General features: G+C 74.1%; 48 protein-coding genes. 29 read left to right on the top strand and 19 right to left on the bottom strand.

The window, feature by feature from the left end:
• Positions 1 to 47 precede the first annotated feature (47 nt).
• Positions 48 to 1,607, top strand: a complete 1,560-nt coding sequence (locus tag AC02VZ_RS18835) for a hypothetical protein (protein WP_432054476.1) — start codon at positions 48 to 50, stop codon at positions 1,605 to 1,607.
• A 350-nt stretch (positions 1,608 to 1,957) separates the two neighbouring features.
• Here AC02VZ_RS18835 and AC02VZ_RS18830 read toward each other — a convergent pair whose 3' ends face one another.
• Both AC02VZ_RS18830 and AC02VZ_RS18825 read right to left on the bottom strand, forming a co-directional pair.
• Entirely contained in the window at positions 1,958 to 3,310 is a 1,353-nt protein-coding gene (locus AC02VZ_RS18830; RefSeq protein ID WP_432054475.1) for a PH domain-containing protein, read from the bottom strand.
• Positions 3,307 to 3,843 (bottom strand): PH domain-containing protein, encoded by a 537-nt coding sequence (locus AC02VZ_RS18825; RefSeq protein ID WP_432054600.1) that lies wholly within the window; start codon positions 3,841 to 3,843, stop codon positions 3,307 to 3,309. Before AC02VZ_RS18825 ends, AC02VZ_RS18830 begins: the two co-directional genes overlap by 4 nt.
• Before the next feature lie 283 nt (positions 3,844 to 4,126).
• On the opposite strand from AC02VZ_RS18825, the gene AC02VZ_RS18820 reads away from it, so the two are divergent.
• Positions 4,127 to 5,278, top strand: a complete 1,152-nt coding sequence (locus tag AC02VZ_RS18820) for an NADH-quinone oxidoreductase subunit D (protein WP_432054474.1) — start codon at positions 4,127 to 4,129, stop codon at positions 5,276 to 5,278.
• A gap of 64 nt (positions 5,279 to 5,342) precedes the next feature.
• Here AC02VZ_RS18820 and AC02VZ_RS18815 read toward each other — a convergent pair whose 3' ends face one another.
• Positions 5,343 to 6,536 carry an SAM-dependent methyltransferase gene (locus AC02VZ_RS18815; protein ID WP_432054473.1) on the bottom strand — a complete coding sequence of 398 codons (1,194 nt, stop codon included), beginning with the start codon at positions 6,534 to 6,536 and terminating at the stop codon, positions 5,343 to 5,345.
• Between the two features lie 151 nt (positions 6,537 to 6,687).
• Here AC02VZ_RS18815 and AC02VZ_RS18810 point away from each other — a divergent pair, with 151 nt between their 5' ends.
• The 3 genes from AC02VZ_RS18810 (at position 6,688) to AC02VZ_RS18800 (ending at position 9,581) form a co-directional block, all read left to right on the top strand.
• On the top strand, positions 6,688 to 7,887 hold the full coding sequence (locus tag AC02VZ_RS18810; RefSeq protein ID WP_432054472.1) for a sensor histidine kinase: 1,200 nt from the start codon (positions 6,688 to 6,690) through the stop codon (positions 7,885 to 7,887).
• Positions 7,888 to 8,128: 241 nt separating this feature from the next.
• The gene (locus AC02VZ_RS18805; RefSeq protein WP_476475917.1) at positions 8,129 to 8,800 is read left to right on the top strand and encodes a response regulator; all 672 of its coding nucleotides are present in this window, start codon (positions 8,129 to 8,131) and stop codon (positions 8,798 to 8,800) included.
• A 148-nt stretch (positions 8,801 to 8,948) separates the two neighbouring features.
• Positions 8,949 to 9,581: an AAA family ATPase gene (locus AC02VZ_RS18800; protein ID WP_476475916.1), complete on the top strand. Its 633-nt coding sequence runs from the start codon at positions 8,949 to 8,951 to the stop codon at positions 9,579 to 9,581.
• 176 nt (positions 9,582 to 9,757) lie between these two features.
• Here the strand turns inward: AC02VZ_RS18800 and AC02VZ_RS18795 are convergent, their stop codons facing one another.
• Complete coding sequence (locus tag AC02VZ_RS18795) at positions 9,758 to 10,864, bottom strand: DUF5937 family protein (protein ID WP_476475915.1); 1,107 nt, start codon at positions 10,862 to 10,864, stop codon at positions 9,758 to 9,760.
• Positions 10,865 to 11,171: 307 nt separating this feature from the next.
• Positions 11,172 to 12,455 carry a threonine aldolase family protein gene (locus AC02VZ_RS18790; RefSeq protein ID WP_476475981.1) on the bottom strand — a complete coding sequence of 428 codons (1,284 nt, stop codon included), beginning with the start codon at positions 12,453 to 12,455 and terminating at the stop codon, positions 11,172 to 11,174.
• A gap of 241 nt (positions 12,456 to 12,696) precedes the next feature.
• On the opposite strand from AC02VZ_RS18790, the gene AC02VZ_RS18785 reads away from it, so the two are divergent.
• The 10 genes from AC02VZ_RS18785 (at position 12,697) to AC02VZ_RS18740 (ending at position 22,181) form a co-directional block, all read left to right on the top strand.
• A complete protein-coding gene (locus AC02VZ_RS18785; RefSeq protein ID WP_476475914.1) occupies positions 12,697 to 13,800 on the top strand; it encodes a Rossmann-like and DUF2520 domain-containing protein in 1,104 nt (367 codons plus the stop codon).
• 121 nt (positions 13,801 to 13,921) lie between these two features.
• Positions 13,922 to 14,920: a pantoate--beta-alanine ligase gene (gene panC / locus AC02VZ_RS18780; protein WP_476475913.1), complete on the top strand. Its 999-nt coding sequence runs from the start codon at positions 13,922 to 13,924 to the stop codon at positions 14,918 to 14,920.
• Positions 14,921 to 15,063: 143 nt separating this feature from the next.
• Positions 15,064 to 16,776: an L-aspartate oxidase gene (locus tag AC02VZ_RS18775; protein WP_476475980.1), complete on the top strand. Its 1,713-nt coding sequence runs from the start codon at positions 15,064 to 15,066 to the stop codon at positions 16,774 to 16,776.
• A 5-nt stretch (positions 16,777 to 16,781) separates the two neighbouring features.
• On the top strand, positions 16,782 to 17,753 hold the full coding sequence (gene nadC, locus AC02VZ_RS18770) for a carboxylating nicotinate-nucleotide diphosphorylase (RefSeq protein ID WP_476475912.1): 972 nt from the start codon (positions 16,782 to 16,784) through the stop codon (positions 17,751 to 17,753).
• 5 nt (positions 17,754 to 17,758) lie between these two features.
• Complete coding sequence (locus tag AC02VZ_RS18765; RefSeq protein WP_362098627.1) at positions 17,759 to 18,556, top strand: type III pantothenate kinase; 798 nt, start codon at positions 17,759 to 17,761, stop codon at positions 18,554 to 18,556.
• 758 nt (positions 18,557 to 19,314) lie between these two features.
• Positions 19,315 to 19,959 carry a hypothetical protein gene (locus AC02VZ_RS18760; protein ID WP_476475979.1) on the top strand — a complete coding sequence of 215 codons (645 nt, stop codon included), beginning with the start codon at positions 19,315 to 19,317 and terminating at the stop codon, positions 19,957 to 19,959.
• Positions 19,960 to 20,022: 63 nt separating this feature from the next.
• Positions 20,023 to 20,202 (top strand): hypothetical protein, encoded by a 180-nt coding sequence (locus AC02VZ_RS18755; RefSeq protein ID WP_432054465.1) that lies wholly within the window; start codon positions 20,023 to 20,025, stop codon positions 20,200 to 20,202.
• Between the two features lie 315 nt (positions 20,203 to 20,517).
• Positions 20,518 to 21,006, top strand: coding sequence for a BlaI/MecI/CopY family transcriptional regulator (locus AC02VZ_RS18750; protein WP_476475978.1), 489 nt, complete (start codon positions 20,518 to 20,520; stop codon positions 21,004 to 21,006).
• Positions 21,007 to 21,015: 9 nt separating this feature from the next.
• Complete coding sequence (locus tag AC02VZ_RS18745) at positions 21,016 to 21,564, top strand: amino-acid N-acetyltransferase (protein WP_432054464.1); 549 nt, start codon at positions 21,016 to 21,018, stop codon at positions 21,562 to 21,564.
• A 281-nt stretch (positions 21,565 to 21,845) separates the two neighbouring features.
• Positions 21,846 to 22,181, top strand: a complete 336-nt coding sequence (locus AC02VZ_RS18740; RefSeq protein ID WP_362098639.1) for a histone-like nucleoid-structuring protein Lsr2 — start codon at positions 21,846 to 21,848, stop codon at positions 22,179 to 22,181.
• 70 nt (positions 22,182 to 22,251) lie between these two features.
• Here the strand turns inward: AC02VZ_RS18740 and AC02VZ_RS18735 are convergent, their stop codons facing one another.
• Positions 22,252 to 22,884: an SCO3374 family protein gene (locus AC02VZ_RS18735; RefSeq protein ID WP_432054596.1), complete on the bottom strand. Its 633-nt coding sequence runs from the start codon at positions 22,882 to 22,884 to the stop codon at positions 22,252 to 22,254.
• Between the two features lie 432 nt (positions 22,885 to 23,316).
• Here AC02VZ_RS18735 and AC02VZ_RS18730 point away from each other — a divergent pair, with 432 nt between their 5' ends.
• Entirely contained in the window at positions 23,317 to 25,842 is a 2,526-nt protein-coding gene (locus AC02VZ_RS18730; RefSeq protein WP_432054463.1) for an ATP-dependent Clp protease ATP-binding subunit, read from the top strand.
• A gap of 97 nt (positions 25,843 to 25,939) precedes the next feature.
• Here AC02VZ_RS18730 and AC02VZ_RS18725 read toward each other — a convergent pair whose 3' ends face one another.
• Entirely contained in the window at positions 25,940 to 26,596 is a 657-nt protein-coding gene (locus AC02VZ_RS18725; protein WP_476475911.1) for an HAD family acid phosphatase, read from the bottom strand.
• Positions 26,597 to 27,038: 442 nt separating this feature from the next.
• Between AC02VZ_RS18725 and AC02VZ_RS18720 the strand changes: the two genes are divergently transcribed.
• On the top strand, positions 27,039 to 27,641 hold the full coding sequence (locus tag AC02VZ_RS18720; RefSeq protein WP_476475910.1) for a M23 family metallopeptidase: 603 nt from the start codon (positions 27,039 to 27,041) through the stop codon (positions 27,639 to 27,641).
• A gap of 78 nt (positions 27,642 to 27,719) precedes the next feature.
• Here AC02VZ_RS18720 and cseC read toward each other — a convergent pair whose 3' ends face one another.
• The 5 genes from cseC to AC02VZ_RS18695 all read right to left on the bottom strand — a co-directional run bounded on the left by cseC (position 27,720) and on the right by AC02VZ_RS18695 (position 32,688).
• Positions 27,720 to 29,228, bottom strand: a complete 1,509-nt coding sequence (gene cseC, locus AC02VZ_RS18715; protein ID WP_432058620.1) for a two-component system sensor histidine kinase CseC — start codon at positions 29,226 to 29,228, stop codon at positions 27,720 to 27,722.
• Positions 29,117 to 29,809, bottom strand: a complete 693-nt coding sequence (gene cseB / locus AC02VZ_RS18710) for a two-component system response regulator CseB (RefSeq protein WP_432058600.1) — start codon at positions 29,807 to 29,809, stop codon at positions 29,117 to 29,119. Before cseB ends, cseC begins: the two co-directional genes overlap by 112 nt.
• A 136-nt stretch (positions 29,810 to 29,945) precedes the next feature.
• The gene (locus AC02VZ_RS18705) at positions 29,946 to 30,593 is read right to left on the bottom strand and encodes a hypothetical protein (protein ID WP_432058601.1); all 648 of its coding nucleotides are present in this window, start codon (positions 30,591 to 30,593) and stop codon (positions 29,946 to 29,948) included.
• Positions 30,581 to 31,120, bottom strand: coding sequence for a SigE family RNA polymerase sigma factor (locus AC02VZ_RS18700; RefSeq protein WP_432058602.1), 540 nt, complete (start codon positions 31,118 to 31,120; stop codon positions 30,581 to 30,583). The genes AC02VZ_RS18705 and AC02VZ_RS18700 overlap by 13 nt, the downstream gene beginning before the upstream one ends.
• Before the next feature lie 632 nt (positions 31,121 to 31,752).
• Complete coding sequence (locus AC02VZ_RS18695) at positions 31,753 to 32,688, bottom strand: HhH-GPD family protein (protein WP_432058603.1); 936 nt, start codon at positions 32,686 to 32,688, stop codon at positions 31,753 to 31,755.
• A gap of 244 nt (positions 32,689 to 32,932) precedes the next feature.
• On the opposite strand from AC02VZ_RS18695, the gene AC02VZ_RS18690 reads away from it, so the two are divergent.
• A complete protein-coding gene (locus tag AC02VZ_RS18690; protein ID WP_432058604.1) occupies positions 32,933 to 33,763 on the top strand; it encodes a hypothetical protein in 831 nt (276 codons plus the stop codon).
• Positions 33,764 to 34,169: 406 nt separating this feature from the next.
• Here the strand turns inward: AC02VZ_RS18690 and disA are convergent, their stop codons facing one another.
• Together disA and radA are read right to left on the bottom strand one after the other, a co-directional pair.
• Positions 34,170 to 35,294, bottom strand: coding sequence for a DNA integrity scanning diadenylate cyclase DisA (gene disA, locus AC02VZ_RS18685; RefSeq protein WP_362102332.1), 1,125 nt, complete (start codon positions 35,292 to 35,294; stop codon positions 34,170 to 34,172).
• A 70-nt stretch (positions 35,295 to 35,364) separates the two neighbouring features.
• On the bottom strand, positions 35,365 to 36,774 hold the full coding sequence (radA, locus tag AC02VZ_RS18680) for a DNA repair protein RadA (protein WP_362102329.1): 1,410 nt from the start codon (positions 36,772 to 36,774) through the stop codon (positions 35,365 to 35,367).
• Positions 36,775 to 37,290: 516 nt separating this feature from the next.
• Here radA and AC02VZ_RS18675 point away from each other — a divergent pair.
• Positions 37,291 to 39,051: a BACON domain-containing protein gene (locus AC02VZ_RS18675; RefSeq protein ID WP_432058605.1), complete on the top strand. Its 1,761-nt coding sequence runs from the start codon at positions 37,291 to 37,293 to the stop codon at positions 39,049 to 39,051.
• A 305-nt stretch (positions 39,052 to 39,356) separates the two neighbouring features.
• On the opposite strand, the gene AC02VZ_RS18670 is transcribed toward AC02VZ_RS18675, so the two are convergent.
• Positions 39,357 to 40,223, bottom strand: a complete 867-nt coding sequence (locus AC02VZ_RS18670; protein WP_432058606.1) for a DUF3109 family protein — start codon at positions 40,221 to 40,223, stop codon at positions 39,357 to 39,359.
• A 95-nt stretch (positions 40,224 to 40,318) separates the two neighbouring features.
• On the opposite strand from AC02VZ_RS18670, the gene AC02VZ_RS18665 reads away from it, so the two are divergent.
• The 4 genes from AC02VZ_RS18665 to ilvD all read left to right on the top strand — a co-directional run bounded on the left by AC02VZ_RS18665 (position 40,319) and on the right by ilvD (position 45,252).
• Complete coding sequence (locus AC02VZ_RS18665) at positions 40,319 to 41,263, top strand: Ppx/GppA family phosphatase (RefSeq protein WP_432058607.1); 945 nt, start codon at positions 40,319 to 40,321, stop codon at positions 41,261 to 41,263.
• A gap of 357 nt (positions 41,264 to 41,620) precedes the next feature.
• Positions 41,621 to 42,478, top strand: a complete 858-nt coding sequence (locus AC02VZ_RS18660; protein ID WP_432058608.1) for a sugar phosphate isomerase/epimerase family protein — start codon at positions 41,621 to 41,623, stop codon at positions 42,476 to 42,478.
• The gene (locus tag AC02VZ_RS18655; protein ID WP_432058609.1) at positions 42,475 to 43,122 is read left to right on the top strand and encodes a TetR/AcrR family transcriptional regulator; all 648 of its coding nucleotides are present in this window, start codon (positions 42,475 to 42,477) and stop codon (positions 43,120 to 43,122) included. The genes AC02VZ_RS18660 and AC02VZ_RS18655 overlap by 4 nt, the downstream gene beginning before the upstream one ends.
• A 276-nt stretch (positions 43,123 to 43,398) precedes the next feature.
• The gene (gene ilvD / locus AC02VZ_RS18650) at positions 43,399 to 45,252 is read left to right on the top strand and encodes a dihydroxy-acid dehydratase (protein WP_432058610.1); all 1,854 of its coding nucleotides are present in this window, start codon (positions 43,399 to 43,401) and stop codon (positions 45,250 to 45,252) included.
• A 179-nt stretch (positions 45,253 to 45,431) separates the two neighbouring features.
• On the opposite strand, the gene AC02VZ_RS18645 is transcribed toward ilvD, so the two are convergent.
• Positions 45,432 to 47,810 (bottom strand): serine/threonine-protein kinase, encoded by a 2,379-nt coding sequence (locus AC02VZ_RS18645; protein WP_432058611.1) that lies wholly within the window; start codon positions 47,808 to 47,810, stop codon positions 45,432 to 45,434.
• Positions 47,811 to 47,993: 183 nt separating this feature from the next.
• On the opposite strand from AC02VZ_RS18645, the gene AC02VZ_RS18640 reads away from it, so the two are divergent.
• Together AC02VZ_RS18640 and AC02VZ_RS18635 are read left to right on the top strand one after the other, a co-directional pair.
• Positions 47,994 to 48,314 carry an SH3 domain-containing protein gene (locus AC02VZ_RS18640; RefSeq protein ID WP_432058612.1) on the top strand — a complete coding sequence of 107 codons (321 nt, stop codon included), beginning with the start codon at positions 47,994 to 47,996 and terminating at the stop codon, positions 48,312 to 48,314.
• A 614-nt stretch (positions 48,315 to 48,928) separates the two neighbouring features.
• The gene (locus AC02VZ_RS18635; RefSeq protein ID WP_432058613.1) at positions 48,929 to 49,453 is read left to right on the top strand and encodes an EamA/RhaT family transporter; all 525 of its coding nucleotides are present in this window, start codon (positions 48,929 to 48,931) and stop codon (positions 49,451 to 49,453) included.
• 419 nt (positions 49,454 to 49,872) lie between these two features.
• Here AC02VZ_RS18635 and AC02VZ_RS18630 read toward each other — a convergent pair whose 3' ends face one another.
• Positions 49,873 to 50,094 (bottom strand): hypothetical protein, encoded by a 222-nt coding sequence (locus AC02VZ_RS18630; protein ID WP_432058614.1) that lies wholly within the window; start codon positions 50,092 to 50,094, stop codon positions 49,873 to 49,875.
• Between the two features lie 10 nt (positions 50,095 to 50,104).
• Here AC02VZ_RS18630 and AC02VZ_RS18625 point away from each other — a divergent pair, with 10 nt between their 5' ends.
• The 3 genes from AC02VZ_RS18625 to proC all read left to right on the top strand — a co-directional run bounded on the left by AC02VZ_RS18625 (position 50,105) and on the right by proC (position 53,028).
• Complete coding sequence (locus AC02VZ_RS18625) at positions 50,105 to 50,968, top strand: ABC transporter ATP-binding protein (protein WP_476475909.1); 864 nt, start codon at positions 50,105 to 50,107, stop codon at positions 50,966 to 50,968.
• The gene (locus AC02VZ_RS18620; RefSeq protein WP_432058615.1) at positions 50,965 to 51,756 is read left to right on the top strand and encodes an ABC transporter permease; all 792 of its coding nucleotides are present in this window, start codon (positions 50,965 to 50,967) and stop codon (positions 51,754 to 51,756) included. The genes AC02VZ_RS18625 and AC02VZ_RS18620 overlap by 4 nt, the downstream gene beginning before the upstream one ends.
• 459 nt (positions 51,757 to 52,215) lie before the next feature.
• Positions 52,216 to 53,028, top strand: a complete 813-nt coding sequence (proC, locus tag AC02VZ_RS18615; protein ID WP_432058616.1) for a pyrroline-5-carboxylate reductase — start codon at positions 52,216 to 52,218, stop codon at positions 53,026 to 53,028.
• Positions 53,029 to 53,321: 293 nt separating this feature from the next.
• Here the strand turns inward: proC and AC02VZ_RS18610 are convergent, their stop codons facing one another.
• Positions 53,322 to 53,906 (bottom strand): cysteine hydrolase family protein, encoded by a 585-nt coding sequence (locus AC02VZ_RS18610; RefSeq protein WP_432058617.1) that lies wholly within the window; start codon positions 53,904 to 53,906, stop codon positions 53,322 to 53,324.
• A 75-nt stretch (positions 53,907 to 53,981) separates the two neighbouring features.
• On the opposite strand from AC02VZ_RS18610, the gene AC02VZ_RS18605 reads away from it, so the two are divergent.
• Positions 53,982 to 54,992: a GlxA family transcriptional regulator gene (locus AC02VZ_RS18605; protein ID WP_432058618.1), complete on the top strand. Its 1,011-nt coding sequence runs from the start codon at positions 53,982 to 53,984 to the stop codon at positions 54,990 to 54,992.
• On the opposite strand, the gene trpS is transcribed toward AC02VZ_RS18605, so the two are convergent.
• Positions 54,923 to 55,957 (bottom strand): tryptophan--tRNA ligase, encoded by a 1,035-nt coding sequence (gene trpS, locus AC02VZ_RS18600; RefSeq protein WP_432058619.1) that lies wholly within the window; start codon positions 55,955 to 55,957, stop codon positions 54,923 to 54,925. The two genes, AC02VZ_RS18605 and trpS, sit on opposite strands and share 70 nt — an antisense overlap.
• Positions 55,958 to 56,625 lie beyond the last annotated feature (668 nt).

Genomic DNA, 56,625 nt, shown 5'->3' with positions numbered 1-56,625 from the left:
ACGGGGCGGGGGCCCATCATTCCCCTACGCGCGGTAAGTTTCTGGCCATGCCACGTGGACGTCACCGCCATTCACCGCCCTTGCACAGGCTGCTGCCCCCGTCGGCGATCGCAGGCGTTTCGCTCGTCTGCGCCCTGGGGCCATGGGTGTTCACGCAACCGACCGCACTGCGCCTGCTGGCCGCGGTCGCGGCGGCGACGGCGATCGCCGGTGCGGTCGTCATGAGGCGCTGGGACGCCCAGGCGGGCAAGCGCGTCGCCGAGCTGACGCGCGCGCGGGCGAGCGACGAGTGGCGCTACGAGGAACGGACCGCCGAACTGGAGTCCGACCTGGAGGAGTCGCGCGAGCTGCGCGTCAAGCTGGAGCAGCGGCTGCGGGCCAAGCGCGCGGAGCTGGCCGGCCTGCGCAACGAGCACGCGGCCCTGCTGCGCCGCTACGCGGCGGCGGAGGCGGACCGGGCGAGTGTCCTGGAGGACCGCCGGGTCCTGGAGATCGAGGCCGCGGTGCCCGCCCGGGCGCTGCCCGCGGGCGCGTCGCAGGCGGCCGGCCCCGAGGGCGCCGAGCAGACCGGAACGGCCGGGGCGCCGGAGGCGGCGGACGCCGGGGCGCCCACGCAGACCGTGCCCGGTCCGCGGGCCGGGGACGACGCCCGGGTGGCCGAGGAGGCCACCGCGTCCCCGCTGTTCTCCCCGGAGGGCTCCCGGCTGTTCCTGCGCGCCGGGGCGGCTCTGGCGCGCTTCGAGAAGGAGCGAGCGGCAGCGGTCACGGACGCCGACACGGACGCCGAGCCCGGGACGGACGCAGAGAAGACGGGCGTGGACAACACGGTCGCCGAGGGAGCGGGCACCGAGCCGGACGCCGTCGCGGACGGTGACACGCACGGCCCGCTCGGCGCCGGGGCGGAGGACACCTCCGCCGGCGGTACGGCCGAGCAGCCCGGTGACACGCACCCCGACGCGCACGCCGGGGAGAAGCCCGGACGGGCCGCCACGGCGGCCGAGGGAGCGCCGGGCCCCGCGCAGGGCGGGCAGGCCGGGCCGGGCGGAGTGACGCCCCGCACGCTCCGGACAGGGCTCACGGGGAACGGTTTCCGCAAGCGGGGCGGCTCCCCCCGGGACGACGGCCCCGAAGGCGCCGCGCGGCCCAGGCCCCAGGAACCGCGGGAGGACGACGCGGAGGGGAAGCCCGTGGCGGCCGCCGAGCACGACCGGGCGACCGCCGCCCCCACCCCGCCGACCGGTCCCGCCGACTCCCCGGCCCCGTCCGGATCCCCGTCCGCGCGGCAGCCCTCGGGGCACTTCACGGTGCCCACGGCGGTCGCGGTCGTCCCTCCGACGGTGCCGGTCCGGCGCCCGGTCTCCGGGGACGGGTTCGACTTCTTCGGCACCAAGAAGGGCGCGGAGGAAACCGCCCTGGAGGACGTGCAGAACGAGGACCTGGCCGACGTCGTCGGGCCGGAGGCGCTCGCGCTGCACAAGGCGGAGGCGGAAGCCGGATTCAAAGCGGCCGGCGACGAGGCCCGCGCCGTCGGACAGGTCATCGACTTGACGGAGCACGACGAGACGGAGCACATCGACGTCGAGGGCCTGCGCAGCGCGGTGTCCTGACCGGCGGCAGACGCGCCGCGTCACGTCGTCACCGGACGTCCCGGACATCGCACGTCGCCCATCGCGACGCAGGACGGAAAGGGTCCCGCACACCACGGTGTGCGGGACCCTTCCTCATGTCCGCGTCGGCTTCCTGGCGGGCGACGATCCGTGTCCGCGACGCCCCCCGTCCGTGACCGCCACTCGCGCGAGACGGCCCTCTGCCTGCGACGGCCTCGGGCTCGTCACGTCCTCAGGTCCGGGACGTCGTCACAGCCTCAGGTCCGGGACGGCTTCGGGTCCGTGACCACCTCGTGGCCGCGTCGGCCCCCGCCGTCGGCAGGGAGGGCGGCAGGGGGCCGTCACGGATGTCACCGCTCCTGCGCGGCCCCGGCCATCCAGCGGTCCGGGCGGGCGTCGCGGCGGCCCGTGCGGGAGCGTTCGGCCTGCGCCCGCAGCAGCGCGGCAGCCTCGTCGGCGTCCCGCAGGCGCGCCGGCACCGACCTGTTCGCCCCGTTGTCCACATGGACGTCGGCGACACCGTGCACGCGCTGCCACGGGCCCTGGACCAGCCGCACGCTCTGCACCTTCGCGTGCGGCACCAGGGCGGTGCTGCGCCGCAGCAGGCCGCGGCGGGCCACGAACACCGTGTCGGTCACGGCGAGTCCGTGGCCGCGCCACCACACCGGCAGGCACCACCGGGCGCGGCGCGGCGGCCGGGACAGCGCCGACGGCGGCGGCACCCGCACGCCGGGCAGCACGCGGGCGACGACCGACTCGGCCAGCTCGCGCGGCGCGACCGGCAGCAGCAGGGAGTTGGAGGAGCCGGCCACGTCGAGCTCGACCCGGACCCAGCCCCGCCGCCGCCACAGCAGGGGTTCCACGATCCGTACGGTCTGCACCCGCCCCGGCGGCACCGTCTCGTGGGCCCGGTCCAGCAGACCGTGGTCGATGCGCAGCCCGTCGGGCGACTCGCCCAGCGTCCAGTCGTACTCGGTGACGAACCGGCCGACGCTGCTCGCGCCCGCCGCGCCGAACAGCGGCAGGGCGGCGGCGAGGACCGTCCACAGGCTGTGGGTGGCCATCCACAGCAGGGGCACCACGACCACGGCGGCGATCAGCCAGCCCCAGGTCGCGCCGGTCAGCAGCAGGGAGACGGCGAGCACGCCCGGCGGCACCCGCAGCAGCTGCCGGGACGGTGCCTCACCGACCTCGTGCGCGGTCTCCGGGGCGAAACCGGCCGCGCGGGCGAGCAGTTCGGCGCGCAGGGCGCGGGCCTGACCGGCGCCCAGGAAGGCGAGTTCGTCCTTCTCGTCGGTGCCGATGACGTCCAGTTTCAGTTTCGCCACGCCGACCACGCGGGCGAGCAGCGGCTGGGTGACGTCGATGGCCTGGACCCGCTCCAGCCGGATGTGCGCGGTGCGGCGGAACAGCAGCCCGGTGCGGATGCGCAACTCGCTGTCGGTCACCGCGAAGTGGGTGAACCACCAGCTCAGGAAGCCGTAGAGGGCGGCGGCCGGCAGCAGCACGGCGAGGCCGACGAGCAGGGTGCCGGTGGTCAGCCGGGTGAGCTGGCGCTGTGCCTGGTCGGGGTCGTGCACCGCCCAGCCGATGAGCACGGCGACGGGTGCCCAGGCCCGCCGGAGCGGCGTGACGGGGTGCAGCCGCCGCTCGATCACCGGGCGCCGTCCGGTCACGTCCCGCTGGACGTCGGGGGCGGTCACAGTCCCGCCGATCGTGCCTCGCCCAGCTCGGTGAGCCGGTCGCGCAGCCGCTCCGCCTCGGCCGGGTCGAGGCCGGGGATGGTCGCGTCGGTGGCCGCCGCGGCGGTGTGGAGCTGCACGCTGGCGAGGCCGAAGTGCCGTTCCAGCGGGCCGGAGGTGACCTCGACGAGTTGCATCCGGCCGTAGGGCACGACCGTCTCCTGCCGCCACAGGACACCCCGGCTGATCAGCAGGTCGTCGGAGCGCTCGGCGTACCGCCAGGAACGCCAGTTGCGCTTCAGCATCACCCACCCCCACACCAGCAGGGCCAGTGGCAGCACCGCGAAGGCGGCCCAGCCGGGGCCGGCCAGCAGGCCCGGGACGAGCCCGGTGGCCAGGGTCAGCAGCCCCAGCCACACCACCAGCAACAGCCGCCGCACCCGGAGCAGTCCGGGCGGCAGCGCGATCCACTCGGCGTCGACCGTGGTCCCTGCCTCGGCGCCGGTCCCGGTTCCGGTCCCGGCCTCCGTCGCTGCCTCGCCATCGGGGCCGATCGCGTGCGCCGCGCCCGCGTCGGCCGCAGCCGTAGCGGCGCCAGGCGTACCGGCGTCGGCCGTACCGGAACCAGCCGTGCCGGCCGCAGCGGCCCCGGTGGCCGGGGCCGCCGCGTGCGCCCCGGTGCCGCCCGGGCCGTCGGTGCGGTCGGTGGGCTCGGTGCCGTCCGTGCCGTGGGCGTCCGCGGTCACCGCGTGCGCGTCCGCCGTCGTACCCGTCGTCCCCCGATCGTGGGGGCTCCCCGTCTCCATGCAGCCAGCGTACGTAGGGGAGACTGGGACCATGACGCCCACCACGGAGACCATGGTCGGTATCGGCGGCGCCGCGGAGAGCACCGACATGGTGCTGAACATCGGGCCCCAGCACCCGTCGACGCACGGTGTGCTGCGTCTGCGGCTGGTCCTGGACGGTGAACTCATCTCCTGTGCCGAGCCGGTGATCGGTTACATGCACCGGGGTGCGGAGAAGCTGTTCGAGGCGCGGGACTACCGTCAGATCATCGTGCTCGCCAACCGCCACGACTGGCTGTCGGCGTTCTCCAACGAGCTGGGCGTGGTGCTCGCCGTCGAGCGCATGCTGGGCATGGAGGTCCCCGAGCGCGCGGTGTGGCTGCGCACGCTGCTGGCCGAGCTGAACCGGGTGCTCAACCACCTGATGTTCCTCGGCTCCTACCCGCTGGAGCTCGGCGGCATCACGCCGATCTTCTACGCGTTCCGGGAGCGGGAGGAGCTCCAGCACGTCATGGAGGAGGTCTCCGGCGGGCGGATGCACTACATGTTCAACCGGGTGGGCGGCCTCAAGGAGGACCTGCCGGCCGGCTGGACCACGCGCGCGCGGGCTGCCGTCGCCGACGTGCGCTCGCGCATGGGCCGCTTCGACGACCTGGTCCTCGGCAACGAGATCTTCCGGGGCCGCACCCGCGACGTGGGCGTGCTGTCGCCCGAGGCCGTGCACGCCTACGGGGTGAGCGGGCCGATCGCCCGCGCCTCCGGCGTCGACTTCGACCTGCGCCGCGACGAGCCCTACCTCGCCTACGGCGACCTGGGCGACGTCCTGAAGGTGGTGACGCGCGAGGAGGGCGACTGCCTGGCCCGCTTCGAGTGCCTCCTGGAGCAGACCTACAACGCCCTCGACCTCGCCGACGCCTGCCTCGACCGGCTGGCGGAGCTCCCGCCGGGGCCGGTGAACCAGCGGCTCCCCAAGGTCCTGAAGGCGCCCGAGGGACACACCTACGCCTGGACCGAGAACCCGCTCGGCATCAACGGCTACTACCTGGTCAGCAAGGGGGAGAAGACGCCGTACCGGCTGAAGCTGCGCTCGGCGTCGTACAACAACATCCAGGCGCTCACCGAGCTGCTGCCGGGCACCCTCGTCTCGGACATGGTGGCGATCCTGGGGTCGATGTTCTTCGTGGTGGGGGACATCGACAAGTAGCCGCCCGCGTCCCCCGCCCCTCTCCGTGAGCGAGCGGGCCGGAGGCGTCCGGGCGGCCGGTGTCTCAGGCCGCGAGGACGTCCGGGACGTCCACCGGGTGCACCAGCCAGCCGAAGGCGCCGAGCCCGTCCGGTGCGAGCAGTTCCGCGGCCTGACCCGCGCCCGCGAGGGCGCGCACGTAGCCCGCGGGGTCGGTGGAGGCGAGGGCGAGCGGCGGGCGTCCGGCCGACAGGCCCAGGACGCGCAGGGCCTCCCGCTGGGTGAGCAGGCGCCCGCCCGGGCCGGGGACGGCCGCCGCGCACGCGTCCAGGGCGACGTGCGCGGTGAGGTCGCAGGAGCCGTCCGGCACCGGGGCCGTCTCCCGCCCCTCCCGGAACCCGGTGAGCGTGCCGAACGGCGGCCGGGTGCCGAGGGTGTGGCCGTAGTCGACGGCCACGGCCAGCCCGCGCGCGACCGTGCGGACCGCCGACGCCCACGCCCGGTCCCGGGGCAGCCCGATCTCGGCGCGCAACCCCTCCTCCGCCGCCGCCGGGCCCGGCGCGCCCGCCCTGCCGGGGGGCGACGCCGACGCCTTCTCCGCCCCGACGGCGGAGGCCCCTTCCGTCCCGGCGGGCGACGGGGAGGCTCCCTCCGCCCCGGCGGGACCCGCGCTGTGGCCCAGCGGCCACCACCGGGCGAGCCACCGTGCCTGGGCCCCGGTGACCGGCGGCCCGAGCCGCTCCGTGCCGTCCTCGGCGACCAGGACCAGCCGCGGGACGCCGTCACCGTCCACCTCGGCGACGTCCAGCGGCACGTTGTCCAGCCACTCGTTGGCGAACAGCAGCCCCGTGATCCCGGGCGGCGGCTCGGCCCGCCAGACGATCCGCTCGTCCAGACCGGCGGGGCGGGCGGCGATCTCGATGGCGTGCGCGCGGGTGCGGTCCGCGACCCCGGCGGGCAGCGCGGCGAGCACCCCGGTGACCAGTTCGCCGCGCCCGGCGCCCAGGTCGACGAAGTCGAGCACCCCGGGGCGCCCCAGGGCCTCGTCGACCCGGCACAGCAGCCGGGCCACCGCCCGCGCGAACAGCGGGGAGGCGTGCACCGAGGTGCGGAAGTGTCCCGCCGGTCCCTCGGGGCGCCGGTAGAAGCCGTCCGGCCCGTACAGCGCCTCCTGCGCCGCCGCCCGCCAGCCCCGCAGGTCCTGCCGGCCCCGCGGGTTCTGCCGGCCCCGCGGGTCCTGCCCGTCCGTGCCCGGGTCCGCCTGTGCCGCGGCCTCCACGTGCGCTCCCTCGTCCGTCGTCCCGTCCGCCACCGGGCCGGTCCACGCGGGGACGCCGGCCCGGCCTCCACCTTGCGGAGTATGCCCGTCGCCCGGGGATCGGCCCTCCGGTTGACCCATGCACGCATTCTGCTTCCCTACGCTGGGTCACGTGCAGCGTCTCTATGACTTCCTCCGCAGACACCCGACCTGGGTCGACGGTTTCTGGGCCGTGGTCCTGTTCGGGGTCTCCGTCGTGGGCGGAGCCGTCGAACCGGCGCGGAGGCCGGCCCACGAGGGCCTGCTGGTCCTCGTCATGGCGCTGCTGAGCCTGGTCGTCGCGCTGCGGCGCCGGATGCCGGAGCAGATGCTGGTCCTCGCGGCCGTGGTCGGCGCGTTCCAGCTGGTCACGGACGTTCCGACGATGCCGGCGAACTTCGCCATGCTGGTGATCGTCTACACGGTCGCCGCCGTCGGGGCCCGCTGGGCGTCCCGTTTCGCACTCACCGCCGGTCTGTGCGCGGCGCCGCTGGCACAGCTGCGCTGGCCCAACCCGGAGACGAGCACGGCGGGCAACATCGCGCTGGTGATCTTCCAGACCGTGCCCTTCGCCCTCGCCTGGGTGCTGGGCGACTCCATCCGCACCCGGCGCGCGTACTTCGCGCAGCTGGAGGAGCGCGCCGCCCGGCTGGAGAAGGAGCGGGAGGCGCAGGCGAAGGTCGCGGTCGCCGCCGAACGCGCCCGCATCGCCCGCGAGCTGCACGACGTCGTCGCGCACAACGTGTCGGTGATGGTGGTCCAGGCCGACGGCGCCGCCTACGTCCTGGACACCGCGCCGGACCAGGCCAGGAAGGCGCTGGAGACGATCTCCTCCACCGGCCGGCAGGCGCTCGCCGAGATGCGCCGCCTGCTCGGCGTGCTGCGCACCGGCGAGCACCAGGAGGCCGGCGAGTACGTGCCGCAGCCGGACGTGCGGCAGATAGAGGACCTGGTGGAGGAGTGCCGCAGCTCCGGACTGCCCGTGGACTTCCGGGTCGAGGGCACCCCCCGCCCGCTGCCCAGCGGGGTCGAGCTGACCGCGTACCGCATCGTGCAGGAGGCGCTGACCAACACCCGCAAGCACGGCGGGCCCAACACCGGGGCCAGTGTGCGCCTGGTCTACTTCGACGACGGGCTCGGCCTGCTGGTGGAGGACGACGGCAAGGGCGCCCCCCACGAGCTGTACGAGGAGGGCGGTCTGGACGGGCAGGGCCACGGACTGATCGGGATGCGCGAGCGCGTCGGGATGGTCGGCGGCACCCTGGACGCGGGACCCCGGCCCGGCGGAGGATTCCGGATCAGCGCCCTGCTGCCCCTCAAACCCGCGCACTGAGCCCGCGCCCGCCGCGACCCGCTCCCGGCCCCCCGGCACCGGCCGTCGACGACCACCGCCGGAGACCACCGCCGGCACCGGGCACGGCAGCCGCGCACGGAGCGCCGGAACCGGCAGCCGGCCTCCGCAGACCCGGCCGCACCCCCGCGGCCGCACCCGCAACGACCCGCCGGCGACCGAGTCGCGCACCGGCGGGGACCAGCCCCAGCGACGGACGACGGAAGTACGGAAGTAGGGACCGATGACGATCCGCGTGATGCTCGTCGACGACCAGGTGCTGCTGCGCACCGGGTTCCGGATGGTGCTCGCCGCCCAGCCGGACATGGAGGTCGTGGCGGAGGCGGGCGACGGCGTGGAGGCGCTGGAGGCGCTGCGGTCCACCGCCGTGGACGTGGTGCTCATGGACGTCCGCATGCCGAAGCTGGACGGGGTGGAGACGACCCGGCGGATCTGCATGGACGCCGACCCGCCCAAGGTGCTCATCCTGACCACCTTCGACCTGGACGAGTACGCCTTCTCCGGTCTGAAGGCCGGTGCCTCGGGCTTCATGCTCAAGGACGTCCCGCCGGGCGAACTCCTCAACGCCATCCGGTCCGTCCACAGCGGCGACGCGGTGGTCGCCCCGTCCACCACCCGGCGGCTCCTGGACCGGTTCGCGCCGATGCTGCCGAGCGCGGGCAACCAGCCCCGGCACGCGGCGCTGGAACGGCTCACCGAGCGGGAGCGCGAGGTCATGGTGCTGGTCGTACAGGGCCTGTCCAACGGGGAGATCGCGGCCCGGCTGGTGCTCTCCGAGGCGACCGTGAAGACCCATGTGGGCCGCATCCTCACCAAGCTGGGGCTGCGGGACCGGGTCCAGGTCGTCGTCCTCGCCTACGAGACGGGCCTGGTACGGGCCGGGGGCCACGGCTGAGCCGCCCGGCGCTGGCCGATCCGGCCGGTACTGGCTGAACCGCCCGGCCCCGGCTGCTCAGCAGCGCGCCCGTTCCCGGCCGGAACGGCGGGCGCGGGAGGCGGGGATCCGGCCCGGTGGCGTGTGCGGCGCCGGTAGGGTGCCGCGCATGCTGCTGTGGATCAACGGCCCCTTCGGGGGCGGCAAGACACAGACCGCGTACGAGTTGCGGCGCCGCCTGCCCGGCAGCGTGGTCTGCGATCCGGAGCACGTCGGGTTCGGCCTGAACCGGACGCTCCCGCCCGCTCTGCGCGGCGACTTCCAGGACCTGGCCGCCTGGCGCCGGGGCGTCGTGGAGGTGCTCGACCTCGCCCTCACGCGGCACGACGGGGTGGTGATCGCCCCCATGACGGTCACCGACTCCGGGTACTTCGCCGAGACCGTCGGACGGCTCGGCGAACTCGGCCACGACGTACGGCACTTCACGCTGATGGCGGAGCGTTCGACCGTGCTGCGCAGGCTGCGGGAGCGGGGGCCGTTCCACCTGCTGCCCGGTGCGGGCCGCCGGGCGGGGGTGCCGCGCCGGGAGAGCTGGGCGGTGCAGCGGCTCGACCACTGTCTGGAACGGCTCGCCCGGCCGGAGTTCGCCGAGCACCTGTGGACCGACCGCACCTCCGTCGCCAGGACGGCCGACCGCATCGCCGTCCTGGCCGGGCTGACCCTCACCCCGCACCGCGACGGCCCGCTGCGGACCCGGTTGCGGCAGGCGGGCGTGGGGCTCCGGCACATCCGCTTCGACTGACGGGACCGTCCCCGGCGACACGCTCATGTCCTGTCCCCCGGGCCGCGTCCGCGACGCGTGCGGTGCCCCGGAGCCGGGGGCCGCGACGTCTGAGGGAGCCTGCCCCGGAGCGGGCGCGCTCCGCGACGCGTGCGTGGGCCCGCCCCGGAGCGTGCCCCCGCCGGGCCGGGGGCGGCTCAGCGCAGCACCGCCTCCAGGAAGTCGCTGCCGAGGCGGGCCACCACCGTCACGTCGAGCTGGTGCAGCACGTACCGTCCGCGCCGGCGGGTGGTGACCAGGCCCGCCTTCTTCAGCACGCCCAGGTGCCGGGAGACCTCCGGCGCCGTCAGACCGTGCATCTGCGCCAGCTCGCTCGTGGTGTACGTGCTGCGCGCGAGGTGACGGCACAGGCGCATGCGCGCCGGGTGGGACAGCGCGGTCATCCGCAGCACCAGCTGGTCGACCGTCGGCGGGGCGCCGAGCTCGGCCGAGCCGACCGGGTACTGGAGCACCGGCTGCCAGCCGTAGCGGTGCAGGACGATCAGGTGCGGCCGGCCCAGGCCGGTGGGGATCAGCAGCAGGCCGCCCTCGGCGGTGGCGGTGCGGCCGTCCCCCAGCTTGTCCACGGTGATCCGCTCGGCCGCCTCGTCCACCGTGATCGCCGGGGAGACGGCGGCCAGCGCCTCGGCGAGGCCCTTGTGGCGCAGCAGATCGGTCTTGTGCCGGGTGTCGGCGGCGAGCTGGTGGCGCAGCCGAACCCACGCCTCGGCGAAGAACGCCTCGTCGCAGTCCTCCAAGAACCCCCGCAGCCAGGCCCGGATGCGGGGCGGGTCGGCCAGCAGCCGCTCGGCGAACCTCACCTGCATCGGCCCGCGCGCGGCGGCCAGCTCCAGCGCGCGGCGGCGCAGCTCCGGGTCGGCGAGCGGGCCCGGCCCCGGTGTGCTGTAGGGCAGGGCGCAGGTGAACTCCAGGGCGGCGTCGACGAACAGCTCGTCGGAGAATTTGTCCAGCAGGTCCAGCTCCTCGGCGAGCGTGGCCCCGGGCAGCCCGGCCTCGCCGGGGAATGCCGCACACGGCAGGAACAGGTCGGAGAAGGTGGTCCGCCACAGGAAGTCCGCCTCGCACATCCGGTCCGCCAGGTGCGGGTCGAGACGGGCGGTCACCGCCGTCACCCAGCCCTGCAGCCCGGGGTGGTGGGCCGGTTCGGCGAGCGCGTGCAGCGCCATGCCGAGTTCGGCCAGGGGGGAGACCACGGCCGTGATCCTCTCCGGCTGCAGCCCGGCGATGTCGATGCGCACACTCATGCCCACATGGTGCACCGGGCCACCGACAGCGCCGCCGCCGATTGACGGGGACCGTCAAACGACGGCCCCACGGCCCCGCGGGGGCACGGCCCTACGGCCCCACGGCCACACGGCCCCACGACGGCACGGCCCCACGGCGGCACGGCCCCACGGCGGCACCCGCCCCGGTCGGTGGGGCGGGGTCGACGCGTCCGCGGGCGCGGGTGGGGGCCTGCCCTGCCGGGCGCACCGGGATGCGGGCGGGCCGGCGTCCGGGGCGGGGCGAGCACCGGATCTCCCGCCCCGGGGCCGTGCGTGGCCCGCGCGGTCACCAGCCGGCCGCCGCCGCGACCCGGTCGGCGAACCCGGCCGCCGCCGCCCGGACGTCCCGCGCCGTCCACTCCAGACCCGCCTCCTCCACGGTCACCTCGGTGACCGCCAGCTCCGGCCCCGGCGCCTGCCAGGACTGGGCGAACAGCAGGGTTCCGGTCTCCTCGCCCTGCCGCACCGCGGCCTCGGCGGCGAGATCGGCGTCGCAGGGCAGCCAGACCTGGAACTGGTGGGTGTGCGGCACCCGCGGGTGGACCCGCGCCCACGGCACCCCGGCCGCCGCCAGGCCCTCGCGCAGCGCGGCGGCGACCGTCCGCGCGTGGGTGACGCAGTCCGGCAGCCGGGGCAGCTCCCGCTCCAGCCCGGCCAGGGCCGACAGCACCGTGGGGAACTGCTGGAAGACGGTGCCGCCGTACCGGTGCCGCCAGACGCGCGCCTCCTCCACCAGCTGCCGGGGGCCGGCCAGCGCCGCACCGCCGTAACCCTTGAGGGACTTGTAGAACGACACGTAGACGCTGTCCGCCAGACCCGCGATCTCGTCCAGGGGCCGCCCGAAGTGGACGGTCGACTCCCACAGCCGGGCGCCGTCGAAGTGGACCACCGCGTCCCGCTCCCGCGCGGCCTCGACGAGGCCGGTGAGCTCGTCCCACGTGGGCAGCAGGAAACCGGCCTCCCGCAGCGGGAGTTCCAGCATCAGCGTGCCGAACGGCTCCTCCAGGTCCCGCACCTCGGCCGCCGTCGGCTGCCGGGGCGCGCTCGTGACGCGGACCGGGCGGAGGCCGCTGACCTGGCTGAAGGCGTTCCGCTCGTGCAGTTCGGGGTGGCTGAGTCCGTGCAGGGCGACGGCCGGGTCCCCGACGCGCCCCGCCCAGCAGCGCAGGGCCACCTGCTGGGCCATCGTGCCCGTCGGGAAGAAGACGGCGGCCTCGTGGCCGAGCAGTGCGGCCACCCGGTCCTCCAGGGTCTCCACCACCCCGCTGCCGTAGGTGTCCGCCGGTGCGTCGAGGTCGTGGAACCGGCCCGCCCCCTCCAGCAGGGCGAGCCGCTCCCGGAGGGTCAGGACGTGACCCGGGCGGGCGAGCACGTGCGGTGCCCTGCGGTGGGCCGCCATGCGCCGTTCACGGAGGTCCGGACGCCCGTCGGACGGGGCGGGGACACCGGCCGACGGGCCGGACGCCCCGGGCGGCGCCCCGGTGCGGGGGCTGCCGCCGGGATCGTCCGTGCGGGAGTCGTTCGCGCGGCTATCGTCCGTGCGGGAATCGTTCGTGCCAGGACTGTTCATGGCCGGTTCGTTCATGCCAGGACCGTTCGCGCCGGGATCGTCAGTACCGGGACCGTTCATGGCGGGATCATCCCGCGCGGCGGATCGCGCGGACACCGGCACGTCCGCACGCGCGGGGGCACGCGGGCGCACGAAAACCCACAGCCTGTGGACGACCGGACGCCGCCGGAACCGATCGCGTTAACATGACGAGAAATCGTCCGGTACCCCGAGCGGACTGGAACGGGAAGGCCCCCGTCGCGTGAACACAACCCCACAGCCGGATCCCCGGGACCGCCCCGCGCGGCTCACCGTCGGCGTCGTCGGCGCCGGACGCGTGGGCCCCGCGCTCGCCGCGTCCCTGCAACTGGCCGGACACCGCCCGGTGGCCGTCTCCGCCGTCTCCGACGCCTCCCGCAGGCGCGCCGGCGAGATGCTCCCCGACGTGCCGGTCGTCCCGCCCGCCGAGGTCCTGGAACGGGCCGAGCTGGTGCTGCTGACCGTCCCCGACGACGCCCTGCCGGAGCTGGTGGCCGGCCTCGCCGGGACCGGTGCCGTCCGCCCCGGCCAGCTGCTGGTGCACACCTCCGGGCGGTACGGGGCGAGGGTGCTGGATCCCGCCCTGCGGGCCGGTGCCCTGCCGCTGGCCCTGCACCCGGCGATGACGTTCACCGGCACGCCCGTCGACGTGCAGCGGCTCGCCGGGTGCTCCTTCGGCGTCACGGCGCCCGAGGAGCTGCGGCTGGCCGCCGAGGCGCTCGTGATCGAGATGGGTGGCGAGCCGGAGTGGATCGCCGAGGAGAACCGCCCGCTCTACCACGCGGCCCTCGCCCTGGGTGCCAACCACCTGGTCACGCTGGTCGCCCAGTCCCTGGAACTGCTGCGCACCGCCGGGGTCGGGGCGCCCGACCGGATGCTGGGCCCGCTGCTCGGCGCCGCCCTGGACAACGCCCTGCGGTCCGGCGACGCGGCCCTCACCGGCCCGGTGGCGCGCGGCGACGCCGGCACCGTGGCCACGCACATCGCCGAGCTGCGCCGGCACGCCCCCGCGACCGTCGCCGGATACCTGGCCATGGCCCGCGCGACCGCCGACCGCGCCCTGGCCGGCGGCCTGCTCAAGCCGGAACTGGCCGAGGACCTCCTCGGCGTCCTCGCCGACGCGACCGGCCCGGCCGGCGGCGGACAGGGGCCGTCGGGGCCCTCCGGGCCGGCAGGGCCAACAGGACCGGCAGGACCGGCAGGGCCGGCAGGACCGGCGGGGTCGCCGGACCCGTCCGGCCCGTCAGCCCCATCCGACCCGTCCGATCCGCCCACGTCGGATCCCTCCGGCCCGGACCCGTCCGGTCCCGACGGAGACGCCCGATGACGTCCACGGGCCCCACCACCCGCCGCGCGGCAGCGGCGAGTGCCCCGGGGCCCGCCCCCGGCGGCACCGGCACCCCCACCCACCGCACCTGCGAGCGCGCGCCCCGGAACGGAGCCCTCCGATGACCACCGCCCTGCTGCGCACCGCCGAGGAGCTGCACGCCCGCGCGCGGACCGGCCGCCGTGCCGTCGTGATGACCATGGGCGCCCTCCACGAGGGCCACGCCACCCTGATCCGCGCCGCGCGCGGGATCGCGGGACCCGACGGAGAGGTCGTCGTCACCGTCTTCGTCAACCCGCTCCAGTTCGGGCAGGGCGAGGACCTCGACCGCTACCCCCGCACCCTGGACGCGGACCTGAAGCTGGCCGAGCAGTCGGGCGCCGACGTCGTGTTCGCCCCCTCGGTGGAGGAGGTCTACCCGGGCGGCGAACCGCAGGTCCGCGTCAGCGCCGGGCCCATGGGCACCCGCCTGGAGGGCGCCGCCCGCCCCGGCCACTTCGACGGCATGCTCACCGTCGTCGCCAAGCTGCTCCACCTCACCCGCCCCGACGTCGCCCTCTACGGCCAGAAGGACGCCCAGCAGCTCGCGCTGATCCGCCGCATGGTGCGGGACCTGAACTTCGGGGTCGAGATCGTCGGCGTGCCCACCGTCCGCGAGGAGGACGGGCTCGCCCTGTCCAGCCGCAACCGCTACCTCTCGCCCGCGGAGCGTCGCACCGCCCTCGCGCTGTCCGCCGCCCTGTTCGCGGGCCGCGACCGGCACGCCGCCGAGGAGGCGCTGCGCGCGCGGGCCCGCGAGGTGCCGTCCAGCCGCGCCCGCGCCGAGGCGCTCAGCGCGCTGGGGGAGTCCCGGGCGGCGGCCGACGCGCACGCCGTCGCCACCGCCGTCGGCGGCCCGGCGGCCATCAGGGCCGCGGCCCGGCAGGTCCTCGACGAGGCCGCCCGCCTCGACCCGCCCCTCACCCTGGACTACCTGGCCCTCGTCGACCCCGACGACTTCACCGACATCGGCGACGACTTCACCGGCGAGGCCGTGCTGGCCGTGGCGGCCCGGGTCGGATCGACCCGGCTGATCGACAACATCCCCCTGACCTTCGGAACGTTCGGAGCCGCCTCGTGACCAGCACAGGCATACGCCCGCCCGTCGCCCACCACCACCCTCACACGAGTGCGCTTCACGCCCGCCCCTTCCCGCCCGTCGCCCACCAGTCTCAACCGGAAGCGCACCTCCCCACCACGGCCTCCCCCCGTGAGCGCCCCCGCCTGCACGCCCCCGCCCCCGGGTGGTCCATCGCGGCGGACGTGGTGGTCGTCGGCTCCGGCGTCGCCGGGCTCACCGCCGCCCTGCGCTGCGAGGCGGCCGGCCTGACCACGGTCGTCGTCACCAAGGCCCGCCTCGACGACGGCTCCACCCGCTGGGCGCAGGGCGGCATCGCGGCGGCCCTGGGCGACGGCGACACCCCCGAGCAGCACCTCGACGACACGCTGGTCGCCGGGGCGGGCCTGTGCGACGAGGAGGCCGTGCGCCTCCTCGTCACCGAGGGCCCCGACGCCGTGCGCCGGCTGATCGTGACCGGCGCGCACTTCGACGAGTCCGCCGAGGGCGGCCTGGCCCTCACCCGCGAGGGCGGCCACCACCGCCGCCGCATCGCCCACGCGGGCGGCGACGCCACCGGCGCGGAGATCTCCCGCGCCCTGGTCGACGCGGTCCGCGCCCGCGGCCTGCGCACCGTCGAGAACGCCCTGGTCCTGGACCTCCTCACGGACGCCGAGGGCCGCGCCGCCGGCGTCACCCTGCACGTCATGGGCGAGGGCCGGCACGACGGGGTGGGCGCCGTCCACGCCCCGGCGGTGGTCCTCGCGACCGGCGGCATGGGCCAGGTGTTCAGCGCCACCACCAACCCCGCCGTCTCCACCGGCGACGGCGTGGCCCTGGCGCTCCGGGCGGGCGCCGAGGTCTCCGACCTGGAGTTCGTGCAGTTCCACCCCACGGTCCTCTTCCTCGGGCCGGACGCGGAGGGCCAGCAGCCGCTCGTCTCCGAGGCGGTGCGGGGCGAGGGCGCCCACCTGGTGGACGCCGACGGGGTGCGCTTCATGCGGGGGCAGCACGAGCTGGCCGAACTCGCCCCGCGGGACGTCGTCGCCAAGGGCATCATGCGGCGGATGCGGGAGCAGGACGCCGAGCACATGTACCTCGACGCCCGGCACTTCGGCGCCGCCATGTGGGAGCGCCGCTTCCCCACCATCCTCGCGGCCTGCCGGGCCCACGGCATCGACCCGGTCACCGAGCCGGTGCCGGTCGCCCCGGCCGCCCACTACGCCTCCGGCGGCGTCCGCACCGACTCCCGCGGCCGCACCACCGTGCCCGGGCTGTACGCGTGCGGCGAGGTCGCCTGCACCGGCGTGCACGGCGCCAACCGGCTGGCCTCCAACTCCCTCCTGGAGGGCCTGGTCTACGCCGAGCGCATCGCCGCCGACATCGCCGCGCACGGCGGCGCGGAGGACGGCGCGCAGGGCCTGCGCACCCGGGTCCCCCGCCCGCTGCCGCAGTCCGACCGTCCCGGGCACCCCCTGCTGGCCCCCGAGGCCCGCTTCGCCATCCAGCGGATCATGACCCGGGGAGCGGGTGTCCTGCGCTCGGAAGCCTCCCTCGCCGAGGCCGCCGCGGGGCTGGAAGCGCTGCACACCGAGGCGCTCGACGCGCTGGAGGAGAACGGCAAGACCGCCGAACCGGGCGTCGACACCTGGGAGGCCACCAACCTCCTGTGCGTGGCCCGCGTCCTGGTCGCCGCCGCGCGCCGCCGCGAGGAGACCCGCGGCTGCCACTGGCGCGAGGACCGCCCCGAGCGCGACGACACCCGGTGGCGCCGCCACCTGGTCGTCACGCTGAACCCCGACCGCACACTGGCCGTGCACCCCACGGACGGCACAGACTTCCCCGAGACCCTCCCTCCCCAGGCACCCCAGGAGCAGTGACAGCAGTGACCACGCCCGACCTTCCCCTCGTTCCGTCCGGCGGCTGCGGCGACGGCTGCGGCTGCGGTGGTGACGAGGAGTACCTGGAGTGCGGCCTCGACCCCGCGCTCGTCCAGCTCCTGGCCGACGCGGGCCTCGACCCCGTGGAGGTCGAGGACATCGCCAACGTCGCCCTCCAGGAGGACCTCGCCCACGGCGTGGACGTGACGACGGTCGCGACCATCCCCGAGGACGCCGTCGCCACCGCCGACTTCACCGCCCGGGAGGCCGGCGTCGTCGCGGGCCTGCGGGTCGCCGAGGCCGTCCTGTCGATCGTGTGCACCGACGCGTTCGAGGTCGAGCGGCACACCGAGGACGGCGACCGCGTCGAACCCGGCCAGAAGCTGCTGTCCGTCACCACCCGCACCCGCGACCTGCTCACCGCGGAGCGCAGCGCGCTGAACCTGCTGTGCCGCCTGTCCGGCATCGCCACGGCCACCCGCCGGTGGGCGGACGCCCTCGACGGCACCCGCGCCAAGGTCCGCGACACCCGCAAGACCACCCCCGGCCTGCGCGCCCTGGAGAAGTTCGCGGTGCGCTGCGGCGGGGGCGTCAACCACCGCATGTCCCTCTCGGACGCGGCGCTGGTCAAGGACAACCACGTGATCGCGGCGGGCGGTGTCGCCCAGGCGTTCACCGCCGTCCGCGAGCGCTTCCCCGACGTGCCCATCGAGGTCGAGGTCGACACCCTGCACCAGCTCCGCGAGGTGCTGGACGCGGGCGCCGACCTGATCCTGCTGGACAACTTCACGCCCGGCGAGTGCGAGGAGGCGGTCGCCCTCGTCGACGGCCGCGCGGCCCTGGAGGCGTCCGGCCGGCTGACCCTGGACAACGCCAAGGCGTACGCCGCGACCGGCGTCGACTACCTGGCGGTCGGAGCCCTGACCCACTCCTCGCCGATCCTGGACATCGGCCTGGACCTGCGCGAGGCGGAGTAGCTCCCATGCTGCTGACCATCGACGTGGGCAACACCCACACCGTCCTGGGCCTGTTCGACGGCGAGGAGATCGTCGAGCACTGGCGCATCTCCACGGACGCCCGCCGCACCGCCGACGAGCTCGCGGTCCTCCTGCAGGGCCTGATGGGCGCGCACCCGCTGCTCGGCGAGGAGCTGGGGGACGGCATCGACGGCATCGCCATCTGCGCGACCGTCCCCTCCGTCCTGCACGAGCTGCGCGAGGTCACCCGGCGCTACTACGGCGACGTCCCCGCGATCCTCGTCGAACCGGGTGTCAAGACCGGGGTCCCGATCCTCACGGACCACCCCAAGGAGGTCGGCGCGGACCGCATCATCAACGCGGTCGCCGCGGTCGACCTCTACGGAGGCCCGGCCATCGTGGTCGACTTCGGCACCGCGACGACCTTCGACGCGGTCAGCGCGCGCGGCGAGTACATCGGCGGCGTCATCGCGCCCGGCATCGAGATCTCCGTGGAGGCGCTCGGCGTGCGGGGAGCGCAGCTGCGCAAGATCGAGGTGGCCCGCCCGCGCAGCGTGATCGGCAAGAACACGGTGGAGGCGATGCAGGCGGGCATCGTCTACGGCTTCGCCGGCCAGGTCGACGGCGTCGCCAGCCGCATGGCCCGCGAACTCGCCGACGACCCCGAGGACGTCACCGTCATCGCCACCGGCGGGCTCGCGCCGATGGTGCTGGGCGAGTCCTCGGTCATCGACGAGCACGAGCCCTGGCTGACCCTGATCGGCCTGCGCCTGGTCTACGAGCGGAACATGTCCCGCCGCTGACCGCCCCGCCCGGGGCCTCTCGCCGCCACCTGCAGTCGACCCTCTGCCCCCGCTTCCTCCCGCACTCCGCCCTCCGCCCTCCGCCGCGCCGGGCGGAAGCGGCCGGGCGGCGACGCCGGACGGACCCGTACCGCGGGGCTCGTCCCGCCCCGGGGCCGGTCCCGCGCCGGGCCCCCACCCCGCCGGGCAGCGGCCCGGTGCCGGGCCGGGGCACCAGGCCGGGGGCCCGGTGAACGGTGACCGGTGCCGTCAGGCACCTGGGCGGACGTGGGCGGCACCGACGGGGCTCCGCGCACCGGCCGGCTCCGACGGGCCTCCACGCACCCGGCGGCTCCGACAGGGCTCCGCGCACCCGGCGGCTCCGACAGGGCTCCGCGCACCCGGCGGCTCCGACAGGGCTCCGCGCACCGGGACCCCTGCCGGGTCTCCCCGACGTCCCGGCTCCGCCCCGCACCCCCGTGCCCCCGACTCCGCCGCGCAGCAGGCGGGTGCCCGGCCCCGGCCGCCCCGCCGGCCGTACTCCCTGGGCCTCCCGCCGCCCGTGCCCCGTGGGCCGACCGCCGCCCGTTGCCCCCGTGGGCGGGCCGCCGCCCCGTCGACCCTCCCCGTGAGCAGTCTTCGCCGCCGTCCGGGACCCGTCGGCGGCCCTCAGCGCCACCCGAGTGGGTCCCGGACGCCACACCCATCCGCTATGCGTTGTTTGTCTGATTAGCGCGTATCGTCGCCGCATGCCCACGCCCTACGGATCCCGCGGCGGTCTGGCGTTCGGTGCGGAGGAGCTGCGTGTGCTCCGCCGTGCCCTCGCCCTCGCCCTGCACCCAGCGTCCGCCTCGGCCGACGACGTCCAGGACTGCCTCCGCCTCGCCGAGGCGGTCGACGAGGCGACGAGGGAGGTCGCCCGGCTGCGGGCCTTCCTCGTGGCCGACCTCGGCCGCTACCGCGCCGCCCTGCCCGGCACGGCCGCCGGGTACCTCACCCTCCTGGAGGAGGCGCTGGGCGCCGGCTACCGTCCCGTCCCGGACGACCTCGCCGCCCTGCGCGCGCTGCGCGGCAGCCCCGTCGCCGCCGCCCTGCTGGAGCACTGCCGGATGCTCGCGGAGCAGGACGTCCGCGCCCGGCTGGCCGGCCGGCCCGTCCAGCCGGCCGCCGGCAGGCTCCCGACGGTGCCCGCCTCCCGGACCCGGCTGCTCGCCCTGCCGGGCGGCCAGGCGGCCGAGGAACAGCCCGGCAGGGGCCATCCTGAGAAGACCCCGGGGCGAACCCCGGCGCCCCGGCCGAAACCCGCCCCGGCGCCCGGCCCCGCCACCCCGAAGCCGTCCCGCCCCATCCCCACCCCGGGCGAGGTCTTCCCCCGCCGCAAGCCCGTCCCGCCCCCGGCGGGGCGGCGGCTCGCGGCCGGCTGACCCGGTGACCCGCCGGGGGAACCCGGGCCCGGTGATCCACCGTCCGCTGGCTACTCTGGAGCCATGGACTACGTTGCCGCGCTGCTGCCCCCGGCCGTCATGGCCGCCCTCTTCATCGGCGTGATCCGGGTGATCGTGAAGACCCAGGGCGGCGCCAACAAGGCCAAGGAGGACGCCGCCGTGGACGCGGCCCTCGCCCGGGCCGAGGGCGCCCGTCAGCCCTCCCGCACGACCGAGGGCTGACGCACGGACACCCTCCGGGCCGCAAGGGCCCGGACCACCTCCTGAACCCGGGCCCGCCGCCGGTCCGGCCCCGTCCAGGACGCCGGCCGTCACGGCTCCGGCCCCGCGGCCGGCAGGAAGGGCGTACGGCTCCCCGGAGCGGCACCCCCCTTCGTGCCGGCCGTTCTGCTGTCGATCTGCTGCCGTTCCGCTGCCGTGCTGCCGCCCTTTTGCTCCGGTTTCCCGGCGAAGGAGCACGTCGGCACGCCATTGTCCGGATCTCCCACTATTGTTCTGGCTGTGCCTCGCCCCTTGGGAGAACTCGAAGACGCGGTCATGACGCGGGTGTGGAAGTGGAACCGCCCGGTGACCGTCCGGGAAGTCCTGGAAGACCTCCAGAAGGAGCGGTCCATCGCGTACACCACCGTGATGACCGTGCTCGACAATCTCCACCAGAAGGGCTGGGTACGACGCGAGGCGGAAGGCCGGGCCTATCGATATGAGGCCGTCTCCAACCGGGCCGCCTACGCCGCCGCGCTGATGAACGAGGCCTGGTCGCAGAGCGACAACCCGGCGGCGGCTCTCGTCGCCTTCTTCGGGATGATGAGCGAGGAACAGCGCCAGGCGCTCACGGACGCGGTCCGTATCCTCCGGATCCCGGATACCGCGGAACAGCCCGGAAGTACCGGACCCGCCCCCGCGGAACCCCGGGAAGGGGACCCCGCGGAACGCGAAGGGACGGAAGCCGAACCCCCCGGGCCCCCGGCCGCCGGGACGGCCGGGAACGAGAACCCCGACTCCGCCGGGGACGGTCCCGGGCGATAACGTCCGTCCATGTCAGCAGACAGCCCGGATGGTCCAGAAGTGACCGCGACCGTTAAAGCCATCACCGTCCGCCGAGCCCGCACCGGCGATGTGCCGGCCGTGCGCGCTCTCCTCGACGCCTACGTGCGCGGGGGCATCCTGCTCGACAAAGCGACGGTGACCCTTTACGAGGACATCCAGGAGTTCTGGGTGGCCGAACGGGACGACAACGCCGAAGTCGTCGGCTGCGGGGCGTTGCACGTGATGTGGGAGGACCTCGCCGAAGTCCGCACGCTCGCGGTCAAGCCCGGACTGAAGGGCGCCGGCGTCGGACACCACGTGCTGGAGAAGTTGCTGCAGACCGCCCGCTGGCTCGGTGTTCGCCGGGTTTTCTGTCTGACCTTCGAAGTCGAGTTCTTCGGCAAGCACGGCTTCGTCGAGATCGGTGAGACGCCTGTGGACGCCGATGTGTACGCCGAGCTGCTGCGTTCCTATGACGAGGGCGTCGCGGAGTTCCTGGGTCTCGAACGAGTGAAACCGAACACCCTGGGCAACAGCCGGATGCTTCTGCATCTGTGATCGTCACCGATTCCCGGTCCACTGTTCCCCGTTCCCGTTCCCGCACCCCGTTCCGCCGCCCTTCCGATCAGCGGCCGGGACCGTCTTCGGCCGGTGCCCTATGTCCGAAACGCGCATGTTTCCGGGCCGGGGGAGGGCGGTCGGTCCGCGCCAGGGGTTTGTGTTTTTTCGCCAAAAGCGGTTTGCTTTCCGATGTACTGCAGTACTGCATATAACAAGGGGCGGCGATACGGCGGACGCCGACTCACCGGACCCTCACGTTATCGATGAAAGGAATTACGGTGGCACAGAAGGTTCAGGTCCTTCTTGTCGACGACCTCGACGGCGTCGAAGCGGACGAGACGGTGACGTTCGCGCTGGACGGCAAGACGTACGAGATCGATCTCACCACCGCCAATGCGGACAAGCTCCGCGGCCTTCTCGAGCCCTACGTGAAGGGCGGCCGGCGCACCGGTGGCCGTGCTTCCGGCGGGCGCGGAAAGTCCCGCGCGTCCTCCGGTGGGAGCCAGGACACCGCGGCCATCCGCGCGTGGGCGAAGGAGAACGGCTACGAGGTCAACGACCGCGGCCGTGTTCCCGCGTCCATCCGCGAGGCGTACGAAAAGGCCAACGGCTGACGTCGGGTTCGGCGGGGTCCGCACTCCTCCCCGGTTTCTCACGGGCCCCGGAGAGGAAGTCGGGGGGCTTTCAGGGGACCCGCGGGGACCCGGCGGTTCCGGCGCACGCGCGCCGCAGCCGGACGCGGTGGCACTGGGTGGCCACCGTGTTCACCAGTCGCGCCAGATCGACGGAGCGGCGACGGCCCCCCATCGCCGACAGCGTCGGCAGCGAGGACTCCACCTCGCGTCCCGGCTCGGGGGGCCGCAGCCAGACGGCGGCCCCCGGCGACGTCTCGCGGTCCGGACAGGCTCGCGGGGCACCGGACGGGCGGTGGCCCGGCGGGGGCGGCGCGTCCATCAGGGCACCGGCGCCGATCGCGGCCAGGTCGAGCGGCAGGCCGCCCCACTCCAGCCAGTCCAGCAGCCCTGGCAGCTCCTGCGCGCTGCCCGCGGCGACCAGCAGCCGCAGCCGGCCGCCCTGGGCGGCCACCGGGAACGCCGGGGCGTCGCCCGCCCGGCCGAAGTGCGCCAGGGCCGCGTGCCCCGCCTCGGCCGGCATGTCGAGCACGTCGAAGCGCACGCCCACGACCAGACGGGGCCGGGGGCCGGGCGCGGTGGGCCAGCCCAGCTCGTTCTCGTACCAGTGCCGGATCCTCTCGCCGGACCCGAGCGGCCGGCGGGGCCCGGGCAGTCCCACCCCGGTGGAGACGGTGACGACCATGTAGCGGGCAACGGCACGAGCGGCCCCGAGGTTACGCACGGTGCGCATCCGGATGCGGGGAGTGGCCGATTCGGTGGCCTACGGGGGAGGGAGGCGGCGCAACGTTGTTCGCCCGTAGCGGAGGGATCCCGTGTACGCGGCATGGACGGTCCGTCGCAGCGGGTAAGACATCCCTAGTGGGAGAGGGCGACACGCAGAACGGGACGCCTTCCGTTCGCCACGGGCGTACTGGCGATGGGGGTAACTGCCTGGCCTGCGGGAACATCGTCTCGCACCATCGGGTTGGAGCAGATGTCGGAACGTTCGGGGTCAGGAGGCCATCGACGGTGACGGCAGTTGGAATGAGCGGTCCCCGCTTGCGGGACTAAGCTGCGGAAGGACAGGGAGGGGAAGTTCCCCCCACTGCCTGACCGCTCTGAGGAGCGATTAACGATGTTCGAGAGGTTCACCGACCGCGCGCGGCGGGTTGTCGTCCTGGCTCAGGAAGAAGCCCGGATGCTCAACCACAACTACATCGGCACCGAGCACATCCTCCTGGGCCTGATCCACGAGGGTGAGGGTGTCGCCGCCAAGGCCCTTGAGAGCCTCGGGATTTCGCTCGAGGCGGTCCGCCAGCAGGTGGAGGAGATCATCGGCCAGGGCCAGCAGGCCCCGTCCGGGCACATCCCCTTCACCCCCCGTGCCAAGAAGGTCCTGGAGCTGTCGCTCCGCGAGGCCCTTCAGCTGGGCCACAACTACATCGGCACGGAGCACATCCTGCTCGGCCTGATCCGTGAGGGCGAGGGCGTCGCCGCCCAGGTCCTGGTCAAGCTGGGTGCAGACCTCAACCGGGTGCGGCAGCAGGTGATCCAGCTGCTCTCCGGTTACCAGGGCAAGGAGACCGCCACCGCCGGCGGTCCTGCGGAGGGCACGCCTTCCACGTCCCTGGTCCTCGACCAGTTCGGCCGGAACCTCACCCAGGCCGCTCGTGAGTCCAAGCTCGACCCGGTCATCGGGCGCGAGAAGGAGATCGAGCGGGTCATGCAGGTGCTGTCCCGCCGTACCAAGAACAACCCGGTGCTGATCGGTGAGCCCGGCGTCGGCAAGACCGCCGTCGTCGAGGGCCTCGCGCAGGCCATCGTCAAGGGCGAGGTGCCCGAGACCCTCAAGGACAAGCACCTCTACACCCTGGACCTCGGCGCGCTGGTGGCCGGCTCCCGCTACCGCGGTGACTTCGAGGAGCGCCTGAAGAAGGTGCTCAAGGAGATCCGCACCCGGGGCGACATCATCCTGTTCATCGACGAGCTGCACACGCTGGTCGGCGCCGGCGCGGCCGAGGGCGCCATCGACGCGGCCTCCATCCTGAAGCCGATGCTGGCCCGCGGCGAGCTGCAGACCATCGGTGCGACCACGCTGGACGAGTACCGCAAGCACCTGGAGAAGGACGCGGCCCTGGAGCGCCGCTTCCAGCCCATCCAGGTCGCCGAGCCGTCGCTGCCGCACACGATCGAGATCCTCAAGGGCCTGCGCGACCGGTACGAGGCGCACCACCGCGTCTCCATCACCGACGAGGCGCTGGTCCAGGCCGCCACCCTGGCCGACCGGTACATCTCGGACCGCTTCCTGCCGGACAAGGCGATCGACCTGATCGACGAGGCCGGTTCCCGGATGCGCATCCGCCGGATGACCGCGCCGCCGGACCTGCGCGAGTTCGACGAGAAGATCGCCGGTGTCCGCCGCGACAAGGAGTCCGCGATCGACTCGCAGGACTTCGAGAAGGCCGCCTCCCTGCGGGACAAGGAGAAGCAGCTCCTGGCCGCCAAGGCCAAGCGGGAGAAGGAGTGGAAGGCCGGCGACATGGACGTCGTCGCCGAGGTCGACGGCGACCTGATCGCCGAGGTCCTCGCCACGGCGACCGGCATCCCGGTCTTCAAGCTGACCGAGGAGGAGTCGTCCCGCCTGCTGCGCATGGAGGACGAGCTCCACAAGCGGGTCATCGGCCAGGTCGACGCCGTCAAGGCGCTGTCCAAGGCGATCCGCCGTACGCGCGCCGGTCTGAAGGACCCCAAGCGTCCGGGTGGCTCGTTCATCTTCGCCGGTCCGTCCGGTGTCGGTAAGACGGAGCTGTCCAAGGCGCTCGCGGAGTTCCTCTTCGGTGACGAGGACGCGCTGATCTCCCTCGACATGTCGGAGTTCAGCGAGAAGCACACGGTCTCCCGCCTCTTCGGTTCGCCCCCCGGCTACGTGGGCTACGAGGAGGGCGGCCAGCTGACGGAGAAGGTGCGGCGCAAGCCGTTCTCGGTGGTCCTCTTCGACGAGGTCGAGAAGGCCCACCCGGACATCTTCAACTCGCTGCTGCAGATCCTGGAGGACGGTCGCCTGACCGACTCCCAGGGCCGGGTCGTGGACTTCAAGAACACGGTCATCATCATGACGACCAACCTCGGCACGCGGGACATCTCCAAGGGCTTCAACCTGGGCTTCGCCGCCCAGGGCGACACGAAGACCAACTACGAGCGCATGAAGAACAAGGTCTCGGACGAGCTCAAGCAGCACTTCCGGCCCGAGTTCCTCAACCGTGTCGACGACGTGGTGGTCTTCCCGCAGCTGACGCAGGACGACATCCTGAAGATCGTCGACCTGATGATCACCAAGGTGGACGAGCGCCTGAAGGACCGGGACATGGGCATCGAGCTCTCTCCGTCCGCGAAGGAGCTGCTGTCCAAGAAGGGCTACGACCCCGTGCTGGGCGCCCGGCCGCTGCGCCGGACCATCCAGCGCGAGATCGAGGACTCGCTGTCGGAGAAGATCCTCTTCGGCGAGCTGCGTCCCGGTCACATCGTGGTCGTGGACACCGAGGGCGAGGGCGAGTCGCAGACCTTCACCTTCCGCGGCGAGGAGAAGTCGGCGCTGCCCGACGTCCCGCCGATCGAGCAGGCGGCCGGCGGCACCGGCCCGAACCTGAGCAAGGACGCCTAGCGCCCGCGCTCGGCGGCGACGCGACACAGGGGTCGGCCCCGGGACTTCCCGTCCCGGGGCCGACCCCTGTGCGTCGTCCGGCGGCGCTCCGCGCGGATCAGGACAGCTGACCGCCGTAGTCGGGCAGCTTGAAGGTCTTCTCGGCGTGGCCGCCGGAGAGGTCGGTGGCGCTGTTGCCGATGTTGGCGATGATCGTGTAGCCCTTCGCCTCGATGGCGACGCGCTGGGCGGTCTTGTAGTCGGCGACGTTCTTGAACAGGTCGAGGAACCCGCGGACGTGCAGTCCGGAGGACTCGTAGCCGGCGTGGTCGAGGTTGAAGGCGGTCGGCGCCCAGATGATGCCCGGGCGGGCCGTCACGAAGAACAGGTCGACGCCGCGCTCCTCCGCGTACTGGGCGACCTCCAGGACGGGCCGGTTGGCGGGCTGCGGGAAGCTGAAGCCGAAGTCGGTCTCCAGCGCGGTGTTGTCGATGTCGAGGACGAGGGCCTGCTTCTCGCCCGGCCGGGTGTTGTCGATCCGTTGCTTCAGATAGGGCAGGGCCTGGTCCATGACCTCCTGGCAGTCCCGCTGCCAGGTGTCGTAGTCGACGTCCGCCGCTGCTGTCGCCGTGGCCGCTGTGGCGGTCACTGCGGCCGTCGGGGCGGCGGGTGCGGCGGGGGCGGTGGCCTGGGCCGGGGTGGCCAGGGCCACCAGGGCGGCCGCGGAGACGGCGGTCACCGATACGCGGCGCAACCAGGGGCGTCGGCTTCTCATGTCGTGGGGGGTCCTCTCACGTCCGTGACGCTGCCAACATGTCGTGTGCATGCTCGTGTGCGAGGGTGACGCGAGGTGAACCGTAGGGTTACCGCACGGTAAGTGCCTAGAGGCGTGCGCCACATTTGTGAAATGGCGCGAGAGGGCCCTCGGTGACATGCCGCACAAGGGGCGAGACCGGTACGAGGCGGAATAGTAGCCGGCGAAGGAATTCAAAACAGACAATTAGTGCATTGTCGGGGTGGATCATCCGGAAACGCGGCTTTCGCCCCGCGAGACCCCCTCCGTCAAGAGATGTGGGGCACACGCCCGATCTACGGCCTGTCGTCGTAGGTCACACCTTTGCGGCTTTTGGTCGGGGGCGGTTACCAAGGAACGGCCACCACGGCGCGGTCCTGTGCACCGGGTGGTTCTCCTCTGTCCCCACCCCGTGAGGTTTTCGATGTCCCAGCGCGTCACGTCCCGTTCCTTCCGTCCGGCCCGCACCCGTACCCGCGCCGCCGTCCTGGTCGCCGGTTTCGGTGCCTCGGTCGCCCTGGGAGCCGGAGTCGCGACCGCCGCCGACACCACGACGACCGGTGTCACCGGCACGGCCCAGGCCCAGCAGGCCGCGAAGAAGAAGGCCGCGTCCTGGGTCGACCCGGTGAAGAAGTACAAGCTGTCGGCCAGCTTCGCCGCGAACGGCGGCATGTGGGCCTCCAAGCACAGCGGCCAGGACTACGCCATCCCCACCGGCACCCCGGTCGTCGCCACCCACGGCGGCACCGTCGTCAAGGCCGGCCCCAACGGCGCCGGCGACGGCCCCGCCTACGGCAACGCCATCGTCATCAAGCACGGCAGCAAGACCTACTCCCAGTACGCCCACCTGTCGACGGTGAACGTCAAGGTCGGCCAGGTCGTCAAGACCGGCCAGAAGATCGCCCTGTCCGGCAACACCGGCAACTCCAGCGGACCCCACCTGCACTTCGAGATCCGCACCACCCCGAACTACGGCTCCGCCGTCGACCCGGTCAAGTTCCTCCGCGCCAAGGGCGTGAAGTTCTGACCGACCGCAGCTGACCGCGGGGACGGCCCGGGAGCCCGACGGACGGCCCCCGGGCCGTACCCGCGGGCGGTCCTCCCGCTACCCCGGGAGGGCCGGGCGGGCCGCCGAGGGCGCGCGGTCCCGGTCCGGCAGCACCGGATGGCTGCCCGTGCTGGTCGGGGCGTGCTCCGGAAGCCACAGCACGCACACCGCTCCCTCCGCCGGCACGCCGTCCGCGGCACCCGGCGGGCGGACGTTGCGGAAGGTCAGCCGGGCGCCCAGCACGCGGGCCTGGCCGGCCGCGATGGTCAGGCCCAGGCCGTGTCCCCGGCCGGCCCGGTCCTTGCTGCCGGTGCGGAAGCGGCTCGGCCCCTCGGCGAGCAGGTGCTCCGGGAAGCCCGGCCCGTGGTCGCGGACCCGGACGACCCGGCCCTCCACGGTGACCTCGATCGGCGGCCTGCCGTGCCGGGCGGCGTTCGCCAGCAGGTTGAACAGCACCCGCTCCAGGCGGCGCGGGTCGGTGGTGACCTCCGACTCGTGCACCACCCGCACGGTGACGTCCGGGGCCTTGGCCGCGACCCGCCGGGCGACGAACTCGCCCAGCATGATGTCCTGCAGCTCCGCCCGCTCCGAGGCGCCGTCCAGCCGCGCCACCTCCAGGACGTCCTCGACCAGGGTGCGCATCGCCTTCGCCCGGTCCAGCACCAGCTCGGTGGGCCGGCCGGGGGGCAGCAGCTCCGCCGCGGTCAGCAGCCCCGTCACCGGGGTGCGCAGCTCGTGCGCGATGTCCGCGGTGACCCGCCGCTCCGCCTCCAGCCGCTGCCGCAGCGCGTCCGCCATGGCGTCCACGGCGCTGGCCAGGTCGTCGGTCTCGTCCCGTACGACCCCGCCGATGGCCTCCCGCACCCGTACGTCCGTCTCGCCGGTGGCGACCCGGTGGGCGGCGGCGGCCGCCTTCCGCAGCCGGCGCGAGAGCTGGCCCCCGATGAGCACCCCGAGCGCGCTCCCGCCCAGGACGACCGCGATGGACCCGATCAGCAGGGCCTGGTCGAGATCCTTGAGGATGTCCGAACTGCGGTCGGTGAACCCCGAGTGCAGGGACATCACCTGCCCGTTCTTCAGCGGCACGGCCGCCCAGATGTCCGGCGTGCCGTCGGGCCGGTTGGCGACGTAGGTGGCCCGCCGGCCCTCCGCCACCTTCTGCCGCAGCTCCTGGGGCAGGTTCGGGTCGTCGATCCGGGTGTTGGGGAAGTTCAGCCGCCCGGACAGCTCGTAGTTGCGCTGCGCCACGGTGATCCGCTCGTCGGCCAGGTCGCGGGCGTTGTCGAGCATCGACACCCGGGCGGCGTTGTGCACCACCAGACTCAGCACCACCGCGACCAGCGCCCCGACCAGCGCGATCGCCGCGCTGAGCTTCCAGCGCAGACCGGTCCGCAGGGCCGCCCGGTCCCGCGACGCGGCCGTCGGCCGCCGGAAGTACCGCCGCATGATCCCGCTCAGGCCTTCAGTTTGTAGCCGAAGCCGCGGACGGTCTCGATCCGGTCCTGCCCGATCTTCGTCCGCAGCCGCTGCACGTGCACGTCCACGACCCGGGTGTCGCCGCCCCAGCCGTACTCCCACACGCGTTCCAGCAGCTTGTCGCGGGAGAGCACGGTGCCGGGCGCCGAGGAGAACTCCAGCAGCAGCCGCATCTCGGTCGGCGTCAGCGCCACCGGGTCCCCGGCCCTGCGCACCTCCATGCCCTCCGTGTCGATCTCCAGTTCGCCGAAGGCCAGCACTCCGCCGTCGGCGGACTCCGTCTCCGCCCGGCCGCCGGCCCGGTCGAAGCGGCGCAGCACCGCGCGGATCCGGGCGACCAGCACGGCACCGTCGAACGGCTTGGTCACGTAGTCGTCGGCGCCCGCCTCCAGCCCCAGCACCACGTCGATGGCGTCGGCCCGCGCCGACACCATGATCACCGGCACCATCGACTCGTCCCGGATGCGCCGGCACAGGCTGACCCCGTCGAGGCCGGGCAGCATCACGTCGAGGAGCGCGATGTCGGGCCGGTCGGCGCGGAACGCCTCCAGGCCGGACAGCCCGTCGGGCATCGCGGTGACCGCGAAGCCGTCCCGCTCCAGGGCGAGCTGGGTGGCTTCGCGGATGACGTCGTCGTCCTCGACGAACAGCACGTGGGTCTGGTCTGCCATCCCGGTTCTCTCAGCTCTCGTGTGGTGGCGGGGGCGGCGCGCGCGGGTCCCCCTTGGGCTGACGCGCGGACCGCGTTCCTGGTTCACCCATACATCGGCTGCGACGGTCCCGCGGTTCACTCCCGTGAGCCGCGTCTCACTCCTCGGGCGCCGGTGTCGGCTCCCCGCCGGCCACCCGGCCGTAGTCGTTGTGCGTGCGGAACTCCTCGACGAACCGGTCCCCGGACCAGCGGTAGGTGATCACGTTCTCGCCGGACGGGCTCGACACCGGGTCGCCCGGGTCGTACACCTGGTTGGTCACCACCAGGTCCCCGCGGTCCAGCTCCGCGTACACCGGCGGCTTCTCGGCCGCGAAGACGTTCCGGTAGGAGCCGGAACCCTCGTCCCGGTACACGTACGAGCCGACCCCCACCGCGTCCCCGCAGGTCAGCACGTTGACGACGATGTCGTCGGCGGTGCCTCCGGTCAGGCGTCCGTAACTCACGTCGACGGGGTACTCGTCGGCGACGCACGGCTTCAGTTCCCGCTTGACCTCCGCGGAGACCTCCGGGTCGCCCTGCACCAGCCGCACCGGGTCGACCCGGTCCTCCGGCGCCCGGTCGGGCAGCTCGGCGGTCGGTGACACGGTCGTGTACCCGCTCGCCGGGCCCTCGTCGCGGGCACCGGTGCCGCCGGTGCCGCACCCGGCCGCACCAAGGGCGAGGGCGGCGACCACGACCGTCGTCGTGCCCGCCGCCCGGGTGGTCCGGGCCGTTCTCGGCCCCGAACCGGTCAGGCCGCGCAACGCTCCCGCTCCTCACGCTCCAGCGCGCGTGCGTCCAGATCGCGCGACTCCAGCTCCTCACGGAGCCGGGCCAGCGCCCGGTGCAGCGTGCTCTTGACCGTTCCGGCCGACATGCCGAGGGCGGCGGCCGTCTCCTCCGTGGACATCTGCTCCCAGTGTCGCAGCACCACCACGCTGCGCTGCTTGGGGGCGAGGATCCTCATGACGTCCATCAGCAGGGCGCGGTCGGCGTGCTGCTCGGTGGCGTCGTCGACGCCGGATTCCGGGAGCTGCTCGGTCGGCACCTCCTCCAGCCGGCGGGCGCGCCACCACTCGGTCCTGGTGTTGATCATGACGCGGCGCAGGTAGGCGTCGGCCAGCCGCTTGTCGGCGATGCCGTCCCAGCGGCCGTACGTCCGGGCGAGGGCGGTCTGCAGCAGGTCCTGGGCGTCCACCGGGTCCGGCACCAGTCGGCGGGCGCTGCGCAGCAGCGCGTCCTGCCGGGTGCGGACGTACTCCTCGAAGTCGAGCACCTCTCCGTGCGCCATGTGAACCGCCTCCGCTTCCCCGTCCCGGCGCGCCCCGTGCGCACCGGCCTCGCTGCCCGTGGTCCGTCGTCGTGTCCTGGCGGACCACGCGAACGAACGTACGGACGCGGTGTCACGGCACTGTGCGAAGCAGCCTGCGGACACCCCTCGGCTGTCCGTCGGTTGTGTAACGGACGGCGAAACCGGGCGAAGCGGATGGGGGTATGGGGCACTTCGCCGGAGTTGACCGTCGGGGTGCCTGTCATGTGTGGGGGCGGCCGGGGCTGGACGGGCGGGAAAGGCTGGAGGTGTTGGAAGGGGCTGGAGGGGCTGGAGGGTGCGAGGGGGCAAGCCCTGAAGGGGTGAGGGGCCGGCGGGGCGCGGTGAGGCGGGGGCGTGTCGCCGGTCGCTCAGCGGGGCCGCTCGACCGGGGCACTCCACGGGGCGGTCCACCGGGGCACTCCGCCGGGGTGCGTGTGTGGTGGCGCCCGGGGGTGGTGCGGGGGCCGGCGGTACCGAGGCCGGTGTGCGTGGTGCGCGGCGGTGCGTGGTGAGCGGTGGTGCGCCGCTGCCGGGGGAGTGCCGTCACGGGGCGGGGGCGCGTGCGGGTGTCACGCGCCCTGCCGCGCGCCTCCCGGACCGGGTCGGTCGGGTCAGGTGAGGGGGAGGCGGTACAGGCCGCCCGGCAGGGGTTCCACCAGGCCGTCGGCGACGAGCCCGTCCAGGGCGCGGGCGCGCTGCACCGGTTCGTGCCAGACCCGGTCCAGGGCCGCCTGGGGCACCGGGGCGTGCGCCTCCCGCAGGACCGCGAGCAGCCGGCCGCGGACCTGCCGGTCCGTGCCCGCGTACGTCTGCCCGCGGCGCGGCGGACCCTCGTGCGCCGGCTTGCCCGCCTGCCGCCAGGCGCAGAGCGCGGCGATCGGGCAGCGGTGGCACGACTCGTTCTTCGCCGTGCACACCAGCGCGCCCAGCTCCATGGAGGCGGCGGCCCACCGCGCGGCGGTGGTCTCGTCCTCGGGCAGCAACTCGCGGGCGAGCCGGCGTTCGGCGGCGGTGGTGGCGTTCGGCGGGTACTGCACACCGGTCACCGCGCGGGCGAACACCCGGCGGACGTTGGTGTCCAGCACCGCGTGCCGCTGCCCGTAGGCGAACGACGCGACGGCGGCGGCCGTGTACTCGCCGATGCCGGGCAGGGCCAGCAGTTGGGCGTGGTCGGCCGGCACGTCGCCGCCGTGGCGTTCGGTTATGGCGACGGCGGCGCCGTGCAGGCGCAGGGCGCGGCGCGGGTAGCCGAGCCGGCCCCAGGCGCGGACGGCCTCGCCCGGGGCTTCCGCGGCGAGGTCGGCGGGGCGCGGCCAGCGGGCCAGCCACTGTTCGTAGACGGGCAGGACCCGGTTCACCGGGGTCTGCTGGAGCATGAACTCACTGACCATCACTCCCCAGGCGCCGGCCTCGGGGCGGCGCCAGGGCAGGTCGCGGGCGTGCTCGTCGAACCAGTCGATGACGGGGGAGTGCAGCGGCTCTCCGGGAGCGCGCTCGGACGCGGGATCGGCGGTGCCGCCGTGCGGGGGCTTCGTGGGAGCAGTCATGGCCCTTCGATCCTGCCACGGCGGGCCCCGCCTCCGGGTGGACCGCCACGGTGGTGACCGGGCGACCCTCCCTCACGCAGGGTGAGGGGTCCGCGCCATCCGTCGCACTGCGTGACCGGGCCGGTCGTCACGGGGCGAAGGCGGGGCTGACGAGGGGGTTTCCGGGATGATGATCCGGAAAAGTTGTCGCTCCGAGCGGCGGGTGGGGCCGGTGAACGCGCCGATCTCTCGTATGGTTTGCGCCGTGGGATCTTTGCGCAATCCGGTCGGGCCGCTTCCCTCCTCCATCTACTGGCGACGGAGGGCCGTACTGCTGTCCGTACTGGCCTTGTTGGCGTTGGCGATCACCTGGGTGGTCACGACGGGCGGCGGGGGCGGCAACGACCACGACAACGGTGCCAACGGCAAGAACCCCGCGCCCTCCATCACGCCCGGGCCGTCGAGTTCGGGGCCGGCGATCAGTCAGGCGCCGGGCGGCCGGGACGAGACCGGTGACGAGAACTCCGGTGGCGCGTCGTCCGGTACGGGCGACGACGGGGCCAACGGCGACCCGGGGGACGGCGGATCGTCGGACGGCGGCGCCGGGGGCGACGCGGGCGGCGGCTCCGGAGGCGGGACGTCCGCCGGGGTGGGCGCGGGCGACGCGCTGCCGGCCGGAGGCGGGTCGGGTCTGCCCGACTGCACCGCGAGCGCCGTGAAGTTCAGCCTGCGCAGCGCCCGCAACACCTACGAGCCGGGACAGAAGCCGGCGTTCCTGCTGACCGCGCGCAACGTCTCCGGCAAGGACTGCAAGGTCGATCTCGGCCCCGAGAACGCCGTGTTGACGGTGACTCAGGCGGGCGAGGACGACGCCTACTGGGCGTCGGACCACTGCCCCAAGGGCGCCCGGAGCCTGCTGTTCCGGGTGCCGGCGGGCGACAGCATCACGTACAAGGTGACGTGGGACCGAAAGCCGAGCGCCGCCGAGTGCGCCACGCCGCCGGCCGGTTCGGCCGGGGCGGGCACGTACCTGGTGGAGGCGAAGGCACCCGGCTTCGCGAAGGTGCAGACGTCGTTCGTGCTGGAACGCGACTGAGCCCTCCCGGCGGCGACGGGGCGCGCGCGGCCCGGTCGGCGGGCGACCGCGGGCGCCCGTGACGGGGGGTGCGGTGCGCGGTGGCCGGTGCCGGCCGCCGGGCTGACGGGCCGGTCGCCGGGCTGACGGGCCGGTCGACGAACGCGGGCGAGCGGGCGGGGCGAGCGGTTGGGGCGGCCGGACGGGGAAGATGGCCGGCCGGCGGTGGCGGCCGGGTGCCGAGGGCGGCCGGGTGGGCGGGGTGCCCGCCGGCCCGCTGGGCGACGTGGTGACCGACACACGGTGATGCCCGGCACAGGGCGGTGACCGCGGCCCCTCCGGGCCCCGAGGTGTCCGCGTCCGGGTGTGCGCGTCCGGGTGTGCGCGTCCGGGTGTGCGCGGCCGGATGCCCGCGTCCCGTCGGGTGTCAGACGTACCGTTCGAGGATCGAGCTCTCGGCCAGGCGCGACAGGCCCTCACGGACGCTGCGGGCGCGCGCCTCGCCGACGCCGTCCACCGTCTGCAGGTCGTCCACGCTGGCGGCGAGCAGCTTCTGCAGGCCGCCGAAGTGCTCCACCAGGCGGTCGATGATGGCGCCGGGCAGCCTCGGCACCTTGGCCAGCAGACGGAAGCCGCGCGGGGACACCGCCGAGTCCAGCGTCTCGGGGGAGCCGGTGTAGCCGAGGGCGCGGGCCACGGTCGACAGCTCCAGCAGCTCGGCGTGGGTGAGCACGTTGAGCTCGTGCAGGGCCTCGTCGACGGTGCGGGAGCGCTTGGCCGTGGGCTCGGGGACGTAGTCCCGCACGACGAGTTCGCGCTCCGGCTCCACGCCCGCGATCAACTCGTCGAGCTGGAGGGCGAGGAGACGGCCGTCGGTGCCCAGTTCGACCACGTACTCGGCGATCTCGGTGGCGATGCGGCGCACCATCTCCAAGCGCTGCGCGACCGCCGAGACGTCCCGCACGGTCACCAGGTCCTCGATCTCCAGCGCGGAGAGCGTGCCCGCGACCTCGTCGAGGCGGAGCTTGTACCGCTCCAAAGTGGCCAGGGCCTGGTTGGCGCGGGACAGGATCGCCGCGGAGTCCTCCAGGACCCGGCGGTGGCCGTCGACGTAGAGGGCGATGAGCCGCATCGACTGCGAGACGGAGACCACGGGGAAGCCGACCTGCTTGGAGACCCGGTCGGCGGTGCGGTGCCGGGTGCCGGTCTCCTCCGTCGGGATCGTGGGGTCCGGCACCAGCTGGACGCCCGCCCGCAGGATCTTCGTCAGGTCGGACGACAGCACGATGCCGCCGTCCAGCTTGCACAGCTCCCGCAGGCGCGTCGCCGTGAACTCGACGTCCAGGACGAAGCCGCCGCTGCACAGCGTCTCGACGGTCTTGTCCGAGCCGAGCACGATGAGCCCGCCGGTGTTGCCGCGGAGCACGCGCTCCAGTCCGTCCCGCAGGGCGGTGCCGGGTGCCACGGCGCTCAGTGAGGCGCGCATCAGGCCCTCCGAACCGGCACTCCCACCGGACTTTCCGGGAGCTGCTGCCCGGTCGTTGGCTGCCACTGCACTCCTCCGGTCGCAGGTTCCTGGGCGCCCCCGCGGTTCGTACGGACGGGCGAGACCTGGGCAAAGTCTACCGGCGGTCCTCGTCCTCCCGGGGGGCCTCTCGGCGACGGGAACGGGGAAGGACCCGCAGGGCGTCCCCTATGTCCGCGACTTCCAGAACCTTCATTCCCGAGGGGATCCGTCCCGGATCGCCCGGTACCAGCGCGTGCGTGAAGCCCAGCCGGTGCGCCTCGGCGAGCCTGCGCTGCACCCCCGTGACCCGTCGCACCTCGCCCGCCAGGCCGACCTCGCCGATCGCCACGAGGTTCTTCGGCAACGGGGTGTCGCTGGCCGCCGACGCCAGGGCCAGCGCCACGGCCAGATCGGCGGCCGGCTCGGTGAGCTTCACCCCGCCGACCGTCGCGGAGTAGATGTCCCGCTTGCCCAAGGCGCTGATCCGGCCGCGCTGTTCCAGGACCGCCAGCATCATCGAGACGCGGGAGGTCTCCAGGCCGGAGGTGGTGCGCCGGGGGGACGGGATCTGCGAGTCGACCGTGAGCGCCTGCACTTCGGCGACCAGGGGGCGCCGGCCCTCCAGGGTGACGGTCAGGCAGGTGCCGGGGACCGGTTCGTCACGACGGGTCAGGAAAAGTCCGCTGGGGTCCGCGAGGCCCGTGATGCCCTCGTCGTGCAGCTCGAAGCAGCCGACCTCGTCGGTGGTGCCGTAGCGGTTCTTCACGCCCCGGACCAGACGCAGCCGCGCGTGCCGGTCGCCCTCGAAGTGCAGCACGACGTCCACCAGGTGTTCCAGCAGCCGGGGGCCCGCGATGGCGCCGTCCTTGGTGACGTGTCCCACCAGCAGCGTGGACATCCCGCGCTCCTTGGAGGCGCGGATCAGCGCCCCGGCCACCTCGCGGACCTGGGCCATGCCGCCGGGGGCGCCGTCGATCTCCGGGGAGGCGACCGTCTGTACCGAGTCCATGATCAGCAGGGACGGCTTCACCGCGTCCAAGTGCCCGAGCACGGCGGCCAGATCCGTCTCCGCCGCCAGGTACAGGTGGTCGTCGATCGCGTGGATCCGGTCGGCGCGCAGCCTGACCTGGCTCGCCGACTCCTCGCCCGTCACATAGAGCGTCCGGTGGTCCGCGCTCGCCGACTTCGCCGCCACGTCCAGCAGCAGGGTGGACTTGCCCACCCCCGGCTCACCCGCGACGAGCACCACGGCACCCGGCACCAGACCGCCGCCCAGCACCCGGTCCAGCTCCGGCACGCCGGTGGGGCGGGCCGTCGCCTGCCGCCCGTCGACCTGCCCGATGGGCAGCGCGGAGGTGGTGACCCGTCCGGGCGTCGTCGTACGGACGGCGGGGGTGCCGTACTCCTCGACCGTGCCCCAGGCCTGGCACTCCGGGCAGCGGCCGAGCCACTTGGCCGTCTGCCAGCCGCACTCGGTGCAGCGGTAGGACGGGCGGTCCTTGGTGGTCTTGGTACGGGCAGCCATGCGGAAACGGTATCCGGCCCCACTGACAGCGGAGACCCGGCCGGTACCGGCCGGCCGGAGGGGGCGCGGGCCCGCGGTGCCGGTCGGCTCGTCCGGTTCGGGAACCGGGGGCCGGTTCGGCTCGGCGGTTCGGTCCGGTGGCCCGGCTCGACAGACAGTCCGTTCCCGGCTCATCCGGTCGGGCCCGGTGGCCCGGCTCGGTCCGGCGGTCGGGGTTCCGGCCCGTGTCCCGGCTCGCGCACCCCGGCGCACGCGCCCCGGCGCAGGGGCCCGGATGCCCGGAGACGCACTGTCCGGACCCCGGCCGCCCGGACCGGGATGCTGTCGGCCGACCGGAGGAACGGCACCGGCCCGGCGCGGGGCGCGGGCGCCGTACCGGCGAGCGTCGGGCCTCCGCACCGGGCAGGCCCGTCGCGGAGGGGAGTGGTTCCCCGTTTGAGGGATCGTTTCACCCGTACGGATTAAAAGTGCGCAGGGCACCGGAAGGGGCCGTGCCGGGCCGCCTACGGTCGCCGAATGACGAGCAGTGGCCCGGACACCCCGACCCGCACGACCGGCGCACACCGGGCGCACCGGGAGGTGCGCGACCGCGGAGCCGCCCGCACCCTCGCGCAACGGCCCCCGCTGCGCGACGAGCCCTACCTCGACGGCCTGTTCACCTACTGCCTGTCCGTCCTGTGCGACCACGACGCGGCGACCGCCGCCGTCGCCGACGTGCTCGCCCTCGCGGAGCGCCGCGGCCGGAACATCCCGGACGCGATCGGCGACCGCCGCGCCTGGCTGTACGCGCTGGCCCGCTGGGCCTGCCTGCGCCGGCTGACCGAGGCCCGGCAGGAACGCCGGGCCACGCACGCCGCGGGCCGCGCGGACCGGCAGCGTGCCGCGCGCGGCGGCTCCGTCCCGGCCGTCTCCGAGGACGTGCAGGAGCAGCGGCGCCGTGAACTGGCCCTGCTGGCCTGGCCCGAGGCGGCCGGCACCAGCCCGGAGCAGCGCGAGGCCCTCGAACTGGCGGTGCGTCACCACCTGGCCGCCCACGAGGTCGCCGCCGTGCTCGGCATGGAACCGGTCACTGCGCGGGAGCTGCTCGCCTCCGCCGCGTGCGAGGTCGAGCGCACCCGTGCCGCGCTCGCCGTCGTGGAGGCCGGCGCCTGTTCCGGCGTGGCGCACCTGACCGGCGACCGGCGGGTGGTGCTGAGCACCGCGGTGCGCCGGGAACTCGTCCGCCACGTCGACGACTGTCCCCGCTGCCGGCGCACGGCGGAACGGGCCGTCCCCGGCCGTTGGCCCGGCACCAGCGTCACCCCCGACGCCCTCCCCGTGCTGCCCGCGCCCCGCGCGGCCCTGCGCACCGCCCTGGCGCACCACCCGCGCGGGCGCTCCGGGGCGCCCCGCTTCGACCGGCGGGGCTACCCGATGGACCCGAAGGACCTGGCCGCGCGGCGGGACCGGCTGCGGGCGCGGGCCGTCACCACGACCGTGGTCGCCACCGTGGTCGCGGCACCGGTGTTCGCCCTGTGGGCCGCCTACCGGGGGACCCCGGTCGGTGAGGGCGAGGACGGCCGGTCGGCGTCGGCGCGGGAGGCCGACGGCCCGGTGGACCTGGGGGGCGAGGGGCCCGGCGGGTACGAGAACGCGGGCAACGCCAGCACCCGGCCGGACAACCGCTTCGACAAGGACGGCCGGAGGACGTCCGACGTGTCGGTGGAGGTCGTCGGGGTCACGGGCGGCGACAGCAAGGGCGCCGCCTCCCTCGGCGTGACCGCCGGCCACAGCGGGGACACCACGTTCATCACCCTCACCGCGACCGGTTCCGCACCGGTGCGCTGGTCCGCGTCGACCGGCGCCCACTGGCTCTACCTGAGCCGGTCCGCGGGCACCCTGGAACCCGGGGAGTCGCTGACCGTCACGGTCCACGTCGACCACCTGCGCGAGCCGTCCGGCCCCTGGCAGGCGCGGATCGCGGTCGCGCCGGCCGGCGCCGTGGTGACCATCGACGGCTACGGCACCGCGCCCGGTCCGTCCCGTCCCGGGACTCCGCACCCCGGGCACCCGGGCAGCCCGGGCACACCGCATCCCGGCACCCCGAGCGGTCCGCCGCCCTCGTCCGGTCCGGACCCCACGCCGACCACCCCGGCGACCACCGAACCCACGCCGAGCGACCCGCCGCCGACCACCGGCCCGGACCCCTCGCCCGGCGACCCCACGCCCACGGAACCGTCCGACTCCCCGCCCCCGGGCGCCGGAGAGAGCGGGGACCCGAGTCCGTCGGCGTCCTGATCGAGAGCCGGAACGATCCGCCGTGCGGGGGGCGACCGCGCCCCGCACGACGCCGACCAGGGGCCCCGGGACCATGTCTGCTGGGCGCGCCCCGGGCGCGGCGCCACGGCGGGGTCCGGCGCGGTCCCGGGCGGGGCCCGCCTGCGGGCCGGGATCGGGTCGCGGTCCCAGGTGGGGTTCCGCCGGCGGCCGGGGACGGTTCCGCGGGCGGGGTTCACCGGAGGCCAGGGACCCGGGGCGCGGTCCCGGGCGGAGGCGGACGCCGTCTCGTGCGGGAGCCGGCGGACCGGGGGAGGGGCGACGACTCAGGCGGGGTCCGCCGGATGCGGTGCCACCAGGGGCAGTTGGGCGGCCAGCCGTGCCTCGCACAGTTCGACCAGACGGTCGTAACCCGCCTTGCCCATCAGTTCGGTCAGCTCCGCCCGGTAGGAGACGTAGACCGGCTCGCCGGCGCCGTGCGCCGAGGTCGCCGACGTGCACCACCAGTGCAGGTCGTGCCCGCCCGGGCCCCAGCCGCGACGGTCGTACTCACCGATCGACACCTGGAGCACGCGCGTGTCGTCGGGCCGGTCGATCCAGTCGTAGGTGCGCCGGATCGGCAGCTGCCAGCACACGTCCGGCTTGGTCTCCAGCGGCTCGCGCCCCTCCTTGACGGCCAGGATGTGCAGCGAGCAGCCCATGCCGCCCGCGAAGCCCGGCCGGTTCTGGAAGATGCACGAGCCCTGGAACGGACGGGTCTGGCGCTCGCCGTCCTCGTCCTCGGAGACCCACCCGCGCCGGGTGCCCTCCTCGTGGTGCTGCCAGATGTCCGGCGTGAGCCTCGCCACATGCTCCGCGACGCGCTTCTCGTCGTCCTCGTCGGAGAAGTGGGCACCCAGGGAACAGCACCCGTCGTCCGCGCGGCCGGCCTGGATGCCCTGGCAGCCGCTGCCGAAGATGCAGTTCCAGCGAGAGGTCAGCCAGGTCAGATCGCAGCGGAAGACCTGCTCGTCGTCCGCCGGATCAGGGAATTCCACCCACGCGCGCGCGAAGTCGAGTCCCTTCTCGTCGGCCGTCGGGCGATCCGTCGGAGGCGTCGCGGGCGCGGCCGGCCGCGCCGACGTCCCGGCCGGTTCGACCGTCCTGGCCTTCTTGTCCGACTTCTTGTCCTTCGCCTTTTTCGTCTTTGGCACGCCTCCAGGGTATGCCGCCCGCGGAGCCGGCCGGGACCGGCCCGTATCGGACGGACCGTGCACCACGGCCCGCTGCGGGCAGTAGCGTTCCGTACATGAGACTTGGTGTCCTGGACGTGGGGTCGAACACGGTGCACCTGCTGGTGGTGGACGCGCACCCCGGAGCGTGCCCGCTGCCCGCGTACTCCCACAAGAGCGAACTCCGCCTCGCCCAGCTCCTCCAGGACGACGGGTCGATCGGCCCGGAGGGGATGGACCGGCTGGTCTCGGTCATCCGCGAGGCGCTGCGGGCCGCCGAGGACAAGGGGGTCGAGGAACTGCTCCCGTTCGCCACCTCCGCGGTGCGCGACGCGGGCAACGCCGACGACGTCCTCGCGCGCGTCCGGGCCGAGACGGACGTCGAACTCCAGGTGCTGAGCGGCGCGGAGGAGGCGCGGCTCACCTTCCTCGCCGCCCGCCGCTGGTTCGGCTGGTCCGCCGGCAAGCTCCTGGTGATCGACATAGGCGGGGGTTCCCTGGAGATCGCCTACGGCATGGACGAGGAGCCCGACGCCGCGGTCTCGCTGCCGCTGGGAGCCGGGCGCCTCACCGCCGCGTGGCTGCCCGGGAACCCGCCCGAGGCGGACGAGGTGCGGGCGCTGCGCCGTCATGTGCGCACCGAGATCGCCCGTACCGTCGGCGAGTTCAGCCGGCTCGGCCGCCCCGACCACGTCGTGGCCACCTCCAAGACCTTCAAGCAGCTCGCCCGCATCGGGGGCGCGCCCGCCTCCGCCGAGGGCCTGTACGTGCAGCGGGAGCTGAAGCGGCAGTCGCTGGAGAGCTGGGTGCCCCGGCTCGCCGCCATGACGGAGGAGGAGCGCGCCGAGCTTCCAGGCGTTTCCGAGGGGCGCGCGGGCCAGCTGCTGGCCGGGGCGCTGGTCGCGGAGGCGTCGATGGACCTGTTCGGCGTGGAGCGGCTGGAGGTCTGCCCGTGGGCCCTGCGCGAGGGCGTGATCCTGCGGCGCCTGGACCACATGGACGGCGGCGCCCGGAGGGCCTGAAACGGCCGACGGCGCCCGGCGGGCCTGACGGTCGCGCCCGGCGGGCCCGAACGGCCGGCGGCGCCCGCAGCGCCTGAAGGGCCGACGGCGCCCGCAGTGCCTGACGGCGACGCCGACGTCAGCGGCCTTCCCGTCTTTCCGCCGTCCGTCCGCGCCCGTTCCTCTGGTCCGGTCCACCCGCGCCCGTTCCCCCCGTCCGGTCCGTCCGCGCCCGTTCCCCCCGTCCATCCGCACCCGTTCCCGGTTTCCGTCCGCTCCCGTTCCCGGTTTCCGTCCGCACCCGTCCGCTATGGCGAACGCCACATCGGTCCCGGCGGCCCCCGCACCAGCCCAACCGCACCCCGTACCCTGTCCCTCGTGGCAGATCCAACGGTGCGCGTCCCGGATGCGAAGGTCGCACTGTCGACGGCCTCGGTCTACCCGGAGTCGACGGCGACGGCCTTCGAGATCGCCGCGCGCCTCGGCTACGACGGCGTCGAGGTCATGGTGTGGACCGACCCCGTCAGCCAGGACATCGAGGCGCTGCGCCGGCTCAGCGACTACCACCGCGTGCCCGTCCTGGCCGTGCACGCGCCCTGCCTGCTGATCACACAGCGCGTGTGGTCCACCGACCCGTGGACCAAGCTGCAGCGGGCCCGGTCCGCCGCCGAAAGGCTCGGCGCCGACACCGTCGTCGTCCATCCCCCCTTCCGCTGGCAGCGCCAGTACGCCCGCGACTTCGTGCAGGGCATCTGGCGCATGGCCGACGAGACGGATGTGCGGTTCGCGGTGGAGAACATGTACCCCTGGCGCTACCGCGACCGCGAGATGCTCGCCTACGCGCCCGACTGGAACGTCACCCGCGACGACTACCGGCACTTCACCATCGACCTCAGTCACGCCTCGACCGCCCGCACCGACGCCCTCGACATGCTCGACCGCATGGGCGACCGGCTGGGCCACGTCCACCTCGCCGACGGCCGGGGCTCGGCCAAGGACGAGCACCTCGTGCCCGGCCGCGGCAACCAGCCGTGCGCCGAGGTGCTGCAACGCCTCGCGCGGACCGGCTTCGACGGCCACGTCGTCATCGAGGTCAACACGCGCCGCGCCATGTCCGGTGCCGAACGGGAGGCCGACCTCGCGGAGGCCCTGGCGTTCACCCGCCGCCACCTGGCCGCCGCCCCGGCGTCGCCGGCGTCCTCCGTGCCCCCGTCGATCTGGGTGCCGCGACGATGACCGGCCTCGCCGCCCCCGGTGGCCGGGGAGCGTCCGCAGAGCGCGACGGCACCGCGCGGCGCCGCGGCCGGCCCCCGCGCTCGGAGGCCACGGGAACCCGTGACCGCATCCTCCACGCGGCCCGGGAGGAGTTCTCCGAACGCGGGTACGAGAAGACCTCCGTCCGGGGCATCGCCAAGGCGGCCGGGGTGGACTCCGCTCTCGTCCACCACTACTTCGGCACCAAGGAGCAGGTGTTCGAGGCCGCCGTCGAGGTGGCCTTCGCGCCCGCCCTGGCCTCCCGGGACAGCGTCCTCGACGGCCCGCTCGACGAGGTCGGCGAGAAGATGACCCGCATGATCCTGGGCCTGTGGGAGAACCCGGTGACCCGGACCCCGCTGCTGGCGATCGTCCGCTCCGCCGTGAACAACGAGGTCGCCGCCGCCGTCTTCCGCCGCCTGGTCTCCACGCAGCTGCTGCGCCGGATCGCCGGCCGGCTCGACCTCCCGGACGCGGAGCTGCGCGCCGAACTCGCCGCCGCGCAGCTGGTGGGGATCGCCATGATCCGTTACGTGATCAAGGTGGAGCCGCTGGCGTCGGCCGACCCCGAGCAGATCGTCCGCCGGGTGGCCCCGGTGGTCCAGGGGCACCTCACCGGGCCCTGAGGCGACTGCCGCTCCCGGACGCCGGGCCGCGTGCGCGGCGGGCGGCGGACGGCGGGGTACGGGTGGCGGAGGGCGGACGGCGGCTGCGTGGGGCGGGCCGAGTGGTGACAGGCAACGGGCCCATCCGCCTGAGACACCGGTCTCGCATATCGGACACCGCGTCCCGACCCCTGGATGACCGGCGTACGCTCGACTGGAGTCGGATTCCCGTATCCCGATGTTCTTCCCCGCCGGAACCCCGGCGCCCCCGAGAAGGTCCCGAAGGAGCGAGCGACGATGCCCGAGCTGAGGTCCCGCACAGTCACCCACGGCCGCAACATGGCGGGCGCCCGCGCCCTCATGCGGGCCTCCGGTGTACCGGGCGCGGACATCGGCCGCAAGCCGATCATCGCCGTCGCCAACAGTTTCACGGAGTTCGTCCCCGGCCACACCCACCTCGCCCCGGTCGGCCGGATCGTCAGCGAGGCGGTCGTCGCGGCCGGCGGCATCCCGCGCGAGTTCAACACCATCGCCGTCGACGACGGCATCGCGATGGGCCACGGCGGCATGCTGTACTCCCTGCCCTCCCGGGACCTGATCGCGGACAGCGTCGAGTACATGGTCGAGGCCCACTGCGCCGACGCCCTGATCTGCATCTCCAACTGCGACAAGATCACCCCGGGCATGCTCAACGCGGCGCTGCGCCTGAACATCCCCACGGTCTTCGTCTCCGGCGGCCCGATGGAGTCCGGCCGGGCCACGCTCGTCGACGGCACGGTCCGCACGCTGGACCTGGTCGACGCGATGTCGGAGGCGGTCAACGACAAGATCTCCGACGAGGACATCCTCCGCATCGAGGAGAACGCCTGCCCCACCTGCGGCTCCTGTTCCGGCATGTTCACCGCCAACTCGATGAACTGCCTGACCGAGGCCATCGGCCTGTCCCTGCCGGGCAACGGCTCGGTCCTCGCCACCCACACCGCCCGCAAGGACCTGTACGTCCGCGCGGCCGAGACGGTCCTGGACCTCACCCGCCGCTACTACGAGCAGGACGACGACTCGGTCCTGCCCCGCAGCATCGCCACCCCCGCGGCCTTCGAGAACGCCATGGCGCTCGACATCGCGATGGGCGGTTCCACCAACACGATCCTGCACCTGCTGGCCGCCGCCCAGGAGGCGGAGGTCGCCTACGGCCTCACCGAGATGGACGCCCTCTCGCGCCGCGTCCCCTGCCTGGCGAAGGTCGCGCCCAACGTCGCGGGGGACCGCACGTACTACATGGAGGACGTGCACCGGGCGGGCGGCATCCCGGCCCTGCTCGGCGAACTGCACCGCGCCGGCCTGCTCAACGAGGACGTCCACGCCGTCCACAGCCCGTCCCTGGCCGACTGGCTGAAGACCTGGGACGTCCGCGCCGGTTCCCCGTCCGCCGAGGCCGTGGAACTCTGGCACGCGGCCCCCGGCTGCCGGCGCTCCGCCGAGGCCTTCTCCCAGTCCGAGCGCTGGGACTCCCTGGACGTGGACGCCGAGGGCGGCTGCATCCGCTCCGTCGAGCACGCCTACTCCAAGGACGGCGGCCTCGCGGTCCTGCGCGGCAACCTCGCCGTGGACGGCTGCGTCGTCAAGACGGCCGGCGTCGACGCGTCCATCTGGACCTTCGAGGGCCCGGCGGTCGTCTGCGAGTCGCAGGAGGAGGCCGTCCAGAAGATCCTCACCCAGCAGGTCACGGAGGGCGACGTCGTCGTCATCCGCTACGAGGGCCCCAAGGGCGGCCCCGGCATGCAGGAGATGCTCTACCCGACCTCGTACCTCAAGGGGCGCGGCCTCGGGAAGACCTGCGCGCTGATCACCGACGGCCGCTTCTCGGGCGGAACCTCCGGCCTGTCCATCGGCCACGCCTCCCCGGAGGCCGCCTCGGGCGGCACGATCGCCCTGGTCGAGGACGGCGACCGGATCCGCATCGACATCCCCAACCGCTCGATCGAACTGCTCGTGGACGACGCCGAGCTGGCCCGCCGCGAGCAGGCGCTGAACGGCCGGTACGCCCCGAAGAACCGCGACCGCAAGGTCTCGGCGGCGCTGAAGGCGTACGCGGCGATGGCCACCAGCGCCGACAAGGGCGCCGTCCGCGACGTGAGCAAGCTGGGCTGAAGCGGGCAGCGTCCGCCGGTCGGGGCGACCGGGGGCGGTCGGGAGACCGGTCCGCCACGGTGCGCTGCGCCACGGAGCACGGAGCTACGGAGCACTGCGCCTCGGAGCGCGGAGCGACGGTGTGACGGTGTGACGAGGGCAAGAGGCCCGGGGGCCTTCCGGCTCCCCGGGGCCTCCCGTCACCAGTCGGCCGGGTCGCGTCCCGTCACGCCGAACACCGTCCCGTCCGGTGCGCCGGCGTAGACGTGGCCGCCCGCGAGCACCGGTTCGGGCAGGGCGGCGGGGACCCGGTCGGCGTCGTCGCCGAGCCGTGGCCGGGTGTGGCCGAGCAGTTTCCCGTTCCGGGCGTCCACGCCGAGCAGCCGCCCGTCGGGCGCGGTCACGTACACGTGCCGTCCGTCGGAGACCGGCCGCGAGCCGCGGCTCACGCCCGTCTCCAGCCGCCACCGCTGCTTCCCGGCGGCCAGGTCGACGGCCACCAGGGAGCCGCCCCCGCCCATGAGGTACACGGTGTCTCCGTGCACCCCGGCCTCCGCCTGGGCGACGGGCACCGGCAGCGTCACCCGGCGGGTGGCTCCCGTCCCGGGCGTGTAGCGGACCACGGCCTTCGCGTCCCCGTACACGGCACCGTCGGCGAGGAGGTAGAGGGAACCGTCCGAGGCCCCCACCGGCGTCAGCGCCCCCGCGAGCTCCGCGTCCCAGCGCACGTCACCCGTCGCCGGGTCCACCGCCGTGACGCGGGTCCCGCTGCCGTCGGCGGACGGGCTCGCCGCATAGGCCGACGGGGCACGGTCCGCGCCCTGTCCGGACTCCCGGGGCTCATGGGGGCCTCCGGTCTCCCCGGGCTTCCCGGCCCTTCTGGGCTCTCTGTCGTCCGCGTCGTCCGCGTCGTCCGTGTTGTCCGCCGCCTCCGCGGTGACGGTCTTCCCCTCGAACGCAGAGAAGTAGGGCGCCGCCTGGCCGGGGATGCGGCGGGACCACCGGGTGTCGCCCGAGGCGGCGTCCAGGCCGGTGACCGTGCCGTCCGGCCGGGTGAGCAGCAGCATGTCGCCGACGGCCCGTACGCCCTCGTACCCGGGCACCTCCTTGCTCCACACCGGTTCCCCGGTGTCGGGGGCGAGCGCCTCCAGCTCGCCGAGCCGGTCGAGGGAGGGCTGGACGAGGCCGCCCGCGAGAACCGGGGGCTCGCTGCGGGGCGCCCGGGTCACGTCGTGCCGCCACCGGGTACGGCCGTCGGCCGGGTCGAGGGCGACCACGCGGCCGGGGAGCGCGCACAGCAGGCTCTCGCGCCCGTACGAGCACTGGGGCATCCCGTCACTGTTCGGCGCGGGCACCGTCTCCCACGCCCCGAAGGCCGCCGGCGTGCTCCGGGCGGCGGTGGCCCTGCGCGCCGGTTCGGTGTCACCGTCCGTCAGCTGAGCCACTGTCAGACCGCCGAGCAGCGCCAGGCTGAGCGCCCCGGACACCAGGACCGCCCGTCTGCCGGGGCGCTGGCCGGGCCGCTTCCCGGACGCCCCGGCCTCGGCGAGCGGTGCAGCCGGTGCCGTCGGTCCGGGCGCCCCCCGAGTCCCCGTCGGGGCGCCGGTCGTCGGGGCCGCCGGTGCGTCCGACGGGGCCCCTCCGGGCGCGTCCGGCTGCGCCTCCGATGCGGCCTCCTCGCGGGGCGGGTCGGGCGTCCGGGGCGGCGGGAGGAACACCTGGGTGTCGTACGTCGCCGCCACCGACCGTAGTTCCCGCATGAGTTCGTCCGGGGTGGGCCGGTCGTCGGGCTCCTTGGTGAGGCACCGCAGCACCAGCGGCGCCAACGACTCCGGGACGCCGGTCAGGTCGGGTTCGTCGTGCACGACCTGGTAGGCGACGACGTACGGGCTGTCGGAGTCGAACGGTCCCCGCCCGGTCGTCGCGTGCACCATCAGCGAGCCGAGCGCGAACACGTCGGCCGCGGGACCCACCTCCCGGGGCCGCCGGAACTGCTCGGGCGCCATGAACGGCGGCGTGCCGATCAACTTGCCGGTCTCCGTGCGCAGTTCACTGTCCCTCGGCCGGGAGATGCCGAAGTCGATGACCTTCGGGCCGTCACCGGCGAGCAGCACGTTGCTCGGCTTCAGGTCCCGGTGCACGACGCCCACCCGGTGGATGTCGCGCAGCGCCTCCGCGAGACCGGCCATCAGCCGACGGGACTGGTCCGGGTCCATCGGCCCGTTCCGCTTGACCTCTTCGCTGAGGGTGGGGCCGGGGATGTACAGGGTGGCCATCCAGGGCCGTTCGCCCTCCGGGTCGGCGTCGACGACCGGCGCCGTGAAGGCCCCGCTCACCCGCCGCGCCGCGGCCACCTCCTGCCGGAACCGCCCCCGGAACTCGGGATCCAGGGCGTACCGCTCGTGCACGACCTTCACCGCGACGCGCATCCCCGAGGTGCTCCGGGCCAGATGGACGACGCCCATGCCGCCCGCGCCCAGGCAGTGCTCCAGACGGTAGTGCCCGGCGTACTCCGGCCCTTCCGCTTCGGCGCCCGCCCCGGTGTTCCCGCCCGCTCCGGTGTTCCGCTGCGACGCCATGGAACCACCCCCGTGCTGTTCGTTCGCGCGCGCGACGCTCGGGAGCCTAGTCGATGGTGTGTACGGGACGGAGGCGGCGCCGTCGCCTTCCTGTGCGAGAAAAGAACGGGTGTTTCAGGACGTGTCCCCGGGGTATCAACGGGGCCCCACGAGCTCCGTGGGGTCCAACGGGGGAGGACTCACATGTCTGTCGAGCAGACGCAGCACACCGCGGCCGGCGGTGTCCAGGAGGCGGCGGAGGCGGTCGTCACGGCCGCCGCGGCCACCTACCCGGTGGCCCCGGGTTACCGGCTGAACGTCCGCAGCGGCCCCGGTACCGGTTACGCGGTCGTCCGAGTCCTGGCCGAGGGCGCCCGGGTCCGGATCACCTGCCAGACGACCGGCACCCGGGTGACCGGCCCGTACGGCACCTCGTCGGTCTGGGACTGCATCGGCAGCGGCCAGTACGTCTCCGACGCGTACATCTACACCGGCAGCGACGGCTACGTGGCCCCTCGCTGCTGACCCGCCCGCGCGCTGCTGACCCGCCGACGCGCTGCTGACCCGCCCACGCTGAGACACGCGTCCACGGCGGGTACGGCCGACGCCGCTGACACCGCTACGGGTCACGGTCGCGCCGGGTGCCTCACGCGCCCGGCGCGCACCGGGGAGACCGGGGAGGGGCCGGCCCGGCCGGGCGCGGTGGGGTCGGCTGCGGGGTCCGGTGGACACGTCGGTCCGGTGGGTTCCGCCGGGCCGGTGGGTCCCGGCGGTCGGGCTGATCCAGTCGGTCCGGGCCGGTCGGGCTGGACGCCGGCGGCTCCGGTTCCGATCGGCCTCGCGGGGGCGGCTCCGTGCGCGGTTCCCCTCGCGGAGTCCCGTGCGCGGTTCCCTGCGCGGAGTCCCGTGCGCGGTTCCCTGCGCGAGTCCCCTGCGTGGGTCATCTCCGTGCGGGCCCGTGCGTGCAGGCCCGTGCGCGCAGGGTGGTCGTCGGGGCATCCCGCCCACGGCGTCCGGCTCGTCCGCCGGGTCACGGGCGCAGGGGAGGCGGCCTGCCCCCGCCGGGTGGCCCAGGGGTCCGGGGCGCCCGGCGGCAGGGTGGCTCCCGTCCCCGGCGACGGAGGGGTCACAATCGACACGTGAGCACAGCAGAGAACGGAACGAACGGCACCCCGGGCAGCGACCCGGACACCCCGGGCACTCCCGCCGGTCCCCAGCCGGAACCCATCCGCTTCTTCGGCACCACGTGGGTGGACCACGACAACGGCTACGCGGCCCGCCGCGTGGGTGTCGCGGTCGGTTCCCTCGCCGCGGCGGTCGCCGCCTGCTTCGTGCTGCGCTTCGCCTACGAGGGCCTGGCGATCGCCGACGTCAGCAGCTTCGTCACACTGCTCATGGTCGTGATGTTCGCGGTGTGCAGTGCGCTCGCCTTCCGCCACACCTGGGACGGCTTCCGGCGCCGCCCGGACCCCGACCGCCAGCACTCCCTGCGCGGCCTGCTGGCCATCGGCTTCGTCGGCTCCCTCCTCGCCTACTTCTTCCGCTCCCTCACCGAGGCACCCGGCGAGAAGCTCCGCCGCGAGGAGTACGAGACCGCCCGCAAGCAGTACGCCAAGCGCACCGCCCGCCGCTCCGGCAACCCGAAGAAGCGCCGCCGCAGCTAGGTGTACCGCGGAAAATCCGCTCCGGCACCCGCCGGCAGATGGCCGGCGACGAGGTCCGCATCGACGACGGTGGCCGCGTCACCCGGGTGGGTCCACAGGAGCAGGTAGGGCGGCCCCGCTGTGCCTCGTCGGTGCCGCGACGCGTGTCCTGAGTGTCCTGAAGAACCTCACCGGCTCCCACGGCACGTACACGTAGGCGAGCCGGCATGGGGGAGGCCCCCCCGCGCCCGGGGGCCCCATGCCGCGAAAAGCCAGGCGAGGACCTTCTTCCAGGCCATCCCGCCGAAGCCGAACACGAAGAACACGTAGCCGGTGTACAGGGCCCAGATCCATGGCACCGCGCCCCACTCACCCCACGTCGCGGCCACGCCCATCACGGTGAACAGCGCCAGAAGCGCGAACGTCAGCCCGGCTCCCGGTCAGAAGTCCGAGCGCAGACCGCCATGGCGTCGGAAGACCGCCACCACGCCGACGACCTCCCCGACCAGCAGCAGCGGCACCAGCACCATCCGGGTGCCGAGGGTGAGGACCAGCCCGGCCGGCTCCTCCGTAAATTCCCTCTCCTCCCCCTCCCCTCTCTCCTTTCGGCTCCCCGTGGTGCGTCCACCGTGCCGCTTGACGCGGCGAGTCGACGCGCGCATTATTCATCACATGATGAATTATTCCTCCGGGCCGACCCGCCAGGTCACCCACCCCGGCGACGAGGGCAGCCCCGGCGACGGCACCCCGGCCGTCCGGGCGCAGGGCCTCACCGTCGTCCGGGGCCCGCGCACCGTCCTGCGCGACCTGTCCTTCACCGTCCCGCGCGGACAGATCACCGGGCTGCTGGGACCCTCCGGGTGCGGCAAGTCGACCCTGATGCGGGCCATCGTCGGCACCCAGGCCAAGGTGTCCGGCACCCTCGACGTCCTGGGCCTCCCGGCCGGGCACCCCGCCCTGCGCAGCCGCATCGGCTACGTCACCCAGGCACCCTCCGTCTACGACGACCTGACGGTGCGCCAGAACCTCGATTACTTCGCCGCGATCCTCGACCCGGGCCGCGCCGCCGCCGTCCGCCGTCGGGAGAACGTCACCCGCGCCATCGAGGACGTGGACCTCACCGGGCACGCCGATGCCCTCGCCGGGAACCTGTCCGGCGGCCAGCGCAGCCGCGTCTCCCTGGCCGTCGCCTTCCTCGGCACCCCCGAACTCCTGGTCCTCGACGAACCGACCGTCGGCCTCGACCCGGTCCTGCGCCGCGACCTCTGGGAGCTGTTCCACGCCATCGCCGCGGAGCGGAACGCGAGCCTGCTGATCTCCTCCCACGTCATGGACGAGGCGGAGCGCTGCCACCGCCTCCTGCTGATGCGCGGCGGCGCACTGCTCACCGGGGACGACACCGCCGGGCCCGACGACGCGGCCGTCACCCCCGACGCCCTGCGCTCCCGGACCGGCTCCGACACCGTCGAAGCAGCCTTCCTGCACCTGGTGGACCGGGCCGCCGCGGCCGACCGCTCGAAGGAGACCACGCGATGACCACGACCGCCCGCCCCCGCCCGGTCCGCCCGTCCGCCCCGGCCGGTGCCCTCAACGCGGCCCGCACCCTCGCCACCGCGGGCCGGGTCCTGCGCCAGCTGCGCCACGACCCGCGCACCATCGCGCTGCTGCTCGTCGTGCCCTGCCTGATGCTGCTCCTGCTCCGCTACGTCTTCGACGGCAGCCCGCGCACCTTCGACAACATCGGCGCCTCGCTCCTCGGCATCTTCCCGCTGATCACGATGTTCCTGGTCACCTCGATCGCCACTCTGCGCGAGCGGACCTCCGGCACCCTCGAACGTCTCCTCGCCCTGCCGCTCGGCAAGGGCGACCTGATCGCCGGCTACGCGCTCGCCTTCGGCGCCCTCGCGGTCGTCCAGTCCGCCCTCGCCACCGGCCTGGCGGTCTGGTTCCTCGGGCTCGACGTCGTCGGCAGCCCCTGGCTGCTGCTCCTGGTCGCGCTCCTCGACGCGCTGCTCGGCACGGCTCTCGGCCTCTTCGTCTCGGCCTTCGCGGCCTCGGAGTTCCAGGCGGTGCAGTTCATGCCGGCCGTGATCTTCCCCCAGCTCCTGCTGTGCGGTCTGTTCGCCGCGCGCGACACCATGCACCCCGTCCTGGAGGCCCTCTCCGACGTGCTGCCCATGTCCTACGCCGTCGACGCCATGAACGAGGTGCTGCGCCACTCCGACATGACCACCGCCTTCCTGCAGGACGTCTCGATCGTCGCCGGGTGCGCCCTGCTGGTCCTGGGCCTCGGTGCGGCCACCCTGCGCCGCCGCACCGCCTGAGGCCGGCCTGAGGCGAGCCGTCCGACGCCCGTCCCGTCCTCCGCCCGCCCGACGTCCGCCTGATGTCCTCCGCCGCGGACCCGCCGCCCCCGACGCGCGCGGGCTCGGGCCCCGCACGTGCAGCGCGATCCTCCGCCGCGGACCCGCCGCCCGACGTCCTGCCGCCGCCCGACGTCCTGCCGCCGCCCGACGTCCTGCCGCGGCCCGGCGGGAAGTCCGCGGCCGGGCCGCCCCGCCGGTGTCCGACCACCGAAAGCCCAGACCGGTGTCCGACCACCGAAAGCCCAGACCGGCGTCCCGCCCACCGGAAGCCCGACCGACATCGCCCCGCCGAAAGCCTCGGCGGTGTTCCCCGGAGCGCCGGCCAGCGGTCCGCCCACCGGACAGCCACCGCGTCCGTCCGCCCCCGGGTGGGAGGATGAACCAGGACGACGCACACCCCGGAGGGCACCCCCAGCCATGACCCAGAAAGTCGCAGTCCTCGGCACCGGAAAGATCGGCGAAGCCCTGCTCAGCGGAATGATCCGCGCAGGCTGGAACCCCGCCGACCTCCTGGTCACGGCACGCCGCCCGGAACGAGCCGACGAACTCCGCACCCGCTACGGAGTCACCCCGGTCTCCAACCAGGACGCCGCCAAGACGGCCGACATCCTGATCCTCACGGTCAAGCCCCAGGACATGGGCGCCCTCCTCGACGAACTCGCCCCGCACGTCCCCGCCGACCGCCTGATCATCAGCGGCGCCGCCGGAATCCCCACCGCCTTCTTCGAGGAGCGGCTGGCCTCGGGCATCCCCGTGGTCCGCGTCATGACCAACACCCCCGCCCTGGTCGACGAGGCCATGTCGGTCATCTCCGCGGGCAGCCACGCCACCGCCCAGCACCTCGCCCACGCCGAGGAGATCTTCGGCGGAGTCGGCAAGACCCTCCGCGTCCCCGAAGCGCAGCAGGACGCCTGCACCGCCCTGTCGGGCTCCGGCCCCGCGTACTTCTTCTACCTCGTCGAAGCCATGACCGACGCCGGCATCCTGCTCGGCCTGCCCCGCGACAAGGCCCACGATCTGATCGTGCAGTCCGCGATCGGCGCGGCCACCATGCTCCGCGACAGCGGCGAACACCCCGTCAGGCTCCGCGAGAACGTGACCTCCCCGGCCGGCACCACCATCAACGCCATCCGGGAACTCGAGAACCACGGCGTCCGGGCCGCCCTCATCGCCGCCCTGGAAGCCGCCCGCGACCGCAGCCGCGAACTGGCCTCCGGCACCAAGGACTGAGGACGGGGACCGAGGACCGGGGGCCGGGGCAGAGGCCGCAGACCGGGGCTCGGGACTGCGGGATCGACGCCCGGCCCCGGGGCTCCCGGTAGCTGCGGTCGGCCGACGTGACCAACGGGGCCGAGTGGGCCGCGAGGGACCGGGAACGGCCGAGACGGCCACCCCGTATCCCCGGCCACCCTGACCAACCCCGGCCACCCCCGCCACCCCGACCCTCCCCGCCCCCCGACCCTCCCGGCCACCCGAGTCAGCCGAACCCTCCAGGCGCCCGTCGGCACCCCCGTCCGCCGTGATCACGTCGCCGCGGTGAGCACGTCCCGCGTCGTCACCACCGCCGCGAACCCGCCTCCGTGCAACGACACGGCGGACGCCTGCGCCAGCTCGTCCGCACTCCGACGCCAGCCGAACGGCCCCTCCAGGTCGAACGTGTACGTCGCGTCGAAGGCGACCACCGCCTCGAAACCGAGGTTCCCCGCCATCCGCGCCGTCGTCTCGACGCACATGTTCGTCTGGATCCCGGCCAGCACCACCTGCCCGATCCCCGCCTCCCGGAGCCAGGCCCCCAGATCCGGACTGCCGAGGAACGCCGAGTTCACCGTCTTCGTGACCAGCAGTTCCGCACCCCCTCCCTTCCCTCGCCGCCGTTCCACGTACGGCTTGAACCCGTTGCCCGGCCGGCCCGGCCGCAGGGGCGATCCCGGCTGGACCGAGTCGTGCCGCACGAAGACCACCGGCCGGGCGGCCGACTGCCACGCGTCGAGGAGAGCGGCGATGTTGTCGTCCGCCGCCGGGTGGTTGCGCTTCCCCCAGAAACCGACCTCCTCGAAACCCTGCTGCACGTCCACGACCACCAGTGCTGCGTTCCGTGCGATGTCCATGACCGCGATCCTGCCGGTCCCCCGCATCAGCCCCCAGAGGTCCGGAAGTCATCGATCGATGGTTCACTGCCACCCATGGCCGTCACCGCCCCCTACCGCGTGGCCCTCCTCGCCTTCCCCGGCATCCGCGCCTTCGACGTCTCCGTCATCACCGAGGTGTGGGGTGTCGACCGCACCGACCGCGGCGTCCCCGCCTTCGCACTGCGCCGCGCCGCCACCGACACTGCCCCCGTCCTCCTGCGCGGCGGCCTCACCCTCCTCCCCGACCGCCCCCTCAGCTGGCTGACCCACGCCGACCTGATCGTCGTCCCGGGCCTGGACGACCACCTCACCCCCGCACCCGCTCCCGTCCTCGACGCCCTGCGCCGTGCCCACGCCCGCGGCACCCCGCTCGCCGCCCTCTGCGGCGGAGCCTTCACCCTTGCCCAGGCCGGACTCCTCGACGGCCGCCGCGCCGTCACCCACTGGAACCTGACCGACCTCCTCCGTATCCACCACCCCCGAGTCGACGTCGTCCCCGACGCGCTGTTCATCGAGGACGGCAACATCTGGACGGCGGCGGGCACCGCCGCCGGCATCGACCTCTGCCTCCACCTGGTCCGACGCGCCCACGGAGCAGAGGTCGCCGCCACCATCGCCCGGTCGATGGTCACGGCCCCCTTCCGCACCGGCACCCAGGCCCAGTTCATCGAGCACCCCACACCGCGCACCGACCGCGACGCCGACACCCTCGCCGCCGTCCGCGAACACGCGCTGCGCCGGCTCGGCGAACCGCTCACGGTCGCCGACCTGGCGGCTCACGCCGGCATGTCCCCGCGCACCTTCGCCCGCCGTTTCACCGCCGCCACGGGCACCACCCCGATGCGCTGGCTCCTCGACCAGCGCATCGCCGCGGCCCAGCGCCTCCTGGAACGCACCGACCTGCCCATGCCCGAGATCGCCCGCCGGGCCGGCTTCGGCAGCGAGGTCACGATGCGCCAGCACTTCGCATCGCGCCTCGCCACCAGCCCCCGTGCCTACCGGGCCGCGTTCAGCACGGGCGCCCCGGTGTCCGCGCCCGCCGGCAGCAGGCCGACGGCCCGATAGGCGGCATCGACCGTCGGCCGCGCCATGCCCCTCGCCCGTTCCGCACCGTCCCGCAGCACCCGCTCCACATGGCCGGGATCCGCGCACAGCTCCCTGTGCCGCTCCCGCACGGGCCGCAACACCTCGATCACGGCCTCGGCGGTCTCCCTCTTCAGAACCCCGTACGACGCGTATGCACCGGCCAGGGCCTCCGGGTCCCCACCCGTGCACGCCGCGAGGATCTCCAGCAGATTCGCCACCCCCGGCCGCGACGCCCTGTCGTACACGACGTCCCGTCCGCTGTCCGTCACCGCCCGCATGACCTTCCTGCGCACCACGTCCGGATCGTCCAGCACATGCACGATGCCCGGCCCGGCGTCGTCGCTCTTGCCCATCTTCGAGAGCGGGTCCTGCAGGTTCATCACCCGCGCCGCCACCTTCGGACGCGTCGCCCGCGGCACCACGAACGCCTGCCCGTACCGCTGGTTGAACCGCACGGCGAGGTCCCGCGCCAGCTCCACGTGCTGCGTCTGGTCGTCACCCACCGGGACCTCCTCGGTCCCGTACGCGAGGATGTCCGCAGCCATCAGCACCGGGTACGTCAGCAGCGACAGCCGCACACTCCCGCCGCGCCGCTGCTCGCGCGCCGCCTTCTCCTTGTACTGGATCATCCGGCGCATCTCGCCGTCCGTGGCCACGCACTCCAGGAGGTACGACAGCCGGGTGTGCTCGTCGACGTGACTCTGCACGAACACCGTGCACACCCGGGGGTCCAGCCCGGACGCCAGCAGTACCGTCGCCGCCTGCCGGGTCAGCCGGCGTACCCGCGCGGGATCGTGGTCGACGGTCAGCGCGTGCAGGTCGACCACGCAGAACAACGCGTCCGCGCGGTGCTGGTCGTCCGCGACCCACTGCCGGACGGCTCCCAGGTAGTTCCCCAGCGTCAGATGCCCGGTCGGCTTGACCCCACTGAAGACCCGCTTCATCTCTTCACTCCGTCTCCCGGTCGGTGCCGCCGACTCCGGCGGGCCGTCCCCCAGAGCTCCGGAGGGAGAAACACGAACGGCCGCCGAAGCGGCGGCCGTGAGTGCATACGTAAGGACGGCCGCCGTCAGGCGGCCCACCAGAACTGGCGGTACGTACGCGTCGTCATGCACCGGAGGATACGCCCCGAGGACGGTCCGAGCAGGCGGTTTGACACGCCCCGGGCCCATCCGTAGTGTTCTCCGGGTTGCCCGACGTGAGCACCGACTCCGGTCGGCCCCGGGCAGCCATTCCGCAAGCACAGTCACTTCCTGACGGCAGACGTGTGTCCGCCGCCGGTAAAGGGCACCCGTGTGTGCGAAATGAGGAATCCACACCCGAAAGGGAGCGGGCCCCGATTAGCTCGGGGGCTGGGAATCCGCTAAGGTCTCACTCGTCCAAACGGCCGACGGCCGGGAAGACGAACCCCGCTGACTGGGGGTCAGATCGAACAGAAGGATCTGATAATGTCGGAACCGCCGGAAAGGGAAAGCGCGGAAAGCGTTCGACCTGGAAAGCGCCGAGGAAATCGGATCGGAAAGATCTGATAGAGTCGGACACACCGAAGGGAAGCGCCCGGAGGAAAGCCCGAGAGGGTGAGTACGAAGGAAGCGTCCGTTCCTTGAGAACT

The organism is Streptomyces sp. 3-6 (genome assembly GCF_056323165.1).
This window is presented reverse-complemented; position numbering and strand designations above follow the sequence as displayed.

What these genes read in the sequence shown, in the direction of transcription:
- AC02VZ_RS18675 (WP_432058605.1), top strand. Translation starts at nt 37,291, where the DNA reads ATGACGAGCAGTGGCCCGGACACCCCGACCCGCACGACCGGCGCACAC.
- AC02VZ_RS18700 (WP_432058602.1), bottom strand. Translation starts at nt 31,120, where the DNA reads ATGGCGCACGGAGAGGTGCTCGACTTCGAGGAGTACGTCCGCACCCGG.
- cseB (WP_432058600.1), bottom strand. Translation starts at nt 29,809, where the DNA reads ATGGCAGACCAGACCCACGTGCTGTTCGTCGAGGACGACGACGTCATC.
- AC02VZ_RS18620 (WP_432058615.1), top strand. Translation starts at nt 50,965, where the DNA reads ATGACCACGACCGCCCGCCCCCGCCCGGTCCGCCCGTCCGCCCCGGCC.
- AC02VZ_RS18645 (WP_432058611.1), bottom strand. Translation starts at nt 47,810, where the DNA reads ATGGCGTCGCAGCGGAACACCGGAGCGGGCGGGAACACCGGGGCGGGC.
- trpS (WP_432058619.1), bottom strand. Translation starts at nt 55,957, where the DNA reads ATGAAGCGGGTCTTCAGTGGGGTCAAGCCGACCGGGCATCTGACGCTG.
- AC02VZ_RS18795 (WP_476475915.1), bottom strand. Translation starts at nt 10,864, where the DNA reads ATGAGTGTGCGCATCGACATCGCCGGGCTGCAGCCGGAGAGGATCACG.
- AC02VZ_RS18720 (WP_476475910.1), top strand. Translation starts at nt 27,039, where the DNA reads ATGTCCCAGCGCGTCACGTCCCGTTCCTTCCGTCCGGCCCGCACCCGT.
- AC02VZ_RS18820 (WP_432054474.1), top strand. Translation starts at nt 4,127, where the DNA reads ATGACGCCCACCACGGAGACCATGGTCGGTATCGGCGGCGCCGCGGAG.
- panC (WP_476475913.1), top strand. Translation starts at nt 13,922, where the DNA reads ATGACCACCGCCCTGCTGCGCACCGCCGAGGAGCTGCACGCCCGCGCG.
- AC02VZ_RS18790 (WP_476475981.1), bottom strand. Translation starts at nt 12,455, where the DNA reads ATGAACAGTCCTGGCACGAACGATTCCCGCACGGACGATAGCCGCGCG.
- AC02VZ_RS18750 (WP_476475978.1), top strand. Translation starts at nt 20,518, where the DNA reads ATGACGCGGGTGTGGAAGTGGAACCGCCCGGTGACCGTCCGGGAAGTC.
- AC02VZ_RS18610 (WP_432058617.1), bottom strand. Translation starts at nt 53,906, where the DNA reads ATGGACATCGCACGGAACGCAGCACTGGTGGTCGTGGACGTGCAGCAG.
- AC02VZ_RS18630 (WP_432058614.1), bottom strand. Translation starts at nt 50,094, where the DNA reads ATGCGCGCGTCGACTCGCCGCGTCAAGCGGCACGGTGGACGCACCACG.
- AC02VZ_RS18735 (WP_432054596.1), bottom strand. Translation starts at nt 22,884, where the DNA reads ATGGTCGTCACCGTCTCCACCGGGGTGGGACTGCCCGGGCCCCGCCGG.
- proC (WP_432058616.1), top strand. Translation starts at nt 52,216, where the DNA reads ATGACCCAGAAAGTCGCAGTCCTCGGCACCGGAAAGATCGGCGAAGCC.
- AC02VZ_RS18605 (WP_432058618.1), top strand. Translation starts at nt 53,982, where the DNA reads ATGGCCGTCACCGCCCCCTACCGCGTGGCCCTCCTCGCCTTCCCCGGC.
- AC02VZ_RS18665 (WP_432058607.1), top strand. Translation starts at nt 40,319, where the DNA reads ATGAGACTTGGTGTCCTGGACGTGGGGTCGAACACGGTGCACCTGCTG.
- AC02VZ_RS18640 (WP_432058612.1), top strand. Translation starts at nt 47,994, where the DNA reads ATGTCTGTCGAGCAGACGCAGCACACCGCGGCCGGCGGTGTCCAGGAG.
- radA (WP_362102329.1), bottom strand. Translation starts at nt 36,774, where the DNA reads ATGGCTGCCCGTACCAAGACCACCAAGGACCGCCCGTCCTACCGCTGC.
- AC02VZ_RS18765 (WP_362098627.1), top strand. Translation starts at nt 17,759, where the DNA reads ATGCTGCTGACCATCGACGTGGGCAACACCCACACCGTCCTGGGCCTG.
- ilvD (WP_432058610.1), top strand. Translation starts at nt 43,399, where the DNA reads ATGCCCGAGCTGAGGTCCCGCACAGTCACCCACGGCCGCAACATGGCG.
- AC02VZ_RS18625 (WP_476475909.1), top strand. Translation starts at nt 50,105, where the DNA reads ATGATGAATTATTCCTCCGGGCCGACCCGCCAGGTCACCCACCCCGGC.
- AC02VZ_RS18800 (WP_476475916.1), top strand. Translation starts at nt 8,949, where the DNA reads ATGCTGCTGTGGATCAACGGCCCCTTCGGGGGCGGCAAGACACAGACC.
- AC02VZ_RS18755 (WP_432054465.1), top strand. Translation starts at nt 20,023, where the DNA reads ATGGACTACGTTGCCGCGCTGCTGCCCCCGGCCGTCATGGCCGCCCTC.
- AC02VZ_RS18805 (WP_476475917.1), top strand. Translation starts at nt 8,129, where the DNA reads ATGACGATCCGCGTGATGCTCGTCGACGACCAGGTGCTGCTGCGCACC.
- AC02VZ_RS18730 (WP_432054463.1), top strand. Translation starts at nt 23,317, where the DNA reads ATGTTCGAGAGGTTCACCGACCGCGCGCGGCGGGTTGTCGTCCTGGCT.
- AC02VZ_RS18835 (WP_432054476.1), top strand. Translation starts at nt 48, where the DNA reads ATGCCACGTGGACGTCACCGCCATTCACCGCCCTTGCACAGGCTGCTG.
- AC02VZ_RS18655 (WP_432058609.1), top strand. Translation starts at nt 42,475, where the DNA reads ATGACCGGCCTCGCCGCCCCCGGTGGCCGGGGAGCGTCCGCAGAGCGC.
- AC02VZ_RS18745 (WP_432054464.1), top strand. Translation starts at nt 21,016, where the DNA reads ATGTCAGCAGACAGCCCGGATGGTCCAGAAGTGACCGCGACCGTTAAA.
- AC02VZ_RS18725 (WP_476475911.1), bottom strand. Translation starts at nt 26,596, where the DNA reads ATGAGAAGCCGACGCCCCTGGTTGCGCCGCGTATCGGTGACCGCCGTC.
- AC02VZ_RS18695 (WP_432058603.1), bottom strand. Translation starts at nt 32,688, where the DNA reads ATGACTGCTCCCACGAAGCCCCCGCACGGCGGCACCGCCGATCCCGCG.